Annotated in this window: 52 protein-coding genes (1 of these 52 running past the window's edge); 15 read left to right on the top strand and 37 right to left on the bottom strand. The window is 69.4% G+C overall.

Annotation, left to right across the window (positions count from 1 at the left end; all coding sequences use genetic code 11):
* The 4 genes from HLH48_RS12110 to HLH48_RS12095 all read left to right on the top strand — a co-directional run.
* Window positions 1-1,524, top strand: partial view of a helicase-related protein gene (locus HLH48_RS12110; RefSeq protein WP_182997763.1) — the 3' portion only. It extends 906 nt beyond the left edge of the window; 1,524 of the gene's 2,430 nt are visible here — the last part of the coding sequence; its start codon lies off the left edge, out of view; the stop codon is at window positions 1,522-1,524.
* Between the two features lie 172 nt (window positions 1,525-1,696).
* Window positions 1,697-2,065: a hypothetical protein gene (locus HLH48_RS12105; protein WP_182997762.1), complete on the top strand. Its 369-nt coding sequence runs from the start codon at window positions 1,697-1,699 to the stop codon at window positions 2,063-2,065.
* A 220-nt stretch (window positions 2,066-2,285) separates the two neighbouring features.
* A complete protein-coding gene (gene zigA / locus HLH48_RS12100) occupies window positions 2,286-3,527 on the top strand; it encodes a zinc metallochaperone GTPase ZigA (protein ID WP_182997784.1) in 1,242 nt (413 codons plus the stop codon).
* Window positions 3,528-3,571: 44 nt separating this feature from the next.
* Window positions 3,572-4,735, top strand: a complete 1,164-nt coding sequence (locus HLH48_RS12095) for an S-(hydroxymethyl)glutathione dehydrogenase/class III alcohol dehydrogenase (RefSeq protein WP_182997761.1) — start codon at window positions 3,572-3,574, stop codon at window positions 4,733-4,735.
* Window positions 4,736-4,749: 14 nt separating this feature from the next.
* Here HLH48_RS12095 and serS read toward each other — a convergent pair whose 3' ends face one another.
* The 8 genes from serS to HLH48_RS12055 all read right to left on the bottom strand — a co-directional run bounded on the left by serS (window position 4,750) and on the right by HLH48_RS12055 (window position 12,930).
* Complete coding sequence (gene serS, locus HLH48_RS12090; RefSeq protein WP_182997760.1) at window positions 4,750-6,024, bottom strand: serine--tRNA ligase; 1,275 nt, start codon at window positions 6,022-6,024, stop codon at window positions 4,750-4,752.
* A complete protein-coding gene (gene tatC, locus HLH48_RS12085) occupies window positions 6,017-6,841 on the bottom strand; it encodes a twin-arginine translocase subunit TatC (RefSeq protein WP_182997759.1) in 825 nt (274 codons plus the stop codon). The genes serS and tatC overlap by 8 nt, the downstream gene beginning before the upstream one ends.
* The gene (gene tatB, locus HLH48_RS12080) at window positions 6,841-7,407 is read right to left on the bottom strand and encodes a Sec-independent protein translocase protein TatB (protein WP_182997758.1); all 567 of its coding nucleotides are present in this window, start codon (window positions 7,405-7,407) and stop codon (window positions 6,841-6,843) included. Before tatB ends, tatC begins: the two co-directional genes overlap by 1 nt.
* 84 nt (window positions 7,408-7,491) lie before the next feature.
* Entirely contained in the window at window positions 7,492-8,142 is a 651-nt protein-coding gene (gene scpB, locus HLH48_RS12075; protein ID WP_246387282.1) for an SMC-Scp complex subunit ScpB, read from the bottom strand.
* A 23-nt stretch (window positions 8,143-8,165) separates the two neighbouring features.
* Complete coding sequence (locus tag HLH48_RS12070) at window positions 8,166-8,990, bottom strand: segregation and condensation protein A (RefSeq protein ID WP_182997783.1); 825 nt, start codon at window positions 8,988-8,990, stop codon at window positions 8,166-8,168.
* An 85-nt stretch (window positions 8,991-9,075) separates the two neighbouring features.
* On the bottom strand, window positions 9,076-9,930 hold the full coding sequence (locus HLH48_RS12065; protein WP_182997756.1) for an SPOR domain-containing protein: 855 nt from the start codon (window positions 9,928-9,930) through the stop codon (window positions 9,076-9,078).
* Window positions 9,927-11,720, bottom strand: a complete 1,794-nt coding sequence (argS, locus tag HLH48_RS12060; protein ID WP_182997755.1) for an arginine--tRNA ligase — start codon at window positions 11,718-11,720, stop codon at window positions 9,927-9,929. The genes HLH48_RS12065 and argS overlap by 4 nt, the downstream gene beginning before the upstream one ends.
* A gap of 46 nt (window positions 11,721-11,766) precedes the next feature.
* The gene (locus HLH48_RS12055; RefSeq protein WP_182997754.1) at window positions 11,767-12,930 is read right to left on the bottom strand and encodes a deoxyguanosinetriphosphate triphosphohydrolase; all 1,164 of its coding nucleotides are present in this window, start codon (window positions 12,928-12,930) and stop codon (window positions 11,767-11,769) included.
* A gap of 143 nt (window positions 12,931-13,073) precedes the next feature.
* On the opposite strand from HLH48_RS12055, the gene HLH48_RS12050 reads away from it, so the two are divergent.
* Together HLH48_RS12050 and HLH48_RS12045 are read left to right on the top strand one after the other, a co-directional pair.
* Window positions 13,074-13,442 carry a HesB/IscA family protein gene (locus tag HLH48_RS12050; protein WP_182997782.1) on the top strand — a complete coding sequence of 123 codons (369 nt, stop codon included), beginning with the start codon at window positions 13,074-13,076 and terminating at the stop codon, window positions 13,440-13,442.
* 18 nt (window positions 13,443-13,460) lie between these two features.
* On the top strand, window positions 13,461-14,237 hold the full coding sequence (locus HLH48_RS12045) for an exodeoxyribonuclease III (protein WP_182997753.1): 777 nt from the start codon (window positions 13,461-13,463) through the stop codon (window positions 14,235-14,237).
* Window positions 14,238-14,263: 26 nt separating this feature from the next.
* Here HLH48_RS12045 and HLH48_RS12040 read toward each other — a convergent pair whose 3' ends face one another.
* The 12 genes from HLH48_RS12040 to HLH48_RS11985 form a co-directional block, all read right to left on the bottom strand.
* Complete coding sequence (locus tag HLH48_RS12040; RefSeq protein WP_182997752.1) at window positions 14,264-14,602, bottom strand: YXWGXW repeat-containing protein; 339 nt, start codon at window positions 14,600-14,602, stop codon at window positions 14,264-14,266.
* Between the two features lie 91 nt (window positions 14,603-14,693).
* Complete coding sequence (locus HLH48_RS12035) at window positions 14,694-16,091, bottom strand: amino acid permease (RefSeq protein ID WP_182997751.1); 1,398 nt, start codon at window positions 16,089-16,091, stop codon at window positions 14,694-14,696.
* Window positions 16,085-16,855 carry a cell envelope integrity EipB family protein gene (locus HLH48_RS12030; protein WP_246387273.1) on the bottom strand — a complete coding sequence of 257 codons (771 nt, stop codon included), beginning with the start codon at window positions 16,853-16,855 and terminating at the stop codon, window positions 16,085-16,087. The genes HLH48_RS12035 and HLH48_RS12030 overlap by 7 nt, the downstream gene beginning before the upstream one ends.
* Before the next feature lie 67 nt (window positions 16,856-16,922).
* Window positions 16,923-18,734, bottom strand: coding sequence for an aspartate--tRNA ligase (aspS, locus tag HLH48_RS12025; protein WP_182997749.1), 1,812 nt, complete (start codon window positions 18,732-18,734; stop codon window positions 16,923-16,925).
* 91 nt (window positions 18,735-18,825) lie between these two features.
* Window positions 18,826-19,938 (bottom strand): S-methyl-5-thioribose-1-phosphate isomerase, encoded by a 1,113-nt coding sequence (gene mtnA, locus HLH48_RS12020; RefSeq protein WP_182997748.1) that lies wholly within the window; start codon window positions 19,936-19,938, stop codon window positions 18,826-18,828.
* A 123-nt stretch (window positions 19,939-20,061) separates the two neighbouring features.
* Window positions 20,062-21,924: a molecular chaperone HtpG gene (htpG, locus tag HLH48_RS12015; protein WP_373320312.1), complete on the bottom strand. Its 1,863-nt coding sequence runs from the start codon at window positions 21,922-21,924 to the stop codon at window positions 20,062-20,064.
* 85 nt (window positions 21,925-22,009) lie between these two features.
* Window positions 22,010-22,642, bottom strand: coding sequence for an NUDIX hydrolase (locus HLH48_RS12010; protein ID WP_182997746.1), 633 nt, complete (start codon window positions 22,640-22,642; stop codon window positions 22,010-22,012).
* Window positions 22,639-23,097, bottom strand: a complete 459-nt coding sequence (locus HLH48_RS12005) for a cupin domain-containing protein (RefSeq protein ID WP_182997745.1) — start codon at window positions 23,095-23,097, stop codon at window positions 22,639-22,641. Before HLH48_RS12005 ends, HLH48_RS12010 begins: the two co-directional genes overlap by 4 nt.
* Window positions 23,094-23,783 (bottom strand): hypothetical protein, encoded by a 690-nt coding sequence (locus HLH48_RS12000; RefSeq protein ID WP_182997744.1) that lies wholly within the window; start codon window positions 23,781-23,783, stop codon window positions 23,094-23,096. Before HLH48_RS12000 ends, HLH48_RS12005 begins: the two co-directional genes overlap by 4 nt.
* Window positions 23,780-25,144: an NCS2 family permease gene (locus HLH48_RS11995; protein WP_182997743.1), complete on the bottom strand. Its 1,365-nt coding sequence runs from the start codon at window positions 25,142-25,144 to the stop codon at window positions 23,780-23,782. Before HLH48_RS11995 ends, HLH48_RS12000 begins: the two co-directional genes overlap by 4 nt.
* Window positions 25,145-25,223: 79 nt before the next feature.
* On the bottom strand, window positions 25,224-26,189 hold the full coding sequence (gene glk / locus HLH48_RS11990; RefSeq protein ID WP_182997742.1) for a glucokinase: 966 nt from the start codon (window positions 26,187-26,189) through the stop codon (window positions 25,224-25,226).
* A 49-nt stretch (window positions 26,190-26,238) separates the two neighbouring features.
* Window positions 26,239-27,054 carry an SDR family NAD(P)-dependent oxidoreductase gene (locus HLH48_RS11985; protein WP_182997741.1) on the bottom strand — a complete coding sequence of 272 codons (816 nt, stop codon included), beginning with the start codon at window positions 27,052-27,054 and terminating at the stop codon, window positions 26,239-26,241.
* 156 nt (window positions 27,055-27,210) lie between these two features.
* Between HLH48_RS11985 and HLH48_RS11980 the strand changes: the two genes are divergently transcribed.
* Window positions 27,211-28,365 carry a GNAT family N-acetyltransferase gene (locus tag HLH48_RS11980; RefSeq protein ID WP_182997740.1) on the top strand — a complete coding sequence of 385 codons (1,155 nt, stop codon included), beginning with the start codon at window positions 27,211-27,213 and terminating at the stop codon, window positions 28,363-28,365.
* Between the two features lie 28 nt (window positions 28,366-28,393).
* Here the strand turns inward: HLH48_RS11980 and thiL are convergent, their stop codons facing one another.
* From thiL to nrdR, 3 genes are read right to left on the bottom strand one after another with little or no spacing between them, the layout of a single operon-like run.
* Complete coding sequence (gene thiL, locus HLH48_RS11975; RefSeq protein ID WP_182997739.1) at window positions 28,394-29,356, bottom strand: thiamine-phosphate kinase; 963 nt, start codon at window positions 29,354-29,356, stop codon at window positions 28,394-28,396.
* 4 nt (window positions 29,357-29,360) lie between these two features.
* A complete protein-coding gene (nusB, locus tag HLH48_RS11970) occupies window positions 29,361-29,924 on the bottom strand; it encodes a transcription antitermination factor NusB (RefSeq protein ID WP_182997738.1) in 564 nt (187 codons plus the stop codon).
* Window positions 29,925-29,965: 41 nt separating this feature from the next.
* On the bottom strand, window positions 29,966-30,505 hold the full coding sequence (gene nrdR, locus HLH48_RS11965; RefSeq protein ID WP_246387272.1) for a transcriptional regulator NrdR: 540 nt from the start codon (window positions 30,503-30,505) through the stop codon (window positions 29,966-29,968).
* Between the two features lie 146 nt (window positions 30,506-30,651).
* On the opposite strand from nrdR, the gene HLH48_RS11960 reads away from it, so the two are divergent.
* Entirely contained in the window at window positions 30,652-31,164 is a 513-nt protein-coding gene (locus tag HLH48_RS11960; RefSeq protein ID WP_182997737.1) for a copper chaperone PCu(A)C, read from the top strand.
* A 27-nt stretch (window positions 31,165-31,191) separates the two neighbouring features.
* Here the strand turns inward: HLH48_RS11960 and glpK are convergent, their stop codons facing one another.
* The 10 genes from glpK to HLH48_RS11910 all read right to left on the bottom strand — a co-directional run bounded on the left by glpK (window position 31,192) and on the right by HLH48_RS11910 (window position 44,439).
* Window positions 31,192-32,688, bottom strand: a complete 1,497-nt coding sequence (gene glpK / locus HLH48_RS11955; protein WP_182997736.1) for a glycerol kinase GlpK — start codon at window positions 32,686-32,688, stop codon at window positions 31,192-31,194.
* 28 nt (window positions 32,689-32,716) lie between these two features.
* Window positions 32,717-33,583, bottom strand: coding sequence for an MIP/aquaporin family protein (locus HLH48_RS11950; RefSeq protein WP_182997735.1), 867 nt, complete (start codon window positions 33,581-33,583; stop codon window positions 32,717-32,719).
* A gap of 84 nt (window positions 33,584-33,667) precedes the next feature.
* Window positions 33,668-35,245, bottom strand: a complete 1,578-nt coding sequence (gene glpD / locus HLH48_RS11945) for a glycerol-3-phosphate dehydrogenase (protein ID WP_182997734.1) — start codon at window positions 35,243-35,245, stop codon at window positions 33,668-33,670.
* A gap of 131 nt (window positions 35,246-35,376) precedes the next feature.
* Window positions 35,377-36,168, bottom strand: coding sequence for a DeoR/GlpR family DNA-binding transcription regulator (locus tag HLH48_RS11940; RefSeq protein ID WP_182997733.1), 792 nt, complete (start codon window positions 36,166-36,168; stop codon window positions 35,377-35,379).
* Between the two features lies 1 nt (window position 36,169).
* Window positions 36,170-38,014: a DNA helicase RecQ gene (gene recQ, locus HLH48_RS11935; protein ID WP_182997781.1), complete on the bottom strand. Its 1,845-nt coding sequence runs from the start codon at window positions 38,012-38,014 to the stop codon at window positions 36,170-36,172.
* Window positions 38,015-38,177: 163 nt separating this feature from the next.
* Window positions 38,178-39,863 (bottom strand): thiol reductant ABC exporter subunit CydC, encoded by a 1,686-nt coding sequence (gene cydC / locus HLH48_RS11930; protein WP_182997780.1) that lies wholly within the window; start codon window positions 39,861-39,863, stop codon window positions 38,178-38,180.
* Window positions 39,856-41,616: a thiol reductant ABC exporter subunit CydD gene (cydD, locus tag HLH48_RS11925; protein WP_182997732.1), complete on the bottom strand. Its 1,761-nt coding sequence runs from the start codon at window positions 41,614-41,616 to the stop codon at window positions 39,856-39,858. The genes cydC and cydD overlap by 8 nt, the downstream gene beginning before the upstream one ends.
* Window positions 41,617-41,704: 88 nt before the next feature.
* Window positions 41,705-43,426, bottom strand: a complete 1,722-nt coding sequence (locus HLH48_RS11920) for a sensor histidine kinase (RefSeq protein ID WP_246387271.1) — start codon at window positions 43,424-43,426, stop codon at window positions 41,705-41,707.
* Between the two features lie 90 nt (window positions 43,427-43,516).
* Entirely contained in the window at window positions 43,517-43,702 is a 186-nt protein-coding gene (locus HLH48_RS11915) for a NepR family anti-sigma factor (protein WP_182997730.1), read from the bottom strand.
* A gap of 161 nt (window positions 43,703-43,863) precedes the next feature.
* On the bottom strand, window positions 43,864-44,439 hold the full coding sequence (locus HLH48_RS11910; RefSeq protein ID WP_182997729.1) for a sigma-70 family RNA polymerase sigma factor: 576 nt from the start codon (window positions 44,437-44,439) through the stop codon (window positions 43,864-43,866).
* Window positions 44,440-44,753: 314 nt separating this feature from the next.
* Between HLH48_RS11910 and HLH48_RS11905 the strand changes: the two genes are divergently transcribed.
* The 3 genes from HLH48_RS11905 to HLH48_RS11895 are packed head-to-tail and all read left to right on the top strand — an operon-like array spanning window position 44,754 to window position 47,744.
* A complete protein-coding gene (locus HLH48_RS11905) occupies window positions 44,754-45,488 on the top strand; it encodes a response regulator (RefSeq protein ID WP_182997728.1) in 735 nt (244 codons plus the stop codon).
* 58 nt (window positions 45,489-45,546) lie between these two features.
* Entirely contained in the window at window positions 45,547-47,352 is a 1,806-nt protein-coding gene (locus HLH48_RS11900) for an ABC-F family ATP-binding cassette domain-containing protein (protein WP_182997727.1), read from the top strand.
* Window positions 47,353-47,387: 35 nt separating this feature from the next.
* On the top strand, window positions 47,388-47,744 hold the full coding sequence (locus tag HLH48_RS11895; RefSeq protein ID WP_182997726.1) for a 4a-hydroxytetrahydrobiopterin dehydratase: 357 nt from the start codon (window positions 47,388-47,390) through the stop codon (window positions 47,742-47,744).
* On the opposite strand, the gene HLH48_RS11890 is transcribed toward HLH48_RS11895, so the two are convergent.
* Window positions 47,710-48,750, bottom strand: coding sequence for a Gfo/Idh/MocA family protein (locus tag HLH48_RS11890; protein ID WP_182997779.1), 1,041 nt, complete (start codon window positions 48,748-48,750; stop codon window positions 47,710-47,712). The genes HLH48_RS11895 and HLH48_RS11890 overlap by 35 nt on opposite strands.
* A gap of 125 nt (window positions 48,751-48,875) precedes the next feature.
* Here HLH48_RS11890 and HLH48_RS11885 point away from each other — a divergent pair, with 125 nt between their 5' ends.
* The 3 genes from HLH48_RS11885 to secF all read left to right on the top strand — a co-directional run bounded on the left by HLH48_RS11885 (window position 48,876) and on the right by secF (window position 52,698).
* Complete coding sequence (locus HLH48_RS11885; protein ID WP_182997725.1) at window positions 48,876-50,024, top strand: PA0069 family radical SAM protein; 1,149 nt, start codon at window positions 48,876-48,878, stop codon at window positions 50,022-50,024.
* 164 nt (window positions 50,025-50,188) lie between these two features.
* A complete protein-coding gene (gene secD, locus HLH48_RS11880) occupies window positions 50,189-51,745 on the top strand; it encodes a protein translocase subunit SecD (protein ID WP_182997724.1) in 1,557 nt (518 codons plus the stop codon).
* An 11-nt stretch (window positions 51,746-51,756) separates the two neighbouring features.
* A complete protein-coding gene (secF, locus tag HLH48_RS11875) occupies window positions 51,757-52,698 on the top strand; it encodes a protein translocase subunit SecF (RefSeq protein WP_182997723.1) in 942 nt (313 codons plus the stop codon).
* Here the strand turns inward: secF and HLH48_RS11870 are convergent.
* The 3 genes from HLH48_RS11870 to HLH48_RS11860 form a co-directional block, all read right to left on the bottom strand.
* Entirely contained in the window at window positions 52,628-53,104 is a 477-nt protein-coding gene (locus tag HLH48_RS11870; RefSeq protein ID WP_182997722.1) for a hypothetical protein, read from the bottom strand. The two genes, secF and HLH48_RS11870, sit on opposite strands and share 71 nt — an antisense overlap.
* Before the next feature lie 80 nt (window positions 53,105-53,184).
* On the bottom strand, window positions 53,185-54,189 hold the full coding sequence (locus tag HLH48_RS11865; RefSeq protein WP_246387270.1) for a nucleotidyltransferase domain-containing protein: 1,005 nt from the start codon (window positions 54,187-54,189) through the stop codon (window positions 53,185-53,187).
* 50 nt (window positions 54,190-54,239) lie between these two features.
* On the bottom strand, window positions 54,240-55,472 hold the full coding sequence (locus tag HLH48_RS11860; protein ID WP_182997721.1) for a glycoside hydrolase family 5 protein: 1,233 nt from the start codon (window positions 55,470-55,472) through the stop codon (window positions 54,240-54,242).
* Window positions 55,473-55,815: 343 nt separating this feature from the next.
* Between HLH48_RS11860 and HLH48_RS11855 the strand changes: the two genes are divergently transcribed.
* Window positions 55,816-56,031 (top strand): addiction module toxin RelE, encoded by a 216-nt coding sequence (locus HLH48_RS11855; RefSeq protein ID WP_182997720.1) that lies wholly within the window; start codon window positions 55,816-55,818, stop codon window positions 56,029-56,031.
* The last annotated feature ends 109 nt before the right edge of the window (window positions 56,032-56,140 follow it).

Genomic DNA, 56,140 nt, shown 5'->3' with positions numbered 1-56,140 from the left:
CTGAAGCGCAGGATCACGCTCGTCACCGGCCCGACCAACAGCGGCAAGTCGCATACCGCGCTGGAAGCCCTGGCGCGGGCCGAAAGCGGCATGGCGCTGGCGCCGCTGCGCCTGCTGGCCCACGAGTTCCGCGAGGCGCTGGCCGCGCGGGGCGTGCCGACATCGCTGGCGACCGGCGAGGAACGGATCGATGTGCCCGGCAGCCGGCACCTGGCCGCCACGGTCGAGATGTGCCCGCTGCACAACCCGGTCGATGTCGCGGTGATCGACGAGGCGCAGATGCTGGCCGACCCCGATCGGGGCGCCGCGTGGACGGCGGCGATCATGGGCGCACCGGCGCGGCATCTTTATGTACTGGGCGCGCCGGATTGCGTGCCGATGGTGCGCCGGATCGCCGAACTGTGCGGCGACCCGCTGGACGAGGTGCGGCTGGAGCGCAAGGGGCCGCTGGTGACCGCCAGCGAGGCCGTCCATCTTCAGGACCTGAAGCCGCATGACGCGCTGATCGCCTTCTCGCGCCGCGAGGTGCTGGATTTTCGCGCGGCGCTGCTGGCGCGGGGGCGCAAGGTCGCCGTGGTCTATGGCGCTCTGAGCCCCGAGGTGCGGCGGGCCGAGGCCCAGCGATTCAACGACGGCGCGGCCGATATCCTGATCGCCACCGATGCGATCGGCATGGGGCTGAACCTGACGATCCGCCGCGTGATCTTTACCGCGCTGCGCAAGTTCGACGGCACGCAGACCCGCGACCTGAACGCGCAGGAGGTCAAGCAGATCGGCGGCCGCGCCGGGCGCTACGGCAAGCATGAGCAGGGCGTGGTGGCGGTGCTGGCCGGCGCGGGCAGCGCCGCGTTCGTGCGCGCCATGCTGGCGGCGCCCCCCGCCGACCCCACCGACCTGCGCCCGCAGGTCCAACCCGATTCCGACATCATCCAGGCGGTGGCGGCGGAAATCGGGTCGGAGAGCCTGTTCGGCGTGCTGTCGCGCATTCGCCGCGCCGTACTGCGCCATGACGACCCGAATTACCGTCTGGCGAACATGGAGCAGGCTTTTGCCATCGCCACCGCGCTGGAAGGCGTGACCGGCCTGACGCTGGCGCAGCGCTGGGTCTATGCGATGTGTCCGGTGGACGACCGCGACAACGGCATTCAGCGTCTGGTGCAATGGGCCGCCGACCATGCCGCCGGGCGCCCGGTGATTCCGCCCGGGACCGGGCGCCTGCCGCCCGCCGAGCGGGCCGACCGCATCGAACTGGAACGCGCGGAGAAGCGCCACAAGCGGCTGGTGGCGTGGCGCTGGCTGGCGCTGCGCTTCCCCGATGCCTATCGCGCCGGAGAAGACGCCGAGGAGGCGACCGCGCGCCTGAACGACTGGATCGAGGACGTGCTGCGCCAGCAGAGCAGCCGCACCCGGGCGGACGAGGCCGACCGCGCGCGGCCGGGGCCGAAGCGCCCCCAGCGTGGGCGCGGCGGCGGTGGCGAACCCGGCGGTGGCAAATCCGCTGGCGTGCGCGCCCACCGCCGATAAGGGACATGATCGGAGGATGGGCATCGCCGGGGGCAACTGAAGGAGACGCCGCGTCGCACCCCGGAAATCCCTGTACTCGATACCTGGCGCATTGGAATGTATATAAAATTTACAATACGATCATTTATTCCGCGTGTAGCAGGGAGAGAATTTCCTTCAACGGGGTTTCGCAATGAAAAACTTTGCCAGCGTCGTATTGATGGGGTTGGTCGCGGCCCCCGCGATGGCATTCGGCGCTCCATGCTGGAAGCAGGATCAGACTGTTTTATTGTCTGGAAAAATCACGATTGAATCCGTTGCTGCACAAAGCGATCCTAAAAAAGACGCATATACCTATCCTTTGCTGCATTTAGAAAAAAAATCCTGTTATTCGGACAGCGACTACGGAAGTATTTCTGATGTTCGAGCCGTTGCCGTTGTCTCCGGCTATCATCAGCTCCACTTCCAGGAAGGTCAGCATGTCAGCCTGACGGGAGCGATAGAACATACGGTGACTGCCGATCAGCCTCCACAGGCTCTTATGTTATATATGAAAAACTGAACCCATGAAATCTTGCCGCATGCATGTCGATTCTGTTGGTGCGATCGGGACCTGAAGATTCTTGAGCGACTGGCCTTTTGCCGCGCGGGCGGCATCGGCGCGAGGCGTTCGACGTGAGCGAAGCCGGGAGCATGAAACCCGCGCTTGACCGCCGGAGCGGAGCATCGTTATGTTATAGTATAACATAACATATTCGGTTCGGAGAGAGGGTTGCATGGATATGCTGGTTGGAGAGGATCACCGGCTTCCGGTCACGGTGCTGTCCGGTTTTCTCGGTGCGGGCAAGACGACCCTGCTGAATCATGTGCTGAACAATCGCGAGGGCCATAAGGTCGCGGTGATCGTCAACGACATGAGCGAGATCAATATCGACGCCGACCTGGTGCGCCAGGGCGGGAGCAACCTGTCGCGCACCGATGAAAAGCTGGTCGAGATGACCAATGGCTGTATCTGCTGCACGCTGCGCGACGATCTTTTGCAGGAGGTGCGGCGTCTGGCGGACGAGAAGCGGTTCGACTACCTGCTGATCGAATCCACCGGCATCGCGGAGCCGCTGCCGGTGGCCGCGACCTTCGCGTTTCGCGACGAGGCGGGCGAGAGCCTGAGCGATGTCGCGCGGCTGGATACGATGGTCACGGTCGTCGATGCGGTGAACCTGCTGCGCGATTACGGTTCGACCGACTTCCTGAAGGATCGCGGCGAGACGGCCGGAGAGGAGGACGACCGCGCGCTGGTGGATCTTCTGGTCCAGCAGATCGAGTTTGCCGATGTCGTCGTCGTCAACAAGGTCTCGACGGCCACGCCGGACCAGGTGGAGGCCGCCCGCAAGATCATTCGTGCCCTCAATCCCGATGCCGACCTGATCGAAGCCGACATGGGCCGGGTGGCGGTCGGCCGCGTGCTGAATACCGGGCGCTTCGACTATGACAGGGCGCATCAGCATCCGCTCTGGTACAAGGAACTCTTCGGCTTTGCCGGGCATGTGCCGGAAAGCGACGAATACGGCATTCGCAGTTTCGTCTATCGGGCGCGCCGCCCTTTCGTGCCGCGGAAATTCCAGACATTCCTCGATACGAGCTGGCCGGGCCTGGTGCGCTCGAAGGGTCATTTCTGGCTGGCGACACGCCCCGACTGGGTGGGCGAGATGAGCCAGGCCGGGGCACTGGTCCGCAATCAGGCGATGGGCCTGTGGTGGGCCTCCGTGCCGAAGGCCGAGTGGCCGGACAGCGACCAGTGGCGCGACATGGTCCTGGGCAACTGGGACCCGGTCTATGGCGACCGCCGCCAGGAGATCGTCTTTATCGGCACCGGCGACATGGATGAGGCCGCCATCCGGGACAGGCTCGATGCCTGCCTCGTGCCCGACGACGGCGCGACGATCTTCGACCCGGCGCGCTTTGCCCGCCTGCCGGACCCCTTCCCTGCCTGGCGCCGTGATGCCGAGGGCGTGGCGCACGCCTGACCGCAAGGACGCGTTCGTGAAATTCTTTCGAAAGAACCGAGCCGATGAAAACGAGAGCCGCGATAGCCTGGGAACCGAACATGCCGCTCGAAATCGACCTCGTCGATCTCGAAGGCCCCCGGGAGGGGGAGGTCCTGGTCCGCATCGTGACCACCAGCCTGTGCCATACCGACATGTTCACCTTGTCGGGACGTGATCCGGAAGGACGTTTCCCGGCCATTCTGGGGCATGAGGGGGTCGGCGTCGTCGAGGATATCGGCACGGGCGTGACCTCGGTCCGTCCCGGCGACCACGTCATCCCGCTTTATATCCCCGAAGATCCGAACTGCCCGATGATCCGCTCGGGCAAGACCAATCTCTGCTCGACCATACGGGAAACGCAGGCCCAGGGGCTGATGCCCGACGGAACCAGCCGCTTTTCCTACAAGGGCCGCCAGATCCTGCATTACATGGGCACCAGCACCTTCAGCGAATACACCGTGCTGCCCGAGATCGCGGTGGCCAGGATCAGCCGGGACGCGCCCCTGGCCAAGGCCAGCGTGATGGGCTGCGCGGTGCCGACGGGGATGGGCGCGGTGAGGAACGCCGCGAAGGTGGAGGCAGGCGCGACGGTCTCCGTGTTCGGCCTGGGCGCGATCGGCATGGCGGTGATCCAGGGCGCGGTCATGGCGGGCGCGGCGCGGATTATCGGCATCGACACCAATCCCGCCAAGTTCCTGCTGGCGAAACGCCTGGGGGCGACCGACCTGGTCGATCCCGGCGACCATGCCGGGCCGATTCAGGACGTCATCATCGGGATGACCGGCGGGGGTGTCGATTATGCCTTCGAGGCGATCGGGCGCGTGGATATGATGCGCGCGGCGCTCGAATGCTGCCACAAGGGCTGGGGGGAATGCACCGTCATCGGCGTGGCCGGCGCGGGAGAGGAAATCGCGACCCGGCCGTTTCAGCTCGTCACCGGGCGGGTCTGGCGCGGCACGGCGTTCGGCGGCGTGAAAGGTCGCTCGGAGCTACCCGGCATGGTGGATGAATGGCTGTCGGGCAAGTTCAGCGTCGATCCGTACATCACGCACAACATGACCCATGGGCAGATCAACCGGGCGTTCGACCTGCTGCGTCGGGGCGAGGCGATCCGGTCGGTCATGCATTACCGCCCGGGCGAGACGATGACGAACGACCTGCCCGGCGAGATCCTCATGGAAGCCTAGGCGCGGGGTGGGCGTCAGGGCGCGCCCACCACCGCCAGCCCGCCCATATAGGGGCGCAGCACTTCCGGCACCGTGATGCTGCCGTCGGCGTTCTGGTAGTTTTCCATCACCGCGATCAGCGTACGCCCGACCGCGAGGCCGGAGCCGTTGAGCGTATGGACGAACTCCGGCGCCTCGCCCTCGGCGGGGCGGAAGCGGGCGTTCATGCGCCGGGCCTGGAAGGCGCGCGTGGTGGAGCAGGAGGAGATTTCGCGCCATGCGTCCTGGCCGGGCAGCCAGGCTTCCAGGTCGAAGGTCTTCGCGGCGCCGAAGCCGGTATCGCCGGCGCAGAGCAGCATGCGGCGATAGGGAATGCCCAGCCGTTCCAGCACCGTCTCGGCGCAGCGGGTCATGCGCTCCAGTTCCGCGTCGCTGTCCTCGGGCCGCGTGACCGAGACCATCTCGACCTTCTGGAACTGGTGCTGGCGCAGCATGCCGCGCGTGTCGCGGCCGGCGGCCCCGGCCTCGCTACGGAAGCAGGAGGACAGGGCGACCATGCGGCGCGGCAGGGCCGACGCCGGCAGGATATCGCCCGCCACGCTGGCGGCCAGCGGGACCTCGGCCGTGGGGACCAGCCAGCGCCCGTCCTCGGTGCGGAAGGACTGGTCGGCGAATTTCGGCAGCTTGTCGGTGCCGAACATCGCGGCCTCGTTGACCAGCACCGGCACCGCCGTTTCGGTATAGCCGTGGTCCTGGACATGCAGGTCGAGCATGAACTGGCCCAGCGCGCGCTCCATCCGCGCCAGCGCCCCGCGCAGGACCACGAAGCGCGCGCCGGACAATTTGGACGCGGTTTCGAAATCCATCATGCCCAGTGCCTCGCCCAATACGAAATGCTCGCTTGGGGGGAAGGCGAAATTCCGCCGTTCGCCGACCTGATGGACCACCATGTTCGCGGACTCGTCGGCGCCATCGGGCACGCCATCGTCAAGCCGGTTGGGCAGCGTGACCAGCAGGTCGCGGATTTCGGCGTCGCGGTCGCGGACCACGGCCTCCAGTCGCTCGATCTCCTCGCGCAGGGCGACGGCCTCGGCCTCCTGCGGCGTGCTGTCGGCGCCGGTGCGGCGCAGGGTGCCGACCTCTTTCGACAGGGTCTTGCGGCGGGCCTGACGGTCCTGCAACGCGGTCACGGCGGCGCGTCGCTCCTCGTCCAGCAGGACGATATGGGCGGCGACCGGGGCGCCGCCCCGGCGCGTCAGGGCCGCGTCGAAGGCGGCCGGATCGGCGCGGAGCGCGCGGAGGTCATGCATCTTGGGTCTCCTGGTCCAGGTCGGCGGGGCGCTTGGGCTGGACCAGGCGCGCGCAGACGATGGAAATTTCGTACAGACCGATCAGCGGCACCGCGAGGCCGGTCTGGGTGATGATGTCCGGCGGGGTCAGGATCGCCGCGATCACGAAGGCGCCGACATAGGCGTAGCGCCGGAAGCGCTTGAGCGTGTCGGCAGTGACGATGCCGACCCGTGCCAGCAGCGTCAGCGCCACCGGCAGTTCGAACGCCACGCCGAAGGCCATGATCAGCTTCATGACCAGCGCCAGATATTCCGACACCTTGGCCTGGAGCTGGATCTGCAATCCGTCCTGCCCGTCGGCGGTCTGGAAGGAGAGGAAGAATTTCCACGCGAAGGGGAAGACGAAATAATAGGCCAGCGCGGCGCCCATCACGAACATGATCGGGGTTGCGACCAGGAACGGCAGGAAGGCGCGCTTTTCGCTGCGATACAGGCCCGGCGCCACGAACATCCAGGCCTGCATGGCGACCATGGGGAAGGACAGGAACGCCGCGCCGAAGATCGCCACCTTGATATAGGTGAAGAAGGCCTCGTACAGCGCCGTGTAGATCAGGTGCGGCTGTTCGCCCTGCGCGCGCATCACGTCGCCCAGAGGCTGGGCGAGGAACAGGTAGATCCGCGCCGAGAAATGGTAGCACAGCAGGAAGCACAGGCCGAAGGCCAGCGCCGAGCGGATCAGGCGACGGCGCAGTTCGACCAGATGCTCCAGCAGCGGCATCGGCTGGTCGTTGATCGGATCGTCGTTCAGGATCGTTTCTTCCGGTTTGGGCGCGCTCATTATGTGTGGTCCCGCGCCGGCGCGTCCACGGGCACCCGCCGCGCTCCGTGCATGACCCGCGCCGGCGGCAGGAAGGCGGGCGGACGCAGCCGCGCCCATTCGGCGGTCAGCCGGCGCGCGACCGAGGGCGGCAGCAGGGCGGGCGCGGGCCCGGCGGGCGCGAGCGGCGGGAACGCGCCGTCGTCGCGCGCCGGGGCCGGCGGGATGTAGCCGTAGCGGTGCGCCCCGTCGGGATCGAAACCGGGCGGGCTGGCCGTCGCCGGGGTGGAAGCGTCGAGCGGCGATTCGCCGAAGGTGCGTTGCAGCGTGCCGTCATCGTCGATCGCGCGCATGATCTGGTTGCGGACATTGAGGCGGCGCAGGCCGCCCAGCGCGTCCCTTGCCTCCGTCAGGTCGGCCTCGCGCACCATCTCGTCGACATGGGACTGGAATTCCGAGGCCATCTTGCGGGCCTTCTTGATCAGCCCGGTGATGGTGCGGATCGCGACCGGCATGTCCTTGGGCCCGATCAGCAGCAGGGCGACGACACCGATCAGTGCCATTTCGGACCATGCGAAATCAAACATGACCGATCCCCGGCTCAGGCTTGGACATTATACGGACTCGGATCTGGCGTGACGCGAACGGCGCGTGGAAAGGGTGGACACCTATCACGCCGCCGTCGGGCCGGGAACCGCTTCCGTCCCCGACGCGTCCGGCGCGGCGGCTTGCAGGGCGGGATTGTCGGGCACGTCGACCAGCAATTCCTCGCGCCGGGGCAGGTCGCGCAGGTCGCGCAGGCCGAAATGGCGCAGGAAATCGGCCGATGTGCCCCACAGGATCGGCCGGCCCGGGACCTCCTTGCGGCCGCGCGGCACGATCAGCGAGGCCTCGAGCAGCGTGTCCAGCACCTGCTGGCTGAGCGAGACGCCGCGGATCTCCTCGATTTCGCCGCGGGTGCAGGGCTGGTGATAGGCGATGATCGCCAGGCTTTCCAGCGTCGCGCGGGCCAGCCGGCGGGGGCGGTGCAGCACGCGGGTCAGGCGCGGCGCCAGGTCGGCCATCGTCCGGAACTGCCATCCGCCGGCCACCAGGACCGGGGCCACGCCCCGGCCGGCATACAGCGCCACCATGCCGTCGATCACCCCGCGCACATAGGCGGCGAGGTCCTCGGTGTCGGGGGGGACCAGGTCCTGCGCTTCGAGCAGGTCGGCGATCGCGCGTTCGGGCACCGGGTCGGGGCTGGCGAACACCATGGCCTCGACCAGGCGGATCGCCAGCGGAATGGCGGACATGGCCGCGTCCTCGCCGGTCGCTGACATCTCGGGAGTGTCCTGTTCGTCGGTCATTCCGCCGCGTCCATCCTGTCCATCTCCGGCCCATCCATGCCCGTATCGTTGGCCGCCGGTTCGCCCCCGGCGTTGGGGCGCAGCATGATGCGACCGAATTGTTCGTCCTGCCGCAGTTCGATCATGCCGTTGCGCGCCAGTTCCAGCCCGGCCAGCAGGGTGCCGGCCATCGCGGCCCGGCGTTGCTGGGTCCGTGCCTCCACGTCCTCGCCGTCGATCGCCGGGCCGCCTTCGGGCAGGAAGGCCCCGAGGTCGCACCAGTCGCCGCCGCCGGGGATGGTCTCGGCGCCCAGCAGGCGCTGCAAGCGGGCCAGCGCGTCCTGCACCGTCCAGAAATGCAGGCGCCTGGGCTGGTAGACGCGCTTGCGCGCGCCGCGCCGCATCGCCGCCATGTAGGCGCCCATCAGTTGCGGCAGGTCCAGCGACAGGCCCGAGCGGTCGATTTCCGTCAGGTCCTCGCGTTCGCCCCGGGCGAAGACGTCGCGGCCCAATTGGGGACGGGCCCCCAGCCACGCCGCCGCCCGACCGATCCGCGCCAGTTCCAGAAGCCGCGCCTGGAGCAGTTCGGCGGCTTCTTCGGCGTCCGTGTCCTCGCCGTCCTCGGCCGGCAGCAGCAGGCGCGATTTCAGCCAGGCCAGCCAGGCGGCCATGACCAGCCAGTCGGCCGCCAGTTCCAGACGGACGCGACGGGCGGAGTCCACGATCGCCAGATATTGCTCGACCAGTTGCAGGATCGAGATCCGCGCCAGATCGACCTTCTGCGCCCGCGCCAGGTCCAGCAGCAGGTCCAGCGGCCCCTCGAACCCGTCCAGGTGCAGCATGGGCGCGGTCAGGCCGTCGGGCAGGCTGGTCCCCTGCCCTTCCGCGCGGATCTGGCCGGCGGGTTCGCTGCCCAATGGCCGGTCCCTAGAACCCGGCCAGCGTGCAGGCCAGGCCGTTCAGCCGCACATGTTCGCAGAACGACGTGGCCTGGGCGATGCTGGCGAAGCCGCGCGTACGCAGGCGGAAGAAAACGGCGCCGTTGCGTTCAGTCCGCTCGATGACCGGCGTGTGGCCGCCGAACAGGTCCGGGTAGTGCTGGGTCAGGCGCGCCCATTCCTTCTCGGCGGATTGCTGGGAATCCAGGGCCGCGAGTTGTACGCCGTAGCGGCCCTCGGCCACGGGGGCGGGCGTGGCGGCTGGCGCGGGCGCCGGGGCGGGCGCAGCCGGAGCGACGGCGGGCGGCGCGGCCGGAGCCGGAGGTGCCGTGGGCTGGGCCGCCGCTGCGGGCGCGGATGACGGGGCCGGAGCGGGCGAGGATGCGGGGGCGGCTGGTGCGGCCGGAGGTTCCGGCGGCTGGCCGTATTGCTGGGCCAGGCGGTCGGGGCGCGGCTGTTCCGGGCCCGGGGCCAGGCGGGCCACCGCGCCGTCGTCGCCGCTGGGTGCTTCCGCCCCCAGAACCTGCATGCCGCCCGGATCGAGCGGGCGCACCCGCACCGGCCCGGGCGGTGGCCCGAGGACGGGAATGCCCGTCTGGTGGTGGCCGACCAGGGCCCAGCCGCCGATGGCGATCACCAGCAGGCCGCCCAGGCCGGCCGCGCCGTAGGCCAGGCGCCGCGTCGTGGGATCGGCGCCCAGCAGGCTGTCCAGCAGGCCGCCCGCCCGGCGGGCGGGGCGCGTGCGCGGCGGCGGGTCGTCGTCGTAATCCGCGCTCATGCGCTCGCGCACGCGGTTCAGCCGGTCCTCGTATGGGTCGCGGCCGGTGGGATCGGTATCGCTCATCGCATTTCCTCGACCGGCTGGACGCCCAGCACCGCCAGGCCGGAGCGGATGGTGGTGGCCGTGGCCTCGACCAGTGCCAGCTTCGCCCGGGTGGCGGGAAGGTCGTCCTCCTGTAGGAAGCGCAATGTCGCATCATCGCGGCCGCGATTCCACAGCGTATGGAAATCGCCCGCGAGTTCGCCGAGATAAAAGGCGATGCGGTGCGGTTCGTGCGCCTGGGCGGCGCCCTCGACCGTGCGGGGCCACTGGGCCAGGCGCCGCAGCAGCGCCAGTTCGGCATCCGAGCCGATGCCGTCCAGAGCGGCCTCGGCCAGCGCGGCGGGGGCGATCGCGGCCTCGCCCAACATCTCCTGCGCCGCGCGGAGGACCGAGCGGCAGCGGGCATGGGCGTACTGCACGTAGAAGACCGGGTTGTCGCGGGTCTGGGCCACCACCTGGTCCAGGTCGAATTCCATCTGCGCGTCGGCCTTGCGCGTCAGCATCGTGAAGCGCACCGCGTCGCGCCCGACCTCGTCGATCAGGTCGCGCAGGGTGACGAAGGTGCCGGCCCGCTTGGACATGCGCACCGGCTGGCCGTCGCGCACGATGCGGACGATCTGGCACAGCAGCACGTCGAAGCCGGTGGCCCCGGCGCCCGCGTTCAGCGCCTGCACCGCCGCCTTCATCCGGGTGACGTAGCCGCCATGGTCGGCGCCCCAGACATCGATCAGCAGGTCGGCGCCACGGCGGATCTTGTCGTCGTGATAGCCGATATCGTTGGCGAAGTAAGTGTTCGAGCCGTCGGACTTGCGCAGCGGGCGGTCCACGTCGTCGCCGAACGCGGTGGAGCGGAACAGGGTCTGGGGCCGGGCCTCCCAATCGTCGGGCAGCTTGCCCTTCGGCGGTTCCAGCACGCCCTCGTACAGCAGGCCCTGTGCGTCGAGGCGGGCGATGGCGCGGTCGGTCACGCCGTCGGCCAGGATCTTCGCCTCGCTGGTGAAGACGTCGTGGCGCACCCCCAGCACGTCAAGATCCTCGCGGATCATGGCCATCATCGCGGCGACCACGAAGGGCTTGACCGTGTCCATCCAGAGTTCGGGCGCCGCCGGCTGGCCGTCGACCCCGGCCAGGCCGGTGCCGTGCCGTTCGGCCAGGGCCTCGCCCACCGGGATCAGGTAGTCGCCGCCATACTGGATGCCGCCGGGCACCAGTTCGGCGAACGTCTCGCGGTCCATGGTCGTGCCGATGGCCTCCAGGTAGCGCCAGTAGGCGGCCCAGGCCAGGGCCGCGACCTGGGCGCCGGCATCGTTGATGTAATATTCCTTGGTGACGGCGTATCCGGCCTTGGCCAGCAGATTGGCCAGCGCGTCGCCGACCACGGCGCCCCGGCAATGGCCGACATGCATCGGGCCGGTCGGGTTGGCCGACACATATTCGACATTCACCCGCACGCCCTGCCCCAGCGTGGCGTCGCCGTAGGACTCGCCGGCGCGCAGCACCTCGCCCGCCACCGCGCGCAGCACCGATGCGTCCAGCGTCAAATTGACGAAGCCGGGGCCGGCGGGCTCGGCCCGGGCGATGCCCGGGACCTCGACCAGCGCCGCCGCGAGGTCGGCCGCGATCTCGGCCGGGCGGCGGCGGGCCGGTTTGGCCGCCAGCAGGGCGGCGTTGGTGGCCATGTCGCCATGGGCCGGATCGCGGGTCGGCGTCAGTTCCACGCGCGCCGTCACCTCCTCCGGCAGGTCCGGAACGATCCGCCGCAGGGCGTCGCGCACATGCGAGAGATAGCGGACGAACAGGCTGTCGGACATGCGATGCGGCTTCCTACTGAACGACTGGAACATGAGTACGGGCGTTTCAGCCCGGCACGGACAGATCCGTCAACCGTCGATGTTCTTCCATCGCGAATCGATCCGTCATTCCGGCTATATAGTCGGCCACGATCCGGCGCGCACCCGTCGCGTCGGTGGCCCGGGCTTCCTGCCGCCAGGCGTCGGGGAGGAGGGAGATGTCTTCGGCCAGAATCGAGAAGATGGATTCGACCGCCATCCGCGCCTTGCGCGTCATGCGGTTGACCCGCCAGTGCCGGTACATCCGCGCATACAGGAAGGTGCGGATGGCCCCGTTGTCGCGCGCCATCGCCGGGCTGTAGGCCACCACCGGCGCGCGCGCGCGCCGCACGTCGTCGGGCGATCCGGGAGCGAGGTCCGCCAGGTTGCGCCGCGTCTGCTCCGTCAGGTCCACCGCCAGGGCGTTGATCACCCGGCGGATGGTCTCGTGCCGCATCCGGTCCTGGAGGTGCAGGTCCTCGCCGGGGCCGGCGGCCAGGGCGCGGACCTGGGCCAGCGCCGCGCCGACCACCGGCAGGTCCGCCAGGTCGGCCAGGTCCAGCAGGCCGGCGCGCATGCCGTCGTCCAGGTCGTGGGCGTGATAGGCGATGTCGTCGGCCATGGCGGCGATCTGGGCCTCGACCGACGCATAGCTGGACAGGTCCAGCCCCAGCCCGTCGGCGTAACGCGCGACATAGCCGGTCGGGTGGTCCACCGGGCCGTTATGCTTGATCAGCCCTTCCAGCGTTTCCCAGGTCAGGTTCAGGCCGTCGAAGTCGAAATAGCGGCGTTCCAGCTTGGTCACCTGGCGCAGGGTCTGGGTATTGTGGTCGAAGCCGCCCCAGTCGGCCATCGCGGCGGCCAGCGCGTCCTCGCCCGCGTGGCCGAAGGGCGTGTGGCCCAGATCGTGGGCCAGGGACAGGGTCTCGGTCAGGTCCTCGTCCACCGACAGGCTGCGGGCGATGGAGCGGGCGATCTGCGCCACTTCCAGCGAATGGGTCAGCCGGGTGCGGAAGAAATCGCCCTGATGGTTGACGAAGACCTGCGTCTTGTATTGCAGCGTGCGGAAGCCGGCGGAATGCAGCACCCGGTCGCGGTCGCGCTGCCACGGCGAGCGGCTGGGCGATTCCGGCTCGGCATGCAGGCGGCCCCGGGCGGTGGCGGTCTGGACAGCGTAGGGTGCGATGCTCATATATGAAACCAATCCCGAATGGGTGGCGTGTGCCCGGTGCCGGACGAACCGGACCGCCCCCTGTCGATAACCCGCCCGGCGCCGCAAGGCCAGCATGCCGACCTGGCATGTGGACCCCGGGCCGCGTGACGATGGTGATCCTGATGGACATGCCGCTGCCTTCTTCCTCCGCCACCGCTTTCCGCGTCTCGCCCGAGGCCGCCGCCAGGCTGGGGGAGATCATCGCCGCCCAGCCGGGGGCCGGCACCGCGGCGACGGCGCTGCGGGTCAGCGTGCTCGCCGGGGGGTGCAACGGGTTTCAATACAGTTTCGCCCTGGATGGCGCGGAACGCGCCGACGACATCGTGGTGCCGGCGGGCGCGTCCCGCGTGCTGGTCGACCCGGCCAGCATGGATTTGCTGGCCGGCGCGGAACTGCATTTCAACGATTCGCTGATGGGCGCGCATTTCACGGTGCGCAATCCCAATGCCACCTCGTCCTGCGGGTGCGGCACCAGTTTCTCGATCGATTGAGCGGGCCGCCTTTCGCAGATGAAAATCGCAAGCTGGAACGTCAATTCCGTCCGCCAGCGCCAGGCCCATGTGCTGGACTGGCTGGAGCGCGAGAAACCCGACCTGCTCGGCCTTCAGGAGATCAAGTGCGAGGAGGCAGCGTTCCCGGCCGAGGCGTTCCGCGAGGCTGGCTACGACTCGGTGGTGGTGGGGCAGAAGAGCTATAACGGCGTTGCCATCCTGTCGCGCGGGCCGGTGGCCGTCACCGCGCGGGCGCTGCCGTTCCTGGCCGACGAGGCCCCGCAGGCGCGCTATGTCGAGATCGAGGCGGAGGGGCTGGTCTTCGGCAACCTGTATCTGCCCAACGGCAATTCCGGCGGCAGTGCCGGATATGAGGCCAAGCTGGCCTTCATGGAGGCGTTGGCGCTGCATGCGCGGGCGCTGCTGGAGGCCGGGAGGGATTTCGTGCTGGCGGGCGACTATAATGTCTGCCCGACGGACGAGGATTGCGCGCCCGGCGCCCTGCCGCCCACCGACGCGCTGGTGCGCCCGGAATCGCGCGCGGCCTTTCGCCGGCTGATCTGGCTGGGCCTGACCGATGCGCTGCGGGCGCTGCATCCGCATGGCCGGTATTACACGTTCTGGGATTATCAGGCCGGGGCCTGGCCGCGCGATTGCGGGTTGCGCATCGACCATGCCCTGCTGTCACCCCGTCTGGCAGAGCGCCTGCGCGATGCCCGGCCGGACCGGGACGAGCGCGGGCGCGGCCAGCCGTCGGACCATGTGCCGCTGGTCATAACGCTGGACGATGCCTGACGCGGATACCGCGCCAGGCAATGCGCTCAACGCCAGCCGGGCCGGATCCAGACCCAGCGCGGGCCGCGCTGCTCCCACCGTCCCGGGCCCCAGCCCCGGTGCCAGCCGCGCACGTAATGGCCCGGAACCCAGATATAGCCGCGATCTGTCCAGTCCCAGCCGCCGCCGACCCACATCCAGCCGGGGCGCGGCACGGGCACGATTTCGGCACGCGGCGGCGGCATGGGGGGCGGTGCCCAGCCGGGGGTGACCGGACCGTAGCGATAGACCTGCGCCTGGGCCGGAGCGGCGGTGCCGACCGTCATGGCGCCGCCGGCGACCACACCCAGCGCCAGCAGGGCGCCCCTGACAATATGCCTGTTCATGCGAACCAACTCCTGATTTACGCACGGGATCTTTGCCGTCCCGCCGGGTTGGATATGATCCGACCTTCGTGGCGTTGAAAAGGCGAAACCGTTACGAAGAGGCGCGGCGGCGCGGCGTGACCGCGCCCAGCGCCACGATCAGGACCAGCGTCACGCTGCCCAGTTCGATCTGCACCCGCGTGTCGGGGGTCAGCAGCATCGTCACCATCACCAGCAGGATCGCGGCCACGGTGAGCCAGGACAGATAGGGGAACAGCAGCATCGGGAAGGCCGGCTGCCGCCCCTCGCCGCGCATGCGCCCGCGCAGGGCGATCTGGGCGAACACCACCATCAGGTAATCGAACAGGATGATCGCCCCCGAGGCGTTGAGCAGGAAACCGAAGACCTCGCCCGGGAAGGTCGCGGCGATGACCGTCAGCACCATGGCCACCGCGCTGCCGATCCCGATCGCGCGGCGGGGGGCGCCGCTGGGCCCGGTGCGGACCAGCACCGCCGGCGCGTCGCCATGCGCCGCCATCTCGAACAGGATGCGCGAGGTGACGTACAGGGTGGAATTGAGGCACGAGGCGATCGCCACCAGCACCACCACCGTCATCGCCGCCTCGGCGCCGGGGATGCCGATACGGTGCAGGACGTCGAGGAACGGCGAATGGCCGGGGCGGATCTGGTTCCACGGGATCAGGCACAGGATCACGGCCAGCGAGCCCATGTAGAACAGCATCACCCGCACGACCACGGTGCGGATGGCCCGGACGATGTTATGGCCCGGATTGTCGGTTTCCGCCGCCGCGACGGTGGCGATCTCGGCCCCGGCGAAGGTGAACAGGATCGCCGGCAGCAGCGACAGCGAGGCCCCGAACCCGTGCGGCATGAAGCCGCCCCGGTCCCACAGATGCGCGATGCCGCCGTTGAGCGACGTGCCGAACACCCCGAACAGCGCCAGCCCGGCGATGATCGTGAACAGGCCGATCGCCGAGATCTTCATCAGCGAGAACCAGAATTCGAACTCGCCATAGCCCCGGACCGACCCCATGTTGACCGCCGTCATCAGCGCGATCAGCGCCAGCGCCACCGGAAGCTGGGCGACGTCGAGCATCGGCCCGACGATCAGCGCCGCCGCCTTGGCCTCGACCGAGGCGACCACGACCCAGAACAGCCAGTAGGACCAGCCGGTGACGAAGGCGGCGCGGTGCCCCAGCCCGCGCCGCACATGCCCGACGAACGACCCGGCCTCGGGGCAGTCGATGGCCATTTCGCCCAGCATGCGCATGACCAGGAAGACGATCAGCCCGGCCATGAGGTAGGACAGCAGCACCAGCGGCCCCGCCCCCTGGATCATGACCGAGGTGTTGACGAACAGGCCGGCGCCCACCATGCCGCCGATCGCGATCATCGAAACGTGGCGGGTGCGCAACGAATGGGCCAAGCCGCCCCCGTTGGCCGGCGCGGCATCCGGCGTTCTGTCCTCGATCGGCGTGGGGTTCAGCATCGGTGGCCTTCCGGGGCTGGGGTGAAGCTGTGCAGCGTGCCGTGCATGCGGAAATCGCCGAAATCCATATCCAGATCGTCGGAGACGCCGTTGGCGAAATAGCGCATCCCGATCTCGTAATCGGGGCGCATGTCGTGCGAGGACGCGGTGTAGAACGCCACATGCACCCGGCCGGACGGCAGGCGCGCCAGTTGCGGGAACGGGCTGGCGGACGGCGGATGGGTCCAGCCCAGGATCATGACATAGGTATCCTGCGGGCCGTCCTCGCCGGTTCCATCGAACAGGACGGGGGAAATGGACGTGCTCCCCTGTTCCGCCGCGCTGATGATCGCCCGGGTATGGGCCATCGGGAACAGGACCCCGGCGGCCAGGCGGACGGTATGCGCGGCGGGCTGGGTATAGCGGATCTCGCCGCCTGCCGGCGTCATCGTCGCCTCACCCGCCACCCGGCTGGCCGGGCGGCCGTTGGCGGTCTGGACGGTGCGGAAGACCAGGCTATGGCCGTCCTTGGCCTCCAGCGTCGCATAGTCCGAGACCATCTCGGTCACGGCGCCGGAGCGGGAGACCGTTTGCAGCTTGAGCTGCTGCTGGGTCGACCAGGCCGAACAGGCGTCGCTGACCGCGTAGGTCATGGTGCCGCTGGCGGAAATCGTATCGCCGCCGGTCACCGCGACCAGCGTCAGATCGTACACCGCGCGGTGGGGCGCCAGCGCCACCGGCGCTTCGGCCCGCGCGGGGGCGGCCGCCCCGCACAGCAGAACCATGAGGGCGCATCGGATGCTTCGTGTCATCCCGCCAGCAGAACCCATCGCGTCGTTCCGCGCAATGATGCTATTCCGCCGGCTTGGCATCCTTGCCCGCCGCGGGCCTGGGGCGCGGCAGGTCGAGCGCCAGCGACAGTTCCTTCAGCCGCTCGGGCGGGACCGGGGCCGGGGCGCCCATCATCAGGTCCTCGCCCTGCTGGTTCAGCGGGAACAGGATCACCTCGCGGATATTCGGCTCGTCGGCCAGCAGCATGACCATGCGGTCCACGCCCGGCGCGGAGCCGCCATGCGGCGGCGCGCCGTAGCGGAACGCATTGAGCATGCCGCCGAACCGGGCCTCGACCTCGCTGGCCGGGTAGCCGGCCAGTTCGAAGGCGCGGATCATCACGTCCGGGCGATGGTTGCGGATCGCGCCCGACGACAGTTCGATGCCGTTGCACACGATGTCGTACTGATAGGCCGTGATCGTCAGCGGGTCCTGGCTGTTCAGCGCCTCCAGCCCGCCCTGGGGCATCGAGAACGGGTTGTGCGAGAAATCGATCTGGCCCGTTTCCTCGTTGCGCTCGTACATCGGGAAATCGGTGATCCAGCAGAAGCGGAAGGCGTTCTGCTCGATCAGGTCCAGTTCGGTCGCGACGCGGGTGCGCACCTGGCCGGAAAATTTCACGACCTCGTCGCCCTTGCCCGCCGCGAAGAACACGGCGTCACCCGCCTTGAGGCCGGTCGCGGCGCGAATCGCCTCCACCCGCTCGGGCTCCAGGTTCTTGGCGATCGGGCCTTTGCCGCCTTCCTCGTCGAAGATGATGTAGCCCAGGCCGCCTGCCCCGGCCTCGCGCGCCCAGGCATTCAGCTTGTCATAGAAGGTGCGCGGGCGATCGCCCGCGCCGGGAGCCGGAATCGCGCGGACCGCGCCGCCGCCGGCGACGATGCGGGCGAACAGGCCGAATCCGGAGTCCGCGAACGATTCGGTCACGTCGCTGATGCGCAGCGGGTTGCGCAGGTCGGGCTTGTCGCTGCCGTAGAGCGCCATCGCCGTGGCGTAGGGAATCCGCTCGAACGGCGCGGGGCTGACCGTGCGGCCGCCGCCGAATTCGCGGAATACGCCTTCCATCACCGGTTCCAGCGTCGCGAACACGTCTTCCTGCGTGGCGAAGGCCATCTCGAAATCGAGCTGGTAGAATTCGCCCGGCGAGCGGTCGGCGCGGGCGGCCTCGTCACGGAAACAGGGGGCGATCTGGAAATACCGGTCGAAGCCGGCGACCATCGCGAGCTGCTTGAATTGCTGCGGGGCCTGCGGCAGGGCGTAGAACTTGCCCGGATGCATGCGCGCCGGAACCAGGAAGTCGCGCGCGCCCTCGGGGGACGAGGCCGTGAGGATCGGCGTCTGGAACTCGATGAAGCCCTGGTCGGTCATGCGGCGGCGCAGGCTGGCGATGACCTGCGAGCGCAGCAGGATGTTGCGATGCACCTTGTCGCGGCGCAGGTCGATATAGCGATAGGTCAGGCGCAGGTCTTCGGGATAGTTCTCATGCCCCGCGACCTGGAACGGCAGCACGTCGGCGGCCGACTGCACGTCGACTTCTCGGGCGCGCAGTTCGATATCGCCGGTCGGCAGGTTGGGGTTGCGCGTCGCGTCGTCGCGCAGCACGACCTCGCCCGTTACCGTCAGCACGCTTTCGACGCGCACGCGCTCGACCGCCTCCAGCACCGGCGAGCCGGCGGGAATCACGATCTGGGTGATGCCGAAATGATCGCGCAGGTCGATGAACAGCAGGCCGCCATGATCGCGCTTGCTGTGGACCCAGCCGGAGAGGCGGGCGGTCTGCCCGGCGTCGCTGGCCCGAAGCGCGGCGCAGCTATGGGTACGGTAGGGATGCATGGTCCGGTCCTGTGTCGCCAGAAAACAAGGAACGGGGCGCGACGCGCCCCGTTCGGTCGAAGGCGGAGGAAGCCGGGCCGGGCCGCCCCTGTCAAGGGTTGGCTTCGCCCGCCCGCTCGGGAAACAGTTCGGCCAGTCCGGCCTGCGAGGCCGCGCACAGTCCGCGCTCGGTCATCAGGCCGGTGACCAGCCGCGCCGGGGTGACGTCGAAGGCCGGATTGGCGGCGTGGCTGCCGGGCGGCGCGACCCGCACCGTCTCGATCCGTCCGTCCGCCGTCTGCCCGGTCACGGTGGTGACCTCGGCGGACGCGCGTTCCTCGATCGGGATTTCGGCCAGCCCGTCGGTCACCCGCCAGTCGATGGTGGTGGACGGCAGGGCGACCCAGAAGGGCACGCCGTTGTCATGCGCCGCCAGCGCCTTGAGATAGGTGCCGATCTTGTTGGCCACGTCGCCGCCGCGCGTCACGCGGTCGGTGCCCACGATCACCATGTCCACCGCGCCGTGCTGCATCAGGTGGCCGCCGGCATTGTCGACGATCACGGTATGCGGCACGCCGTGGCTGCCCAGTTCCCACGCCGTCAGCGCCGCGCCCTGGTTGCGCGGCCGGGTTTCGTCCACCCAGACATGGACCTTCAGCCCGCTGTCATGAGCCATGTAGATGGGCGCCAGCGCGGTGCCCCAGTCGACGGTGGCGATCCAGCCGGCATTGCAATGGGTGAGGATATTGACCGTCGCCCCCTCGCCCCGTCGCGCCGCGATCTCCTGGATCAGGCCGAGGCCGTGACGGCCGATCGCCTCGTTCTGCGCCGCGTCCTCGTCGCAGATGCGCCCCGCTTCGTCATAGGCGGCGGCGACGCGGGCTTCGGCCGGCAGCGGGCGCAGGCGCGCCAGCATGCGCTCGATCGCCCAGCGCAGGTTGATGGCGGTGGGGCGGGTATCGGCCAGCAGGGCGGCGTCGCGCTCCATCGCCGCGTCGGCGGCGTCGACCCGCAGGGCCAGGGCCAGCCCGTAGGCCGCCACCGCGCCGATCAGCGGCGCGCCGCGCACCTGCATGCTGCGGATCGCGTGCGCCACCTGGTCGCGCCCGGTCAGGCGCAGGATGTCCAGCGCCCATGGCAGGCGGGTCTGGTCGAAGATATGGACCGACCAGCCATCTTCCTGGTCCACCCATACGCTGCGATAAGGGACGTTACCGATTTTCATGCCGCATGGTTCCAATGGCTGGGAAAAGGCCGCGCAGGGAAGCACCCCGTTTGCGCGGCGGCAAGCCCGCGACCCTCTAGCAGGTTCAGGCGCCGAATGCGCGTGAACCTGTCGTGGCAGGGTTCAGGCGCTGCCGCCTTGCAGGTGAGTCAGGGTCGCCGTCAGGCGGCTGGCGAAGGCCGTGGGGTCCTTCAGGCTCTCGCCCTCCTGGATCCGGGCGATGTCCAGCAGGATCAGCGCCGTGTCGGTGATCGGCTCGCCCCGCGCCACCCGCGCCGCCAGGTCGCGGATCAGCGGGTGCGCCGGATTGACCTCCAGCACCGGCGCCTGGTCGGGCACCGCCTGGCCGCTGCGCCGCAGCAGGCGCTGCAATTGCAGGTCGGGGCCGTGGCCGGCGGCGGCCAGCACCACCGCGCTGCTGACCAGCCGCGTGCTGCCCCGGACCTCGGAGACCGCGTCGCCCAGGGCCTCCTTCAGCGCCGGCAGCAGCGTGTCCAGCTCCGCCTTCTCACCCTCGGAGGGCGGGGCCTCGAACGTCTCCAGATCGGCGTGGCTCTGGCTGACGCTGCGCAGGGACTTGCCCTCGAACGTGCCCAGGCGGTCGGGCCAGAAGGAATCGACCGGGTCGGTCAGCAGCAGGACCTCGATCCCGCGCGCCTTGAAGCCTTCCAGTTGCGGCGAGGCCGGCAGCGTGTCGGGATTGTCGCCGGTCAGGTAATAGATCGCCTCCTGCCCGTCCTTCATCCGTGCCACGTACTCGGCCAGCGTGGTCCAGCCCTCCTGTGTGCTGGAGCGGAAGCGGGCCAGACCGGCCAGGTCGGTGCGGTATTCCGCGTCGTCCCAGATGCCTTCCTTCACCACCGGGCCGAAATTGTCCCAGAATTTGGCGTAGGATTCGGCGTCCTTGGCGCGGGTGCGCAGTTCGTTCAGCACCCGGTTGGTCACGGCCTTGCGGATGCGTTGCAGCACCGGGGTGGCCTGCAACATCTCGCGCGAGACGTTCAGCGGCAGGTCCTCGGTATCGACCACGCCCTGCACGAAGCGCAGCCAGGGCGGCAGCAGCGCCGCGTCGTCGGTGATGAACATGCGGCGGACATGCAGCCGTACCTTGCTCTCACGTACCTGCTCGCCGAATTCGAACGGGCGGCTGCCGGGGACGAACAGCAGGGCGGTGAAGTCGATCGTGCCTTCGGCATGCCAGTGCAGCGTCGCCCAGGGCGTATCGAAATTATGGCTGACATGGCGATAGAATTCGGTGAGCTGCTCTTCGGTCACCTCGCTGCGCGGCTTGCGCCACAACGCGGTTCCGGCATTGGCGGGCTTCTCCTCGCCATCGCTCCGGATCGTGATCGGCCAGGCGATGTGATCGGCCCATTTGCGCACGATCGATTCCAGGCGCCATGCGTCGAGGAATTCGTCGGCATCGTCCTTCATGTACAGGATGATGTCGGTGCCGGGCTGCTCGCGCGTCGCGGGGCTGAGGGTGAAGCTTCCCTTGCCGTCGGACGACCAGCGCCAGGCCTCTTCGCTGCCCGCGCGGCGCGACACCACGTCGACATGGTCCGCCACCATGAAGGCGGCATAGAAGCCGACGCCGAACTGGCCGATCAGGCCCGACCGTTCCTCGGGCTTGTGCCTGGCCAGTTCCTCGCCGAACGCGCGGGTGCCCGAGCGCGCGATCGTGCCCAGGTTGCGCGCCAGCTCGTCCTTGCTCATGCCCGCGCCGTCGTCGCTGATGGTCAGGCGCCGGGCGTCCTTGTCGGGATCGATGCGGACCTTGGCCCCCTCGGGCAGCGCCAGGGCGGCGTCGGTCAGGGCCTCGAACCGCCGCCGGTCGGTGGCGTCGGCGGCGTTGGCCACCAGTTCGCGCAGGAAAATCTCCCGCTCGGAATAGAGCGCATGCACCACCAGGTCGAGCAGGCGCCCGACCTCCGCGCTGAATGCATGTTCCTCGCCACCCGCAGCCTGATCGACCATGTCGGACATCTCTCCGTTACGTGAAATCACACAGTGGCGGGATATGGGTCACGAACAGCGCGATTTCAACGCTCTGCGTCATATCTATCGCGCGTCATTCGAAATCGGCCGGCAGGCCGGGATCGCGGTAATGGTCGAACATACGCCGGATCTGCGCCGGCAGCACCCGGCCCAGCGACAGGTCGGCGGGGATCTCGCCGGGGCCGAACCAGGCGATCTCGGACGTCTCGATGCTGGTGGCCGCCTCGCCGCCCGCCAGGTCGCACAGGAAGAAGAACTTGGCGCAGGAGAAGGCCTTGTGCTCGTGCCCCTGGCGGTCGCGGTCCCACACCGCCGCCAGCCGGCGCGCCGTGACGATATAACCGCTTTCCTCGCGCACTTCCTTCACCGCGTTCTCGGCCGGGGTCAGGTTGACGTCCGCCCAGCCGCCGGGGAGCGTCCAGCGCCCGTTATCCAGCACCTCGCGCACCATCAGGATCCGGCCCGCATCGTCGAACACGGCGGCGCGCACCTCGACCTTCGGCGTCGCGTAGCCTTCCTGATCGGCGAACAGGGCCTCGATCCGCGCCACGGGCTGGCCGCTGCCGGCCGCCATCATCCGCGCCGCGATCGTCCGCAGCGCCTCGTACCGCTCGCGGTCGAACGGGTCGCCGGCGAAGGTCAGGCCGGTCTGCGCGATGGCCTGGATCTCGCGCGCCCAGGCCAGCCAGTCGGGTTCGGTGCTCATGCGCCCTCCGGCGCCCAGCCCGGCGGGGCGAGTTCGAAGCCGGCGAACTGGAAGGCCGGGGCGACGATGCAGCCCACGACGCTCCACGCCCCCAGCGATTCGGCGGCCTGCCAGGCCATGACCGGCACCACCGCCTGCTGGAGATGGCCCTCGGCGGGGCATGGCCCCAGTGTCACGCGCTCGACCACGCCATCCCGGGCGATGCCCAGGCGCAGCGGCGCGCCGCCCTGCCAGCACCAGATTTCCGCCGCGTCGACCCGGTGCCAGTGCGAGCGCTCGCCCCGCGCCAGCAGGAACTGGATGGTCGTCGCGACCCCGCGCCCGCCATCGGGCGGGGTGTCGCGCCAGGTTTCGCGATACCATCCGCCCTCGGGGTGCGGCGACAGGGAAAGGGCCGCGCGCACGGCCTCGGCCGGCAGGTCGGGATCGCGCAGGTCGATCGCGGGTGGGGTCATGGCGCCTCGCGCTTCGGTTGGGGCGGCGGCGGGAAATCCAGCATGGCGGCGGTGTAGGTTTCCACCACCTCGCTGAACGGCAGGCCGTCCCGACGATAGAGCAGCGCACGGTGGCGCAGGATGTCGGCGGGAATGGCGAGCGGGCCCGGGCCGGGCGGCGGCAGGCCGCGCCGCTCCCACCCGTCGGGCAGCGGGGTGAACAGGCGGGTGCTGTCCAGGGTCCGGCGGGTGAAACGCAGATCCGCCACCGCATGGCCGAACGCGGTGTCGGTGCGCGCCAGAAGGTCGTTCATCGCCGGGGTCAGGCGCGAGGGGACGTACCAGTTATCCGCCACCGACAGCACGCGGTCGCCGCAGGCCAGCGCCACCCGGCGATAGGCGACCGGCTCGTCCGCGCCGACGGCGAGATCATGCCGCTGTTCGGCGCTGGGCGCACGCGCGATGCCCGGGACGCGGTGCGCCACCACATGGGCGACGGGCGCCAGGCCGTGATCGCGGCACCAGGCCTCCAGCGTCAGCGTGGCGCTGGGGTGGGAGAGCAGGCTTGCGTCCAGCGTCGCGACCAGGGCTTCCAGTTCCAGGCGCGCGCGGGGGGTGTCGGGCCACATGGTCCCTCGCTCGTTCGCGGCGGCGGGCGTCGCGACGGCCAGGCCCGACCAGACCAGGAGCGCCCATGCCGCCTTCACGACTTGTCGCCGATGCCGCTGGCCAGCACCAGATAGAAAACGAACACCGCGTCCAGCAGCAGCAGGACCGGCGTGATCTCGCTCCAGCGGCGCGCCGCCAGCGCCAGGACGGTGTGAAGCAGCAGCCCCAGCGCCAGGCTGACCATGAAATTGCCGGTCATGACCGTGACCAGCACCATCAGCAGCGGCGCCAGGATACCCGCCGCGCCGTCGTGCTCCGCCCGGCCCAGGTCGGCCAGCATGCCCAGCCCGACCAGGATCAGCACCGGGGCGGTCGCGACCGCCGGGACGGCGGTGATGATCGGCCACAGGACCGACGACAGCGCGAACAGGATCGCGACCGTGACCCCGACCAGCCCGGTCCGTCCTCCGGCCTCGGCCCCCACCAGCGATTCCAGATAGGCCGACACGGTGGAGGTGCCGAGCGCGGCCCCCACCACGCTGGCCGTGCCGTCGGCGACGAAGGCGGCGCGGCCCAGCACCGGCTGCCCGTCCTCGACCGACAGGCCGGCCTTGCGCGTCACCGCCATCATGGTACCCGTCGCGTCGAAGAAATCGCCCAGGAAGAAATACAGCGCCACCGGCAGCACCAGCCCGAAATGGGTGAAGAAGCCGTGAAAGTCGAAGGGCAACAGCATGTGGGCCGGATAACGCGGCCATTCCAGCCACGCGGAGGGCAGCGACGTGACCGCGTGCCCGTCGGCACGATGGATGCAACACCCCGCCACCGTGACCGCGACGATGGTCAGCAGCATGCCCGCCGGCACGCGCAGCAGGCGCAGCGCGGCGGCCAGAAACAGGCCGGCGACCCCCAGCAGCACCGCCGGATCGCGCAGCGCGCCGAAGGCGAGGCCGTCGCCGCCCCGGACCGCCAGCCCGCCGCTGACCATGCCGATATGGGCGATGAAGGCGCCGATCGCGCAGTGGATGCCGGTGCGCACCGAGACCGGGAAGCCCATCACGATCTTCTGCCGCCAATGGGTCAGCGACAGCGCGACGAAGCACAGCCCCCCGATCAGGACCATGGTGAAGGCGACCGGCGGCGCGATGCCCATCTGCACGACCACGACCTGCGCGAAGACCAGGTTGCTGCTCATGGCCGGGGCCAGGGCGATCGGCAGGTTGGCCAGCAGCGCCATCAGCAGCGACCCGACCACCGAGGCGGCGATGGTGGTCATGATCATGTCGTGGCGGTCCAGCCCCGCCATGGACAGGATGGCCGGGTTGACGACCATGATATAGGCCATCGCCCCGAAGGTGGTCAGCCCGGCGACCACCTCGCGCGGCAGGGTCGAGCCACGGCGCGTCACATGGAAAAAGCGGTCGATCCAGCCGGTTGCCCCGGCGCCGTCATGCGTCACTGCCTGTCCTCTTGCCCGCCTGCTCCGGCAGCGACTGTCCTACCGCTTCCGTTACGATGCAAGAGAGGCCGGCAGCCGGTCAGAACCGTTCGGCGAAGGCCGCCGCCGCCCCCAGCAGGCCGGGCTGCGGGTGGGTGATCAGCTTCACCGGCATCCGCGCCATCATCGATTCGAAACGTCCCTTGGCCACGAAGCGCTCGGCGAAGCCCGATCGCGGCAGATGGTCCGCCAGCCGCAGGCCCACGCCCCCGGCGATCACCACGCCATTGGCGCCCTGCGCCAGGGCCAGGTCGCCCGCGACGGCGCCCAGCGCCAGACAGAACCGCTCGACCGCCGCCGAGGCCATCGGGTCGCGCCCTTCCAGCGCCAGGGTCCATAATTCCTTGTCGTCGTGGATCAGGGCCGGCTGACCTTCGAGTTCGGCGATGGTTTCGTACAGGTTCACCAGCCCCGGCCCGGAGACGATCCGCTCGGCCGAAACCCGGCGGTATCGCTGCCGCAGCCGCTGGAGAATCCGGTCGTCCACACTGTCGAGCGGCGCGAAATCGACGTGGCCGCCCTCGGTCTCGCACACCAGGCTGCGCCCGTCGCGCCGGACGACATAGGCCGAGCCCAGCCCGGTGCCGGGACCGACGATCGTCGTCACGCCGTTGGCCGACAGGTCGGTATCGGGGCCGCACAGATGGCGCAGATGGGTGGCGTCGACCTGGGTCACCGCGTAGCCGACGGCGCCGAAATCATTGACCAGCACATGCTCGTCCACCCCAAGCTGCTCGGCCAGTTGCGCGGGCCGGATGATCCAGGGATTGTTGGTCAGCTTCAGGATGTCGCCCTGGATGGGACAGGCGACGGCGATGCCGGCCGCGCGCGGCAGCACGCGCCCGATCTCGCGGCCGAAGGCCTCCCACGCCAGTTGCATGCTGGCGTGTTCGGCGCATTTCAGCGTCACGGCGTCGCCCAGCGAGACGACGCGCCCGGCCTCCACCGTGGCGATCGCGAAGCGGGCATGTGTTCCGCCGATATCAACGGCGACGATTTCCTTCATGGCCAGTCCAGCCTCCCTGCGGTGGTCCACCGGCACATGGGGCCGGTCGTCATGTCGTCGGGCGGGGCGCCTGTTCAGCCTTGAGGCGCCGCAGCACGAAATTCCGTACCGGACGCGGCAGCACGATGTCCAGCAGGCGCAGCCCCGCGAAGATCCGGGGGAAGATCAGGTGCGGCCGTTCCTCCTCCACCGCGCGGGCGATCAGGCGGGCGGCCTGGGGGGCGGTTTGCAGGAAGGGCTTGGTGCTGCTGACCCGCCGGCTCATCGGCGTGTCGACGAAGCCCGGCGACACCAGCGTCACCCCCACGCCGTGGTCCAGCAGGCCCGTGCGCAGCGCCTCGGCGAAACGCGCCAGCCCGGCTTTCGATCCCGAATAGCCGGGGGCGAACGGCAGGGCATGAAAGGCCGCGACCGAGCCCAGCAGGACGATATGGCCGCGCTGCCGCGCCACCATGCGCTCCGCCCCGGCGGTGGCCAGCGCGGCCGGAGTCGCGAAATTCACCAGCCCCAGTTCCAGCACCGTCTCGGCGCGCTCGGTCAGGGCATGCCGCTGGCGCATGTCCCCCAGCCCGGCGGCCAGGACCAGCAGATCGACCGGGTGGGTGTCGTCATCCGCGCGGAACGCCGCGATCGCGGCGGCGCCGTCGGCCAGATTGAGCGTGCGCGTCGCGACGGTGGCGCCCATGGTCCGGCAGTCGCGCGCCACCTGTTCCAGCCGGGCCGGATCGCGCCCCCACAGGACCAGCCGGCGGCCCGAACGGGCATAGAAACGGGCCAGTTCCGCCCCGATCCCGCTGGAGGCTCCGGTAATCAGGACGGTCGCCGGATCAAAACGGATTTCGCCCCCCTGATGAGTCTTGGCCATCGGGCCCCTTTCTTTAGCTACCAATTCCATGTCATCAGCACTGGCTGGCCGTCGTGGCCATGCGATTCAGCCAATTGCCCGCCGGACGGCACGGCCGGACGCCGCCATCGCGGCGACCCGGCGCGGACCCAACCGCGGCCAGAAGACGGAACGGTCATGAACGAAGCGGATCAACTTGTCATTACCCCCGTATCCGGCCTTCGTCAGTTGTCGCACTTCATCCGCCTGCCCCGCCGGCTGTATGCGGGACTGCCCGGCTATGTGCCGCCGCTGGACATGGAGCAGAAGGATCTGCTCGATCCGCGCAAGAGCGCGTTTTTCGGCCACGGGCGGGCGCAATATTTCCTGGCCATGCGCGCGGGGCGGCCGGTGGGCCGGATCTCCGCGCAGATCGACGATCTGGCCATCGAGAGACTCGGCGAGAATATTGGCTTTTTCGGGGCGCTGGACGCGATCGACGACGCGGCCGTGGTTACCGCCCTGCTGGACGCCGCCTGCGACTGGCTGCGCGAGCGGGGCATGGTGACCGCCCGTGGGCCGTTCACGCTGAATTCGAACGGCGAGCTGGGCGTGATGATCGAGGGGCATGACGCCCCGCCGATGATCGCCATGCCCTGGCACCCGCGCTGGCTGCCGCCGCTGATCGAGGCCTGCGGGTTCGCCAAGGCGATGGATTTCGTGGCCTACCAGATGGATATCGGCCCGCAGGCCGAGGAAAAGCACCTCGTGCCCTCCAGCCTGCGGCTGGGCGAGGGGCGGCTGGGCACGGTGAGCACGCGCGGCATGCGCAAGGGGCGGATCGCCGAGGACGGCGAGATCCTGCGCCAGCTCTATAACGACGCGTGGCGCAACAACTGGGGCTCGTTGCCGCTGACCGCCGACGAGATGAAGGCGATGATCGCGCAGATGAAGCCGATCCTGAAGCCCGAGCATTACGTGCTGATCGAGCAGAACGGCGAACCGGTGGCCGTGGCGCTGGTGGTGCCGAACCTGTACGACATCGCGGGCGACCTGGGCGGCGCGCCCTCGCCGCTGGGCTGGGTGCGGCTGGCGGCGCGGCTGCTGCGCCACCGGTTCCGGTCCGCGCGCGTCATCCTGCTGGGCGTCAGCTCGAAAATGGAGGGGACGGCGCTGGGCGCCATCCTGCCCGCGCTGGCGATTGCCGAACTGATGCGGCGCGGCCATTCCCTACCCTATCGCATGGTCGAAATGGGCTGGATCGTCGAGACCAACATGCCGATGCGCCGGCTGATCGAGCGCCTGGCCCCCGAGCCGTGCAAGCGCTACCGCGTCTATGATCGCGGTCTATGATCGCGGGTTACGCACCCAACAATGAATTTTACAGGTGGCTCCAGCCGGGGCGGTCAAGCGCCAGCGTGCCGCCTGCGCCGTCGCGGACCTCGACTCCCTTCAGCGCGCGGTCGAACCGGCCGATGCGGGTGACCGGCACGCCCCCCCGGGCGGCGGCCCGGCGCAGGGCAGCCTCGTGGTCCGGCGGGACGGCCAGCAGCAATTCGTAATCGTCGCCGCCGGTGAGGCAGGTGGGCAGCCAGCCCGGCCCCGCCCGGCGGGCGGCGTCGGACAGGGGCACGCTCGCGGCGTCGAGCCACGCGCCCAGGCCGCTTTCGCGCGCCAGGTGGCCCAGATCCTGCACCAGCCCGTCCGACACATCCATCGCCGCCGAGGCGATGCCGCCCAGCCCCAGCCCCAGCCTGGGCTCGGGCAGGCGGTAGCGCCGGGCCAGGACGCCCGAGGCATCGGCCAGTTCGCCGCGCAGCACGCGCAGCCCCAGCGCGCCGTCGCCGATCGTCCCGGTGACCCAGATGTCGTCGCCGTCGCGCGCGCCGCCGCGCCGCAGAGCGCCGCCGGGGCGGACATGGCCGAGGATGGTCAGGGACAGCACCAGCGGCCCCGGCGTGGCGGTGGTATCGCCCCCCAGCAGGGCCAGGCCATAATGGGCCTGATCGTCGCGCAGCCCGGCCGCGAAGGCGGCGAACCAGTCCTCGCCCCGCGCGTGGGGGCGGGTGACCGACAGCAGGTAGCCCAGGGGGGTGGCATCCATCGCCGCCAGGTCGGACAGGTTGCAGCGCAGCAGCTTGCGCCCCACCGTGTCGGGTGGATCGTCCGGCAGGAAATGCACCGATTCGACCATCGTATCGACCGCGATCACCAGTTCGCGGCCCTTCGGCGGCCGCACCAGCGCCGCGTCGTCGGTCAGGCCCAGCGCGCCCTCGCCCGCCAGGGCGCTGAAATGCCGGCGGATGAAGCGGAATTCCGACGGCAGGGGGGCGGACCCGCCCATCGGATCAGGCGCCTTCGGCCCCATGAGGCTCCTCGGCCGCGGTGCCCGGCGCGGGATGGGGCGCGGGGTCGGGCGCGCGCAGCCGGCGGGCCAGCGCGTCCAGCACGCCGTTGACCATCTTCGGCTCGTCACCCGAAAAGAAGCCGTGGGCGATGTCGAGATATTCGTTGATGACCACGCGCGTCGGCACCCCGTCGACCACCGTCAGTTCGCCGCCCGCGGCGCGCAGCAGCGCGCGCAGCACCGGATCGAGGCGCCCGACCGGCCAGGACGGCGGCAGCACGTCGACGATCAGGGCGTCGATCCGCTCGCGCCCCGCCACCGCCGACCGCGCCACCTGCTCGAACAGGCGGATATCGGCCTCGGGCACGCGCCCGTCCTCGTACGCGGCATCCTGATCGGCGTCCGGCGTCGCCAGCAGCCGATGCCGCAGGAACTGCCCGATCACGGCCTCCGGCGTGTCCTCGCCCTGCTCGATCTGGAACAGCGCCTGCACCACCGCGACGCGAGACGCGGTTCGCGAGCGGGTTCGCACATGGGTCCTGTCTTCGTCCTGCGATGCGGTCATGCGCCTGTCTCCCTGCTGCCTGCTCTCCGCGAGAGGCGGCTTCATCGCCTCTTTACGTCGCCAGGTCCATAGGCGTCATCCCGGGGGGCGCCGTCGTGCCGTGCCCCGGCGGCGGCGGCCCGGGCCTCGGCCGGTCCGGGGATCGATTCCAGGATCGCCGCGAAATCCTTGGTTTCACGAAAATCCCAATGCACGCTGGCGAAACGGATATAAGCTACGATATCGACCTCGCGCAGCGTGTCCATCACCAGCTTGCCGATATCGCCCGATGGAATGTCGGTCTCGCCCGACGCTTCCAGCTTGCGGACCAGGCCGTTGACGATTCGCTCGATCCGCTCGTCATCCACCGGGCGCTTGCGCAGGGCGACGCGCACCGAGCGCGCCAGCTTGTCGCGTTCGAACGGCACGCGGCGGCCGTCGGCCTTGAGCACGTACAGGTCGCGAAGCTGCACCCGCTCGATGGTGGTGAAGCGCTGGCCGCATGACGCGCAGATCCGCCGGCGACGGATCGCCGCCCCGTCTTCATGCGGACGACTATCCTTGACCTGGGTATCGTCATGACCACAAAAAGGGCATCTCATGCGGGCTTCTGTCCTGACCGGCGTGTTCCTCGGTGGGAAATGCGCATGAAATCAACCGGACGCAAGCCCATGCGGGCAAGTCGGCTCCGCCTTGTGCCCTCCCGGCGCCGTGATACTCTTTCCGCAATCGAGAAGGCGAGGAGCCCATGACGCGACACGCGCTGCTGATCGGAATGCTGATCCTCGCCAGCCAGGCGGCCCTGTCGGCCGCGCGGGCCGCGCCGCTGGCGCCCGACGACAACCAGACCACCGCCGGGCAGGATATCGAGATCCGCGATGCCTCGCTCCAGATCCTGCGCCCCGAACGCCGGATCGCCGCCGGCTATTTCACGATCGAGAACCGGGGCGAGTCGGTGCATCTGCTGGCCGGGGTCTCGTCACCCGCCTGCCCGCGGCTGTTCGCCCACCATACCGAACAGGAAAGCACGGGCGAGACGGCGGCCCTGTTCTCGCATCTTGCCCTGCCGGCCCAGACCACCCTGGTTTTCCCGCCGGGCGGCTATCACCTGATCTGCGCCGATTATGGCGACGGCGTGCGGCCGGGCCAGCAGGTCACCATCACGTTCCACTTCCTGGGGGGCGCCACCCGCAACGTCCCCTTCCTGGTCCGCGCCGCCGCCGATACCCAGGACGCCACCCCGCCGGATGCGACGCCCTAGAATATAAAAATGGAATATCGGACGCGATCACGCCGCCTTGGGCGTGAGGGTGCGGCGCACCGCGTCGCGCCAGCCCGCCAGCATGGTCTGGCGCTGGGCGTCTTCCATGCCGGCCTCGAACACGTGGCCGCGCGACCAGCGCGATGCCACGTCGTCCAGGTCGGTCCATACGCCGCAGGCCAGACCGGCCAGGAACGCGGCGCCGGTGGCCGTCGTCTCCAGATGGGTCGGCCGCTCGACGCCGGCTTGCAGGATGTCGGCCAGGAACTGGCAGAACCAGTCATTGGCCGCCATGCCGCCATCGACGCGCAGCGTCTTCACCTGGCCGCCGCCGTCCTGCGCCATCGCCTCCATCAGGTCGTAGGTCTGGTAGGCAACGGATTCCAGCGCCGCGCGGGCGATATGCGCCGCGGTGGCATCCAGCGTCAGGCCGCAGATCAGGCCGCGGGCCTCCGGGTCCCAATGCGGGGCGCCCAGCCCGACGAAGCCGGGCACCATATACACGCCATGGCTGTGCGGAATGCGCGTCGCCATGTCGTCGGTCTGCGAGGCGTGGGTGATGAGGTGCAGCCCGTCGCGCAGCCACTTGATGGCGGCGCCGGCGACGAAGATCGCGCCTTCGAGCGCGTAGGTCGTGCGGCCGCCGATCCGGTAGCCGATCGTGGTCAGCATCCGGTTGGCCGAGGCCACCGGGGACTCGCCGGTATTGAGCAGCACGAAACAGCCGGTGCCGTAGGTCGCCTTGGCCATGCCGGGGGTGAAGCAGGCCTGCCCGACCAGCGCCGCCTGCTGGTCGCCCGCCATGCCCGCCACCGGGATCGCGCGGCCGAGCAGCGCCGGGTCGGTCTCGCCATAGATCTCGCTGTTGCCACGCACCTCGGGCAGCAGGCTGCGCGGGATATCGAACAGGCGCAGCAGGTCGTCGTCCCAGCATTGGCGGTGGATGTCGAACAGCAGCGTGCGCGATGCATTGGTGACGTCGGTGGCATGCACCTGCCCGCCCGTCAGGCGCCACAGCAGGAAACTGTCGATGGTGCCGAAGGCCAGCCGCCCGGCCTCGGCATCGCGCCTGGCCCCGGCGACGTTGTCGAGGATCCAGGCCAGCTTGCTGGCGGAGAAATACGGGTCCAGCAGCAGACCGGTCCGCGCGCGCACCAGGTCCTCGTACCCGTCCTGGCGCATGCGCGCGCAGAGGGGGGCGGTGCGGCGGTCCTGCCAGACGATGGCGCGGTGGACCGGCTTGCCGGTCGCGCGGTCCCAGACCACGATCGTCTCGCGCTGGTTGGTGATGCCGATCGCGGCCACGCCGTCCGCGCCGCCGCTCTGTTCCAGTACGTCGCGCGCGGTCGAGACCACGTCGCGCCAGATTTCCTCGGCATCATGCTCGACCCAGCCATGGTCGGGATAATGCTGCGCGAATTCGGCACGCGCCGTCGCCAGCGGCTGGGCGTCGCGGTCGAAGATGATGCTGCGGGTCGAGGTGGTGCCCTGGTCGATCGCCAGGATCGTGTTCTTGTTGCTCATGCTCGTTCCTCCCAATCTTCGCTCGTTCTCATGACTGGCCGGTCGCGCGGACCTCGACCGTCTGGGGGTCGGCCAGGGGGCCGCCGACCTGGGGCGCCACCCGGTCGCGCAGGCGCGGCATGTAGGGGCGCACCAGGTACTGATAGGCCCCGGCACCGATCACGCCGCCGGCCAGCGGGCCCACGATGGGCACCCACCAGTAATGGCCGGGGGCCGGCAGGGCGGACGGCCCCCAGCCGGCGAGGTAGCAGAACAGGCGCGGCCCGAAATCGCGCGCCGGATTGATGGCCCAGGCTTCCAGATAGCCCGCGCAGCCGCCGATCGCGGCCACCAGCAGGCCGATGATCAGCGCGCCGGAATTGGCCTGCGGCGCCTGGGTGTTATATTCGCACGTCACGGCGAAGATCCCGAACAGCAGCATCGCCGTCAGGATGGTTTCGTCCACCAGGGCGTGGAGCGGCGTCACGAAATCGCCGGGATGGGTAAAGAACACCCCCGCCGCGCCGCCGTCGGTCATGCGATCCAGATGATGCACCAGGTTGAAATGGTCGATCACCGGCGCGTAGAGGACATAGACGATGGCCGCCCCGGCCATGCCGCCCAGAACCTGGACGGCGGCATAGGGCAGCACCTTGCGCCACGGAAAGCCGCGATACAGCGCAAGCGCCAGCGTGACGGCCGGATTGGCATGGGTGCCCGACACCGCGCCCGTGACATAGATGGCGATGGTGACGCCCAGGCCCCAGACGATGCACACGCCCCAATAGGCGTTGCGATAGGGGCTGGGATCGTACAGCGAATACATCGCGGCGACGGAATCACCGATCAGGATGATGATGAAGACCGCGATGAACTCGGAGATCAGCTCTCCGACGAATTGCCTGGTCCTGTCCATGGTCCCGCTTCTTCTCTTTGTTTTTTCGGGTTTCTTTTCGGGGCGTCTGTTCGGGCTGCTGGTCCTGGGGCGCGGTCCCGTCCCTCAGTCGGCCATGGCGGGCCGATTGCCGGGCGCGCCCTGGCGCCGCGCCGCGAGATAATGCTCCAGCCGCGCCTGGCCGTCCTCGTCGACATGCAGCCCCTGGCGCGAGCGGCGCCATAGAATATCCTCGGCGGTCACCGCCCATTCCCGCGCGATCAGGTACTCGACCTCGCGCGCCGTCAGGCCGCCGCCGAAATCCTCGCCCAGATCGGCCCGGCTCTGCGCCGTACCCAGTATGTCCCACGCCAGCGTGCCGTAGTGGCGAACCAGGCGCCGCGCGTCGTCGAGCGGCAGGAAGGGCGCGTGGACCCGCAGGCGCGCCACCGCCGAATCGAACCCGCCCGGCCCCAGGTCGCCGCCCGGCAGCGGTTGGCCGGCGGTCCAGCCCCGCCCGCCCACAACCGGCAGGAAGGGTGCCAGCTTTTCCAGCGCGTGCTCGGCGAGACGGCGATAGGTGGTGATCTTGCCGCCGAAGATCGACAGCAGCACGCCCCCTTCCGGCGGGGAATCGACATCCAGCACGTAGTCGCGCGTTACCGCCGAGGCATTCTGCGCCGCATCGTCATAGAGCGGCCTGACCCCGGCATAGGACCACACAACGTCGCCGGGCGTGACGGGTTTGGTGAAATAGCGATTCACGCTGTCGCACAGATAGCGGACTTCGTCCTCGGTGATCCGGACGTCGCCCGGATCGGCCGTCCATGGGATGTCGGTGGTGCCGATGAGGGTGAAATCGCGCTCGTACGGGATCGCGAACACGATCCGGCGGTCGGGGTTCTGGAAAATATAGGCCTGTTCGCCTTCGAAGCGGCGCGGCACCACGATGTGGCTGCCCTTGACCAGCCTGACCTGCTTGGTGGTCCCGATCGCCAGCGTGTCGCGCAGTACGCGCTCGACCCACGGGCCGGCGGCGTTGACCAGACCGCGCACCCGCACGGTCTGCCGGCCGGACGCGTCCTCGATCGTCGCCTCCCAGACGCCGCCGACCCGGCGGGCGCCGACCAGCCTGGTCCGGGTACGGATATCGGCGCCGCGCGCCCGTGCGTCCATCGCGTTCAGCACCACCAGCCGGCTGTCCAGCACCCGCGCGTCGGAATAGATGAAGGCCCGCCGATACGCCGGCCGCAGCGGCTTGCCGACCGGGTCGCGGTCCAGCCGCACGCCGCGCGAGCGCGGCAGCGTCATCCGCCCGCCCAGATGGTCGTACAGGAACAGGCCCATCCGCAGCATCCAGGCCGGTCGCACCAGCCTGGAATGCGGCAGCACGAACGACAGCGGCCAGATGATGTGCGGCGCGATCGCCAGCAGCCGCTCGCGCTCGATCAGCGCCTCGCGCACCAGGCGGAATTCGTAATATTCCAGATAGCGCAACCCGCCATGGATCAGCTTGGTACTGGCGGACGAGGTATGGGACGCCAGGTCGTGCTGTTCCACCAGCAGCACCGACGCCCCCCGCCCGGCGGCGTCGCGCGCGATGCCGGCACCGTTGACGCCGCCGCCGACGATCAGCAGGTCATAAAGTTGCGGCGCGGGGGATTGCTGTGCGGGATTCGTCCCGCGCGATGGATCGGACAACATGGCTCACTTCCTCCCGGCGATGTTCGTAAACGAACACAAAAGGAAAAATCAACGCAAAACGAAGCGAGGAAGCGCGCTTTCGAAGCCAATGATCCGAAGATTTCGTGCCGATCGTGGAAAAGATGTTCGTTTTAGAACATTTCCTTGGGCGTCTGCCCGGACACGTGGAGGGCGACCTGGTGCTGCGCCAGCACCGCGCGCACCGATGGCGGCGGCGGGCGATCGGTGAACAGGGCCTGGACGTCGGACAGGTGCCCTACCCGCCCCATCGGCCGCCGCCCGAACTTGGTGTGGTCGGCCAGCAGGAACACGGTGCGCGCGTTGCGCATGATCGTCCGCGCCAGTTCGATCTCGTCGAGGTCGAAATCCAGCAGCGTGCCGTCTTCCTCGATGCCGCTGATGCCGATCACCCCGAAATCGGCGCGATACTGGTCGATCATCGCGGTCGCGGTCGGGCCGGTGATGCCGCCGTCGTGCGAGCGCACCGTGCCGCCGGCCACCACCACCCGGAAGCTGGAGCGCGGCGCCAGGGTCGAGGCCACATGCAGGTTGTTGGTGATGACCCGCAGGCCCTGGTGATGCAGCAGCGCCCGCGCGAAGGCCTCGGTCGTGGTACCGATATTGATGAACAGCGACGACTGGTCCGGGATCTCGCGCGCCGCGATCTGGCCGATCGCCTCCTTCTCGCGCCGGTTGAGTACCTGCCGTTCGGCATAGGCGATGTTCTCGATCGACGAGACCAGCCCGGCCCCGCCGTGATGGCGGGTCAACTGGCCGATCCCGGCCAGGTGGTTCACGTCGCGGCGGATCGTCTGCACCGCCACGCGCAGGCGCTGCGCCAGTTCCTCGTTGGCCACGTAGCCGCGCGCCCGCACCAGCGACAGGATCTCGCGATAGCGGTCCTCGGAGGGAATGCCGGCCATGTCAGCCCGCCTCGGCCAGTACCTGCAGGACGGCCTGGCCGTAGCGATCCAGCTTGGAGGCGCCCACGCCCTTGATCCGCCCCAGCGCATCGAGCGTCGCCGGGCGTTCGATCGCGATGTCGTGCAGCACGGCGTCGTGGAAGATCACATAGGGCGGAATTTCCTGCTCGCGCGCCTCGCCCAGCCGCCAGGCGCGCAGGGCGGCGAACGGGCCCTCGGCCTCGGGCGGCAGGGCGACCGCCGGCCGTGCCGCCGCCGGCCGGCCGGCGCCCCCCGACCGCACCGCGCGCGTCGTCTTCAGGTCCTCGACCGGATCGTCGCGCAGCAGCACCTTTTCCTCGCCGCGCAGGATCGGGCGGGCCACCGCCTCGTTCAATGCCAGGGCGTTGTAGTCGCCGGTCACGCGGATGGCGCCGCGCGCGATCAACTGGCGGATCACCCCGCGCCAGAACGGCTCGGGCCGGTCCTGGCCGATGCCGAACACGCTCAGCCGGTCGTGGCTGTAGCGCGATGCCATCTCGTTCACCTTGCCGCGCAGCACCGCCGTCACATGCACCGCGCCGAATTTCTGGCCGATGCGATAGATCGTCGACAGGACCTTCTGCGCCTCGACCGTGCCGTCGAACGAGGCGACCGGGTTGCGGCAATTGTCGCAATGCCCGCAGGGCGTGGCCAGCGTCTCGCCGAAACAGCCCAGCAGCGCCTGGGTGCGGCAGCCGGTGGTCTCGGTCAGGGTGATCATCGCCTCCAGCCGGGCGCTCATGATCCGTTTCTGGGCGTCGGGCGCCGCGGATTGCTCCAGCCAGTGGCGGGCCCGCGCGATATCGTCGCCGCCATAGAGCAGCACCGTCTCGGACGTCTCGCCGTCGCGACCGGCGCGGCCGATCTGCTGGTAATAGGCCTCGGGCGACGAGGGCATGTCCAGATGCACCACCGTCCGCACGTCGGGGCGGTCGATCCCCATGCCGAAGGCGACCGTCGCCACGATCACCACCGGCTCGCCGGAGCGGAAGCGGGCCAGGGCGGCGCGCTTTTCGATCGGCGACAGGCCGGCATGGAACGGCAGCGCCGGCCAGTCGCGGTCGGCCAGCGACTTTGCCACGCGTTCGGTTTTGCTGCGGCTGCCGCAATAGACGATCGCGGCCTCGCCCGCGTGCCGGCCCAGAACCTCCAGCACCTGGCGCAGTTCCGACGTCTTCGCCCGCACGGCGATGTCCAGGTTGGGCCGGTGGAAACTGGCGCGCAGGACCTGGGCATCGGGCATCGCCAGCGCGCCCAGGATGTCGGCCTGGGTGCGCGGGTCGGCCGTGGCGGTCAGCGCGATGCGCGGCACGCCGGGAAAATGCTCGGGTAGGCTGGCCAGCGCCCGGTATTCCGGCCGGAATTCGTGGCCCCAGGCCGAGATGCAATGGGCCTCGTCGATCGCGATCACCGAGATCGCGAGCCGCGACAGCCGGTCGAGCGTGCCGGGCGACAGCAGGCGCTCGGGCGAGACATACAGGATGTCCAGCCGGCCGGCGGCCAGGTCGGCCCGCACCCGCGCCGCGTCGTCGGGCTCCAGTTCCGAATGCAGCGCCCCCGCATTGACCCCGACCTGCCGCAGGGCGGCCACCTGGTCGTCCATCAGGGCGATCAGCGGCGAGATCACCAGCCCGGTGCCGGGACGCGCCAGCGCCGGCACCTGGTAGCAGATGCTCTTGCCGCCGCCGGTCGGCATCAGCACCAGGCAGTCGCGCCCGGCCATCACCGCCTCGACCGCCTGCTCCTGCAAGCCGCGGAAATCGGGGAAGCCGAAGACGCGGGACAGGATCGCCCGGGGCGTGTCCGTGTGTTCGGCCAGCGTCATGTGCTCGGCAAACGGGGCGTCAGAGTGCTGCAATCTCGATCTTGCCCCCTGCCTTGCCCCTGCCCTGCGCCTGCACGCGACTCACTGGACCGGAGACCTTGGTGCCCCCTGCCCGCCTTTGCGTCAACCTGCGTTTCAGCCCGGAAAGATGGCGGGGCCGACGTCACACGGCGGCGGCGACCGCCCGCCCGTCCGCCAGCCGCCAGACGCGGTCCAGTTTTTCCACGCCGACCAGGCGATGCGCGATCAGGATCACCGTGCGGCCCGCCGTCACGTCGTACAGCGTCGTCAGGAACGCGCGCTCGGTCTCGCCGTCCAGGCCGGTCGCCGGCTCGTCCAGGATCAGGATCGGCGCGTCGGACAGCAGCGTGCGCGCCAGCGCGATCCGCCGGCCCTGGCCGCCCGACAGCGATGCCCCGCCCTCGCCCAGCCACGCATCGAGCCCGTCGGGCAGCGCGCGGACCGTGTCGCCCATCTGCGCGCGGTCCAGCGCCGTCCACAGATCGGCCTCGCTCGCCTCGGGCCGGCCCAGCAGCAGGTTGGCGCGGATGGTGTCGGCGAACAGGTGCGTCGCCTGCGACAGCCATGCCATGCGCCGGCGCACCGACACGCTGTCCAGCGTCGCCAGGTCCTGCCCGCCCAGCGTGATCCGCCCCGCGCCGGGGGCCGCGACCTTCAGCAGCAGCGCGGCCAGGGTGGATTTGCCGATCCCCGACGGCCCCAGGATCGCGACGCGGGTGCCTTGTCGGATGTCCAGGTTCAGCCCGTCGAATACCGGGGCGCGATCGGCCTGCCAGCGGAACGACACCTGTTCGAAGCGGATGTCGGTGCCGGGCGGGGCCGGCTGCGTGCCGGCGATGACCGGCGGGCCATCGGTTTCGCCGACCGCGACCACCCGGGCCGCCGCGCGGCTGATCCCGCCGGCCAGCGCGCCGGCGCGCGTCAGGCCGCCCGCGCTCTCGAACCCAGCGAGGACGAGAAACAGCAGCCCGATGCCGCGCGCCGCCGGAATCGGCCCCAGCCCGACACCCAGGATCGCGGCCAGCACGGCCAGCATCGCCGCCTGGCCGCACAGATAGGACGCGCCACCCATCAGGGCCAGCAGCCGCGCCTGCCGCGCCTGCCCCCGCAGCAGCGCGGCGTCGCGGGCCCGCGCGTGCGACATCATGCGGCCCTCGGCGCCGAAGGCCCGGATTTCACGCAGTCCGGTCACCAGGTCCAGCACGCCGATCCGCAGGTCGGCCAGGCGATGCGTCAGGATCGCGGCCTCGCGCCGCCCCATCAGCGCCGCCGCCAGCGGCAGCAGGAAGGCGCCGGCCGCGAACAGGCCGCCGACGATCGCCGCCAGCAGCGGATCGACCGGCAGGATCGCGACCACCAGGAACGGCAGGACCAGGCAGGCCCCGGCGAGCGGCACCATGATCCGCAGATACAGCCCGTCCAGCGCCTCGACATCCGATACCAGCCGCGACAGCAGGTCGCCCGCGCGGCGGAAGCCCAGGCCGGCGGCCGCGCCGCCGGCAAGGCGGCGGAAGAACCAGACCCGCAGGTCGGCCAGCGCGCGGAACATCGCGTCATGCGTGACCAGGCGCTCGACATAGCGCAGCACCACGCGCGCCACGCCCGAGACGCGCAGCAGCCCCATCCCGGCCACCGCGCCGCCGAACGCCAGCGCGGCCACGCGCGCGCCCGCGCCGCGCATCAGCACCAGCGCGGCGAGCAGCGCCAGCAGGGAGAGGAACGCACCGGCCGCCAGGCGCGGCGCGCGGCCCCGCCACAGCGCCAGCACGCGCAGGATCGGGTCCAGGCCGGTGGACGGGGCGTGTTCGGCAGGGGCGCGATCAGACATGGACATGACGCCCCTCCTCGACGGGGACCGGCCGGGGCGCCAGGGCGCCGGGCTGCCCCAGGTCGAGGCCCAGGTCGAGGCACGGGCCGGCGAACGCGCGCGCGCCTGCCGCGTGGCTGGACAGGATGACCGTCCGGCCCCGCGCCAGGACGCGCAGGCTGGCCAGGATCTCGCCCTCCGTCTCCGGGTCGAGATGGGCTGTCGGCTCGTCCAGCAGCAGCAGCTTCGCGTCCTTCAGGTAGGCACGGGCGATCGCCACGCGCTGCGCCTGACCGCCCGACAGGCCGAACCCGCCCTCGCCGATCGGCGTGTCCAGGCCCTGGGGCAGGTCGGCGAGGAAGCGATCGACCGAGGCGGCGTCGAGTGCTGCGCGCAACGCATGCTCATCGGCATCGGGGCGGGCGAAGAGGATGTTCTCGCGCAGCGTGCCGGCGAACAGCACCGGCTTCTGCCCGATCCAGGAGACCAGGGCCGACTGGGTCGCGGGCGCCATGGCGGCCAGGTCCGCGCCGCCGACCAGTACCTGGCCGCTGTCCGGCACGATGAAGCCCAGCAGCATTTCGATGATCGTCGACTTGCCCGCGCCCGACGGGCCGACCAGCGTCAGGATCTCGCCCGCGCCGACCGCGAAGCTGAGATCGTCCAGCACCGGACCGCGCGCGGCGTCCCACGCGAAGGTGACATGCGCGAACGCCACCGCCACCCCGCCCGCCGCCAAGGCGGGCAGCGCATCGCGCGCCGGCGCGGCCTGGGCCGGCGCATCCGGCAGGTCGCCCATCGCCGAGGCCGCGCCGGCCGCGTGCGCGCGATCCTGGTAGGCCAGGGCCAGCGCGCGCAGGGGCGCGAAGAATTCCGGCACCAGAAGCAGCACGAACAGGCTGCGCGCCGCCGCATCGGCCAGCGCGGCCGGGCTGCCGCCATGCCGGAGCAGTTGCACGACCCCGCCATCGCGCACCACGATCAGCACCAGCGCCACCACCATCGCGCAGTCGATCGATGCCGAGGACAGGAACGCCACCCGCAGGATCTTCATGGTCCGGCGGCGCAGTTCGTCGGCCGCCGCGGCCAGCCGCCCGGCCTCGTCATCGGCGCGGTTGAGCAGGACGATGGTGGCGATGCCGCGCACCCGGTCGAGAAAACGGGCTTGCAGGCGGGTCATGGCCAGGAACTGGTTGCGCGACGCGACGGCGGCCCCGATGCCGAAGACCGCCTGCCCCACGGGAACGGCCAGCCCGCAGAGGATCATGATCGCCGCCGCACCGGGCTGGGCCACGGCCGCCAGCGCCGCGATGAGGGCCGGCACCGCGATCCACAGCACCGATGCCGGGATCCAGCGGGCGAAGAACCCGTCCAGCGCCTCGATCCGGTCCACCGCCAGGGCGGTCAGTTCCGCGCTGTGCCGACGCCGCAGCAGGGCGGGGCCGCCCCGCAGGATGGCGGCCAGCACCTCGTCGCGCAGCCGCCGCCGGGCCTGTTGCCCGGCCCGGGCCGCCGCCATGTCGCCGCCCGCCATGAGCAGCGCGCGCACCGCCGCCAGGCCGGCCAGGGCCGCCAGCAGCAGCCCGGCGCCCGGCCAGCGCGCCGAGGCCGGCCCGGCCAGTCCGCGCGCCAGGATCGACGCCACGCACCAGGCCTGGCCGACGGCGACCAGCCCGGCCAGCATGCCGCAGGCCACGACAGGCATCGCCGGCCGCCGCCCCAGGCGCGATTGCGCCCGTGTCCAGGCACGCATCACCATTTTGTCACCGCTCATGATCGCGACCTATAATCGAAGCTTTCGGCCAGGGACAGCCATTCCCGACCGCCAATCACCGCGCCTGCCGGCCAGCCGCCATGCGGATTCAGCGCACGCCCTCCCCCGGCTGATCTTTCTTCAGCGGGAACAGGAGGATATAGCGCGTCCCGTCTTCCTCGACGATCTTCAGGTTGCCGCCGAGCTGGCGCGCGAAGCCGCGGATCAGTTGCATGCCGATGCCGCTTCGCTCCCCGCTGGTCGCCTGGTGGCCGTTGGCGAGCCCGATCCCGTCATCGGCGATATCCAGCCGCGCCTGGCCGGGGCCGGCGTAGTCCAGCCTGACCGAAATGGTGCCGCGCCGCCCGTCGCTGAAGGCGTGCTTGATGGCGTTGCTGACGATTTCGGTGATGATGAGGGCCAGCGGCACCGCCTGGTCGGGCCCCAGTTCCAGCGTCGCGGCATGCACCGACAGGCCCAGCCGGCCGCTACCCGCGTGCCCTGCCGCCTGCAAGATCTGGCCGCACAGCTCGCTGACGAAATGCTCCATGTTCATGCTGAACAATTCGCCTTCGGCATACAGGTAGCGATGCAGGGTCGCCAGCGCCCGCACCCGGTCGCGGGCCTGCGCGAATTCCTCGCGCGCCTCGGGCTGGCGGATGCGGTTTGCCTGGAGGTTCAGCAGCGAGGCGACGATCTGCAAGTTGTTCTTGACGCGATGGTGCATCTCCTTCAGCAGCAGTTCCTGCCGGACCGCCGCGCGGGCCAGGCGCCGCTCGTCGCGGGCGAGGCTGCGGGTGGCCTGGGTGAAGGCCCGCGCCAGTTGGCGGATCTCGACCGGCATCACCCAACTGGCCCGCCCGTCGAACACGCCGCCTGCCGCCTGCCAGCGTTCGACCGAGCCGGTCAGCCGGCGCAAGGGCGCGACCAGCAATGCATTGGCGCTCTGGGTCACGCCGATCAGGCCGCAGCCCAGCAGGCCGATGATGACGAACAGCCAGATCACGAACACGACCAGCGCATGGGTTTCGGCGGGATTGCGGCGGGTCATCGTCAAGGCCGACACGCCGCCCTCGATCGGGCCGAAGGCGAAGGCCGCGTCGCCGACGCTGAGCAACTGCCGGCTTTCGCGCTGCACCGACGTCATGGCCGCCATCCAGCGCACGACGTCGGGAGGAGGCGACTCCGGATAGGCGCAGTCATCGCACAGGGGCGCGATCTTGTGGTCGCGCCGGATGATCCACGCATCGATCGTGCCGCTCTTCTGCATGAAATCGAGGCGGGGGTCGCCGATCTGGAGATGGCGCCGGCTCCAGACGACGGGCATGATGGCCGTCAGGAAGCCCGATCGGACCGCACCCGTTGAATCGGCTGAATCGGCGATCGAGGTCGACAGGCTGATGCGGATATAGGAGCGCCCGGCCGGATCGCCGCCGCGGATATCGAGCGGCACCACGCGCACGTCGCCGTTGAAACGCGGCAGTTCCTCATAGGGCACGTGGTCGGGCAATGACAGCGTGTTGTCGCCATTGACCGACAGCAGCACCCTCCCCCGATCGTCCAGCAATGCCAGGCGATAGAACTCGCCAGTCAGCGACCGGGCCATCTGCAAGGTCCGCATGAACCCCTGCTCGTCCAGCGACATGTGGCTGATCGAGGCCAGGAGGGCGGCGATATGATCGATGTCGTGGCGGACTTCGAGGTCGATCCGCCCGATCGCCATGTCCGCCCGGAATGCCGGTGCTTCCAGCGTATGGCGGTAGCTGTTCCATGCCTGGAGGCCGGCGATCACGGCCATCGGGCCGGCGGCGCAGAGGATGATCGCGATCATCCGCACGCTGACCGCCCCGAACAGCCGGAGAAGCCATCCGCCCCAAGGCCCCTTCCGTCTCGGCCGGATCCGGCCGCCCCCCTTGCCCATCTAGCCCTTGGTCTCGCGGTCTTTCTCGATCAGACGCAGCAATTCCTCGGGCAGGGGCTCGGAAGCGACCTCATCGAAAAGCTGATGCAGCCCGCGCTTGAGCCATAGCTCGAACGGATCGTCTCGCCGGGTGGCCTTGCTGGCTTTCGACGGCCGCGCCGGACGGGAATCCTTGCGGGACGTCATCGATGATCCCTGAGATCCACTAATCCTCCCGCAAACCCTCTGAGCGCCGCGTCCCGGTCCTGTCGATGGTGGCGAACAGTAGAGCAGCGCGTGTCCTACCGTCCAGCCGTTCGACTCGGGAAATGCCGCTCGGGAAAGCGAAGGGCTTGCCGGGTAATGGCTCAGGGGTGCGCGGCGGCGGATCCGAGCGGTGCCGTCCGCTCCGCCAGAAGGCCGCGCACGCGGGCGATCCGCGCCTTGACCTGCGGCGCGTCGGGATCCTCGCCGGTCATCCAGTTTTCCAACTGGCGACGGGCGCGGAAGACCCGGCTCTTGGCCGTGCCGACGGCGCATCCGGTCGCCTCGGCCAGATGCTCGTAGCTCATGCCGTGCAGGACCACCATGATCAGGGCCTCGCGCTGGTCCTGGGGGAGACGGTCCAGCGCCATCGCCAGGTCCTTGAGGGCCAGCCGGTCCTCGTGCGACGCCGTGGTCGCCAGCACCGACGCGGGGATATCCTCGATATCCGTCGTCTCCCGCCGCTTGCGCAGGTCGGAAATGAAGCGGTTGCGCAGGATGCGATGCATCCACGCCGAAAAATTCGTGCCCGGTATGAAGCTGTCCTGGGCGGCAAGCGCATTGCACACGGCGTCCTGCACCAGGTCTTCCGCCATCGTTCGATTTCTGGTCAGGGCAAGGGCCTGGACGCGGAGACGCGGGAGGATCGCTATCACCTGGTCGTGGAAATTATTCGCCATCGTTCTGTTCCTCGCTTGCCGAACTGGCACCAGTGTAATGACTGAGTTGTGTTTTAATCATGACGAAGGCGTGAGATGCGTTTAGAAACTCTCAAACCCCCGTTAAAAACCCGCCATAATAGTGATTTACGGCCATAATTGTGAAACCCGATCCCCTCGCGGCGCACCGTCCGGGCCGGCGACATGCGGATTATGTCACGGCCACGACACGGTAGCTGGCGAAGGGCGCGCCGAATTCCTAGTTCCTCTTGCGGACAATTTTATCGCTGTCATGATCCATACCGTAACGTGTTCCTTGCGGAGTTGACCGTTCGATGCCCCTATCGCGGCGGCAGGATCTGATCCGGGCCCTTCCTTATGCCAGGCGATACGCGCGCGCCCTGACCGGTAGCCAGCCGCGCGGCGATCTTCTGGTGGCCGAGAGCCTGCGGGGACTGACGGTGGCCGAGCCCGGGCCGATGCCGGCGCGATTATGCCTGTATCAATGGATCTCGCGGCAGTTCCAGCCCGGGCCGGCGTCGGACGCCGAGACCCTGAACACCGTGAAGCGCAAGCTGCTGCTGCTGACCTCGCTGGAGGAACTGTCGATCGCCGATGCCGCGCGGGTCGTGGACCTGGCCGAGGCCGAGGCCGCCGAGATCCTGTCCCAGGCCCATGCGGACCTGCGCAAGGTGGCCCAGACCTCGATCCTGATCATCGAGGACGAGCCGATCATCGCGATGGATATCGAGGACCTCGTCCGCTGGTGCGGGCACGAGGTGGCCGGCGTCGCGGCGACCGAGGCCGACGCGGTGGACCTGGCATGCCGGACGAAGCCCGGCCTGATCCTGGCGGACATCAACCTGGGCGCGGGCGGCGACGGCGCGCAGGCCGTCGCCAGCATCCTGCGCCGACACAAGGCCCCGGTCATCTTCGTCACCGCCTATCCGGAACGCCTGCTGACGGGCGAGGCGATCGAACCCGCCTTCGTCATCACCAAGCCGTTCGAGCCGATGACCCTGGCGATCGCGACCTATCAGGCCGTTACCGGCGGCCCCAGTTTCGACTGAAACGCGGCGCCTCCTTTCCCCTTGCGCCGGGGCCGCGCCATGGTCCAGAACCCCGGTCATGTCGCCTCCTCTCCTTCTTCTTCAGGATATCGTCCTGACGCTCGGCGGCGCTCCGCTGCTCAACGGTGCCGGATTCGGGGTTTCGTCCGGCGAACGGATCTGCCTGGTCGGGCGCAACGGCAGCGGGAAATCCACCCTGCTGCGCATCGCGGCCGGCCAGTTGGCGCCCGATGACGGCACGCGGTTCCTCCAGCCCGGCACCACGGTGCGCTACCTGGCGCAGGAGCCCGACCTGTCGGGCTTCGCCACCACGCTGGACTATGTCCGTTCGGGCATGCCGCCCGACGGGCCCGACCATCGCGCCGCCCTGCTGCTGGGCGAGTTGGGGCTGACGGGGGCGGAAGACCCGGCGACCCTGTCGGGGGGCGAGGCCCGGCGCTGCGCGCTGGCCTGGGCGCTGGCGCCCGAGCCCGACCTGCTGCTGCTGGACGAGCCCACCAACCATCTGGACATGCCGACCATCGAGTGGCTGGAACGAGAATTGCTGTCCCTGTCCTCGGCCATGGTAATCATCAGCCATGACCGCCGGATGCTGGAAACCCTGTCGCGCGGCGTCGTGTGGCTGGATCGCGGCGTCACGCGGCGGCTGGACCAGGGCTTTGCCCGCTTCGAATCCTGGCGCGAGGAGGTGCTGGAACAGGAGGAGCGCGACGCCCACAAGCTGGACCGCCAGATCGCGCGCGAGGAAGACTGGATGCGCTATGGCGTCACCGCGCGGCGCAAGCGCAACGTGCGCCGGGTCGGCGAACTCGCGGCGCTGCGGCAGGCGCGGCGCGAGGCGGTGCGCGCGCCCGGCGGCGTGAAGATGCAGGCCAGCGAGGACGGGTTGTCCGGCAAGCTGGTGGCGGTGGCCGAGGATGTCCGCAAGGCCTACGGCCCGCGCACGGTGATCGACGGGCTGGATCTGCGCGTGCTGCGCGGCGACCGGCTGGGCATTGTCGGCGCCAATGGCGCGGGCAAGAGTACCCTGCTGCGGTTGCTGACCGGCCAGGACCGGCCGGATACCGGCGAGATCCGGATCGGCACCGCGCTGTCGGTCGTGACCCTGGACCAGCAGCGGCGGACGCTGGACCCGGGCCGCACGCTGGCCGATACGCTGACCGGCGGCGGTGGCGACATGGTACAGGTCGGCGGTGAGAAGCGCCATGTCATCGGCTATATGAAGGATTTCCTGTTCCGCCCCGAACAGGCCCGCACACCGGTCAGCGCGCTGTCGGGTGGCGAGCGGGGGCGGCTGATGCTGGCCTGCGCGCTGGCCCGCCCGTCGAACCTGCTGGTGCTGGACGAACCGACCAACGACCTGGATCTGGAGACGCTGGACCTGTTGCAGGAGATGCTGGACGCCTATGCCGGCACCGTGCTGCTGGTCAGCCACGATCGCGACTTCCTGGACCGGGTGGCGACCTCGGTCCTGCTGGCGGAAGGGGCCGGACGGTGGGTTGAATATGCCGGCGGCTATAGCGACATGCTGGCCCAGCGCGGCGGCGTGGCCCCGGCGGCCCGGGGACGCGGCGAAACCGGCGCCTCTCCGGTCGCGCAGAAGCGATCGGACAGGGGGCCGGCGCGCAAGCTGTCCTACAAGGACCAGCACGCGCTGGACCGCCTGCCCGGCCAGATCGCGGCGCTGGAGACGCAGATCGGCCAGTTGCGGGTGGTCCTGTCGGATGGCGGGTTGTATGCCCGCGATCCGGCGGCCTTTACCGCGGGGACGGAAAAACTGGAGCGCGCCGAGGCCGAACTGACGGCGGCCGAGGAGCGTTGGCTGGAACTGGAAATGCTGCGCGAATCGCTGGGATCGTCCTGACCCGTGCCGCGCGTGGCGCGCTGAGGAAGACCGCCATGCCCGCCTCCGCCACCCCCCTCGTGACCGCCCTCGCGCGCGAGGTCATTGCCCCCTGTCCGCGCAACAGCCCGGCCCTGATGCGCGCCGAGGCCGAAACCCTGCTGGCCAGCCTGCCCAACTGGACGCTGTCGCCGGACGGCACGCTGCTGCTGCGATCGTATGTCCTGCCGGACTTCGCCAATGCCTATGCCCTGGTCGAGCGCATCGCCGCCCTGGCGGAAGCCGCCGACCACCATCCGGACATCGCCTTCGGCTGGGGGTATGTGCGGCTGACGCTGCAAACCCATGCCATCGGCGGCCTGCATCGCAACGATTTCATCATGGCGGCGCGGATCGAGACGCTGCCCCACTGACCAGGCCAGACCGCTCCCACAAGGCGCGCACCGCGGCGATGCCGTCCGTCACCGCCAGCGCGGCCGCCAGCGCGCGGCGGCCGGCCTGAGCATCCACCAGCACCGGGGCGCCATCCAGGCAGGCGGCGGCGAAGGCCGCATGCTCGGCGGCAAGGGTGTCGTGGTCGGTCCAACTGACGGCCTCGCGCCGGAAGCCGCCGGTGCCGGGCAGGGGCAGGCCCTTGTCGCGCCCGATCATCGTCAGTTCGCGCTTCACGAAATCGGCCGAGAGATAGCCTTCCTCGGAAAACAGGCGCATCCGCCGTTCGGTCTTCAGCGAGATCCGGCTGGCGGTGATGGTGGCGACGCAGCCATTGGCGAAGCGGACCCGGGCATTGGCGATGTCCTCGTGCGGCGAACTGACCGCCGCCCCCAGGGCGTCGACATCCACGATCTCGCTGTCCACGATCGCCAGCACCAGGTCCAGATCGTGGATCATCAGGTCGAGGATCACCGAGACATCGGTGCCGCGCGGCTTGAAGGGGGCGATGCGGGTCGCCTCGATATAGAGGGGGCGCGTGATCCGCCCGGCAATCGCGTCGTGTTCGGCCGAATAGCGCAGCAGATGCCCGACCTGGAGCACCAGGCCCGTGCCGGCGGCCAGGGCGGCTAGGCGGTCGGCCTGTTCGAGGGTCGAGGCGATCGGCTTTTCGACCAGCACGTGGCGGCCGGCGCGCAGCGCACGGTCGGCCAGGGCGAAATGATGTTCGGCCGGGGCCGCGATCACGACCGCTTCGCAGCACGCCAGAAGATCGTCCAGCGCCAGAGCGGGGGCGCCGCCGGCCTCGACGCCGACGGCGGCTGCCCGCGCGTGATCGGGATCGTGGAGGCCCACCAGGCTCTCGCGCGGCGATGCCGCCGCCTTCAGCGCGTGGAACCGTCCGAAATGGCCGGCACCGATGACGCCCACCCGCAATTGCCGCGCCGCGACATCCCGTCCCGCTCCGCCACCGAACAGCCCCGCCATCATGTCCTCTCCGCATCCAGGATGACGAAGGGTTAGAGCACCCTGACCCGATCGGCCAGTGGCGCCGGGTATATGTTCCCTTTTTGTTCTTGAAGAGGCGAAACCGGTCTGCCATCATACCGGCCATGCCCGACCCATCCCCCATCCGCATCGGCCCCGGACTGGCGACCCGCGATGCGCCGCGCACGCTGGCCGACGCATCGTCCAGCCTGGGTGGCATCCGCCACGGGCGCGGCGCCACCCTGTCGCCGCCCGACCGCTTCGCCCGGCAGCGATCGGCGCCGGTCGATGACGGATGGGACAGTCTGGCCGGGGACGAGGCCGTGCCGCGCACCGAACTGACCTTCGAGCCGGCGCGCACCATCATCACCCGCAATAACAGCCCGGACCTGGGGTTCGACCGGTCGATCAACGCCTATCGCGGATGCGAGCATGGCTGCATCTATTGCTTCGCCCGCCCCACCCATGCCTGGATCGGCCTGTCGCCCGGACTGGATTTCGAAACCCGCCTGACCTGCAAGCCCGATGCCGCCCGCCTGCTGGAGCGGGAACTGAGCCACCCCGCCTATCGGGTGCGGCCGATCGCGCTGGGCACCAATACCGACCCTTACCAGCCCGTGGAGCGGAATCTGGGCCTGACGCGGGCCATTCTGACGGTGCTGGAGCGGTTTTCGCACCCGGTCACCATCGTCACCAAATCGGCCGGCGTGCTGCGCGACCTGGACCTGCTGGGCGCGCTGGCGGCGCGCAACCTGGTGCGCGTCAGCCTGTCGGTGACCACGCTGGACGCCGACCTGGCCCGCCGGATGGAACCGCGCGCCTCCACCCCTGCCCGGCGGCTGGATGCCATCGCCGCGCTGGCCGCCGCCGGCATACCCGTCGGGGTGCTGGCGGCGCCGATGATCCCGGCCCTGAACGACCATGAGCTGGAAGCGATTCTGGGCGCCGCCGCGACGGCCGGGGCCGGCGATGCCGGCTATGCCCTGCTGCGCCTGCCGCTGGAGGTCGCGCCGCTGTTCGAGGACTGGCTGGCGCGGCATTATCCCGACCGCGCGCGCCATGTGTTGCAGCGCATCCGCGCGGTGCGTGGCGGCGCGCTGAACGATTCGACCTTCGGCCGGCGCGGGCGGGGCCAGGGGGTGCATGCCGACCTGCTGGCCCAGCGGTTCACGCGGGCGCGGCGGGCGCTGGGCCTGACGCGGGAGCGTGCCCTGGACTGCACGCTCTTCGCCCCGCCCCCGCCGCCGCCGGAGGCGCAACTGTCGCTGTTCTGACGAATACCCGGACGAAACGGCGGGATTCGTGCCGCCAAGCCGCGCCGGGCGGTTGCATCCGGCGCGCCGGCCCGGCATGTTCCCGCGTCGCCGGCCGTCAGGCGGCATCGACACACGGAACAGGGAGCCGGCTGGGCCGGGCGTAGGGAGCACCCTTTTCAGTCATGATGTATTACAGCCGGCTCAAATTGGCCTCCATCGCCGCCGTTTGCCTTCTGGGAGTGCTGCTCTGCCTTCCCAACGCCATGCGCCAGCCCGGACCCGGCGTGCCGTGGCGCCAGATTCACCTGGGGCTCGACCTGCGCGGCGGGTCGTACCTGCTGATGCAGGTGGATATGAACAGCGTGACCGCCGACCGTCTGCGGACACTGGCCGACGGCACGCGCCAGGCGCTGCTGGGCGCGGGACTGGGCTATCGCGACGTCGCGACCGACGCGCATGCCGGCGCGGTGACCTTTACCCCGCGCGCGCCGTCCGAGACCGAGGCGGACCTGAAGGCGCTACGCGCCATGCCGATGGCGGTGCCCAATGAATTCGCCGTCGCCCAGCGGCCCGACGGTTCCATCGCCATCACGCTGTCGGCCGCCGCCATGCGCCTGCGCGCGACCGAGGCCGTCAGCCAGTCGATCGAGATCGTGCGCCGCCGCATCGACGCGACCGGCGCGGTCGACCCCGAGATCACCCGCCAGGGCGACGACCGCATCGTGGTCGAACTGCCCGGGATCAGCGACCCGGAACGTGTCAAGCACCTGCTGGGCACCACCGCCAAGATGACCTTTCACATGGTGCAGGACAGCGCGCTGGGCGGATTGCCCGGCCCCGGCGTGAGCCTGCTGCCGATGATGAACGCGCCGGACCAGAAGCTGCCGGTTGCCGACCATGTCGATGTCGATGGCTCCGACCTGACCAATGCCTCCGCCGCCATCGACCAGCAGACCGGGGAATGGGCGGTCGATTTCACCTTCGATTCCGTGGGCGCGCGGGCCTTCGCGGCCACGACCAGGGCCAATGTCGGCCGCCGCTTCGCCATCGTGCTGGACAACAAGGTGGTGCAGGCGCCGGTCATCCGCAGCGCCATCACCGGCGGAAACGGGCAGATCAGCGGCGGGTTCGACGCCCAATCGGCCACCGACCTGGCGCTGCTGCTGCGCGCCGGCGCCCTGCCCGCGCCCCTGTCGGTGATCGAGCAGCGGACCATCGGCCCGTCGCTGGGTGCTGATTCGATCCGCGCCGGCATGATCAGCCTGGGCATCGGCTTTGGCCTGGTGATCGTCTTCATGGCGCTGTTCTATGGCCGCTTCGGCTGGTACGCGAATGTCGCGCTGCTGGCCAACCTGGTGCTGATGGTAGCCATCCTGTCGCTGTTCCAGGCCACGCTGACGCTGCCCGGCATGGCCGGCATGCTGCTGACCCTGGGCATGGCGGTGGACGCCAATATCCTGATCAACGAGCGCATCCGCGAGGAAGTGGCACGCGGCCGCACGCCGCTGGCGGCGATGCAGGCGGGCTTCGAGCGCGCGACCTCCACCATCCTGGACAGCAACGCCACCGCCCTGCTGGCGCACATCATGCTGTTCGCCTTCGGCACCGGGCCGGTACAGAATTTCGCCCTGACGATCATGATCGGCATCGTCACGACGCTGTTCACCACGCTGCTGCTGTCGCGGATGCTGATGGTGCGCTGGTATGCCCGCACCCGTCCCACTGTCCTGCCGGTCTGAGGCGCCCCGCCATGTTCTCTCGCCCCCTTCTGCGCTTCGTGCCCAACGGCACCCGGATCAACTTCATGCGCGGCCGTTTCATGGGCCTTGCGACCTCCGCCGTGCTGTCGATCGCGTCCGTGATCCTGTTCCTCCATCCCGGCCTGACGCTGGGGCTGGATTTCCGCGGCGGCATCGTCGTCGAAATCCGCACCCAGGGCCCGGCCGATTTCGGCCAGGTGCGCGCGGCGCTGGCCACCCAGCATGTCGAGGCCGCCGGCGTGCAGTCCTTCGGCGCGCCCGACGACGTGCTGATCCGCCTGGACGCGCCGCCGGCGGCCAGCGCCGACCATGAGGCCCGCACCCAGGCGCTGGTCGATGCGGTGCGGCACGCGGTCGCCACGCTGCCGGGCGCCCAGGTGTTGCGCGCCGACGCCGTCGGTGCCTCGGTCTCGGCCGAACTGTTCCGCGACGGCATGCTGGCACTGGGGATCAGCCTGCTGATGATTCTGGGCTATATCTGGTTCCGCTTCGAATGGGAGTTCGCGGTCAGCGCCGTGATTACCCTGATCCTGGATTTGACCAAGACCGTCGGCTTCCTGGTCATCACGCATTTCGAGTTCGACCTGGTGATGGTCGCGGCGATCCTGACGATCCTGGGCTATTCCACCAACGACAAGGTGGTGGTCTATGACCGGGTGCGCGAGAACCTGCGCAAATACCGCACCATGCCGCTGGCCGAACTGATCGACCTGTCGATCAACGAGACGCTGAGCCGGACGCTGGGTACCTCGACCACCGTGTTCCTGGCGGCCCTGCCGCTGGCGCTGTTCGGCGCCAGCCTGTCCAGCTTCGCGTGGGTGATGCTGTTCGGGATCGTGGTCGGGACCTCGTCCTCGATCTTTATCGCGGCGCCGATTCTGCTGTTGCTGGGCGAGAAGCGTCTGCGACGGGATGCCCGCCCGCCCCGCTGACCGGCGGGGACATCGGCCCCAGGCAGGCGGCGGTCGATCCGCTGTTGGCCAGTTGGACGCAGCCCAGCATCATCTCGATCGCCATCTGTACCCGCCTTTGGCCGCCGGCCGTCGGGTGCAGCATGTTCGCGACGGTCAGTTGCCTTGCATAGAGCGTGCTGGCCACCAGGTCGCGCGCCTGGTCATGCATCAGCCTGCCATCGGACAGCCGTCCGCGGACCATGCCCTGGGCGATGAAATAGGCATCGACGCTGAGATAGGCCTGCAACGGCAGCGGCAGCCTGTCGATCGGCTGGATGGCATCGGCCGGCGGCCCGGCCCGGCACGCCGCGAGCCCGATGAATCCCGCCACGACCAGCGATACCGCCGGTCCTTGTCGTCCGACCATGTTCCGGGTTTTCGTCATCGGCGGAGCCTAAAGCACAATCGATCGTATTCAAAACCTCTCTTGCCGGGGCGAGCCATGCTGCACGGCGACCTGCTTGGTCAGCGCAGCGATGTCTGGCCGCTGCCGATACCACCCCGCACGCGCCAAGACGACGGCGCTTGCCGGCAATCCCCATCGAAAAGCGGACCCCCGTGCGGTTCCAGTTCCCGTTCGGCCAATGCGATGACGGGTTCGCATATTCCCGAGCCAAACAGCGCGCGGAAAGCGCGATCGAACTGTCCGGCCAGTCCGGCATCCGCGGCGGCAAGCAGGCGGGGCGCCCATTTGCCCGCGCCATTCCAATGGCCACGGCCGCGCAGCGCGAGTTCGACAAGCCGAGGATAGAGCATGGTGCCGATCGCCATGATCTCACCCGGACCACGCTCGCCACGCAAATCGTCGATTGCATCGGTAATTTCATACCGCAAAATGTCGCGGTGCGTGTTCTCCATGCCGGGCGCGCCCTCTGAAAGGCGTCTTGCGATATGCGCCTGCATGACCTTCCCGCGTTCGGGCGCGGGCCCGATGATCTTTCCTTCCGCGACCATGTTCAGGATGGAGGGGCGGCCACGCGCCATGTCGGCGTCGACGAACCAAGCCAGTGTTTCCTCGTCATGCACGAACGCCTCGACCGGACAGCCGTCAACGACGAAGGATTCGCGGCGCGCTGCCTCCAGCCGATCGTACACGATGACGATGTCCAGGTCGGAAAACCTTGTTCCTTCCCCACGCGGGATCGAGCCCGCGACGAAGGCGTACACGGCACCCCTGTAGCGGGATAAGATGATGGCGCAGGCAATCTCCAAGGCCTCGGCTAGTGTCCGTTTCACCCCGTCTGCCCTGTCAGTACATGTCATTTGCAGTGCTTTCCCCCGTTCCGGCGGGCCATGTGGTCGAAGCGCGTCATCACGAACGATCCGTTGGCGGTCGGGATCGTGCCAGGGGCCGGGCACGAACCTCGTCACCTCCGGATCGCGGTCCATCTCCAGGCAGAACCGGAGATCCGCCATGACGCGGGGCCGGATGACAAGCCTGCCGGTCTGAAAAGTCGGAAGGCCGGTCATGGGATTGTCACCCTCCTGCCGCGACGTGTCCGGCGCGCCGACCCGGGGCCTTATCGAAAGGCGGGGTTGGGGGAAAACCGGGCGTCCGTCCGCCATTTTTTCCAGTGTTCACGAATGGCGCCCTCGTCGTCATGTGTGGGGTCCGGCCGGTCGATCGGCGCGTTCGGCTCGATAAAGCCCCAGTACGTCATGGTCCCGCCCGCGTTCGACGCCTTGTAGGTCCATGCGGTCCAGTTGAGGCGCGCGGCATCGAATTGCCGGGTCATCATGCCGAATGCGCCGGGCCGGGCATCGAGCGCATTGAATTCGCCGATATAGCCCGGCACGTTCCATGCGGCATGGGCCCCGAAATCCCTCGCCGCGCGCAGGGCGCTGGCGGACGCGGCCACACCTTGCGCAACACCCGGATGATCGTGCGGCCAGGGATAGACGTGGCTTTCATAAACGACGTTCGTCCAGCCGAACTGGCCGGGAGGTGGCAGCATGTCGAGAGACCATGAACCGAACGTGTCCTCGATGAAGACCATGTGGTCGGGATCGGCCGACCGCACGGCGCGGTACAGGCGGTCATAGAGGCGCCAGACCTGGTCCTTGCCCGTGCCCGGCGGGGGTGCGGGCTCGTTGATCAGATCGTATCCGGCGACGGCCGGATTGCCGCGATAATGCCCGGCGATGCGCCGCCACAGCCAGGCCGTCGTCGCCTGCGCGTGGTCGTCGGCCCAGAAGCGGTTTTGCCCCGCCTCTCCCGTATCGGGATTGCCGCTCTGCCCGCCGACGACGCCATGCATGTCGATGATCGCGACGACCCCGTGCGCCCGGCAGGCGGCGATTATCCTGTCGAGGGCCGCGAACCCGTCGTCGCGCCAGCCCGAGGGCGTCGGGTTGGCGAGATCGAGGAATTGCCCCCACCAGACCGGAATGCGCACGGCGTTGAACCCCGAGCGCGCGATCTGGGCGATGTCGGCGTCGTCTATCCAGTTGTCCTGATAGACCGCGACGAGTGCCCGCGCCCGATCCGCCCCGAACCGCGCGGCCAGGACGCGCATTACGGAATAGCTGTCCTGTAGACGATGCGAGCGGTCCATCGGCGACATGAACGGCTCCATGACGAATAGACCGCCCAGGTTCATCCCACGCAGCATATGGACGTGGCCGCCGGAATCCACGATGTCGCGGCCCTGCGCGTGCAGGATGCCGGATGCCTGCGCTTGCGCGCCGGACGCGGCCTGGACCGGGCCGACTGCCAGGGAGAGGCAGAGACAGACGAAGCGTGCTGTGCGCATGGGTGATCTTCTTCCTTCTTGGCGGTCCGTGACCCCAATTCGTGTCCACTCTTGGCCGGACAGTAACGGGATCGATCGTTTTCTGCTGCAAGTGCGTACCGTCGCCCAACTCAGCAGCACGGGGCGACGGGTCAGTCGTACATAAATTTCGCTACCGGCGGCAATCGCCCGCAGCAGCGACAACGGAAGCAATTCCGCCATCGTCATGTCTCGTCCGGCGGACGGATACCGCTGCCCCCGGCGGCTTTGATACCCCGGCGAGAATCATCGCACGCGCTCCGAGAGGATCTTGCTACGGCGGCAGTCGTCGGCGTCGCGCTCGTCGCGCGACATGGTTTTCCGGATGACTGAATACGCGATCGAGTTCGATGACCGCGACTTGCGCGAGTGGGATGAGCGGGACGGCAGCATTCGCAAGAAATTCGAGAAGAAACTCGAAAAACTGCTCCTGAATCCGTACGCTCCCGGCAACGAAATCTACACGGCGGCAACCGGGCGCGTCCCGGAGACGCCAGTCGATCGGACAAATCAGCCCAGCGGCAGAAACCGCAAGAGGTAAATCTTGCGAAACCATCTGCCGGGAGATTTGCCATGACCCGCGCCGCATTATGACGAGAGAGGCGGCCTGAGTGATGACATCGGGTTTCGTCGTTTTCGCGCGGGCCATG

This window comes from Gluconacetobacter sacchari (genome assembly GCF_014174255.1).
GTDB lineage: Bacteria > Pseudomonadota > Alphaproteobacteria > Acetobacterales > Acetobacteraceae > Gluconacetobacter > Gluconacetobacter sacchari.
This window is presented reverse-complemented; position numbering and strand designations above follow the sequence as displayed.

Excerpts from the sequence above, each read along its gene's own strand:
- HLH48_RS11865 (WP_246387270.1), bottom strand. The coding sequence starts at position 54,189 with ATGACCGGCCTTCCGACTTTTCAGACCGGCAGGCTTGTCATCCGGCCC.
- htpG (WP_373320312.1), bottom strand. The coding sequence starts at position 21,924 with ATGTCCGACATGGTCGATCAGGCTGCGGGTGGCGAGGAACATGCATTC.
- HLH48_RS11950 (WP_182997735.1), bottom strand. The coding sequence starts at position 33,583 with ATGGACAGGACCAGGCAATTCGTCGGAGAGCTGATCTCCGAGTTCATC.
- argS (WP_182997755.1), bottom strand. The coding sequence starts at position 11,720 with ATGTCCGACAGCCTGTTCGTCCGCTATCTCTCGCATGTGCGCGACGCC.
- mtnA (WP_182997748.1), bottom strand. The coding sequence starts at position 19,938 with ATGAAAATCGGTAACGTCCCTTATCGCAGCGTATGGGTGGACCAGGAA.
- HLH48_RS12045 (WP_182997753.1), top strand. The coding sequence starts at position 13,461 with ATGAAAATCGCAAGCTGGAACGTCAATTCCGTCCGCCAGCGCCAGGCC.
- recQ (WP_182997781.1), bottom strand. The coding sequence starts at position 38,014 with ATGACGCTGGCCGAACACACGGACACGCCCCGGGCGATCCTGTCCCGC.
- nrdR (WP_246387272.1), bottom strand. The coding sequence starts at position 30,505 with ATGAGATGCCCTTTTTGTGGTCATGACGATACCCAGGTCAAGGATAGT.
- HLH48_RS11900 (WP_182997727.1), top strand. The coding sequence starts at position 45,547 with ATGTCGCCTCCTCTCCTTCTTCTTCAGGATATCGTCCTGACGCTCGGC.
- cydC (WP_182997780.1), bottom strand. The coding sequence starts at position 39,863 with ATGTCTGATCGCGCCCCTGCCGAACACGCCCCGTCCACCGGCCTGGAC.
- HLH48_RS11885 (WP_182997725.1), top strand. The coding sequence starts at position 48,876 with ATGCCCGACCCATCCCCCATCCGCATCGGCCCCGGACTGGCGACCCGC.
- HLH48_RS12040 (WP_182997752.1), bottom strand. The coding sequence starts at position 14,602 with ATGAACAGGCATATTGTCAGGGGCGCCCTGCTGGCGCTGGGTGTGGTC.
- HLH48_RS11860 (WP_182997721.1), bottom strand. The coding sequence starts at position 55,472 with ATGCGCACAGCACGCTTCGTCTGTCTCTGCCTCTCCCTGGCAGTCGGC.
- HLH48_RS12055 (WP_182997754.1), bottom strand. The coding sequence starts at position 12,930 with ATGAGCATCGCACCCTACGCTGTCCAGACCGCCACCGCCCGGGGCCGC.
- HLH48_RS11920 (WP_246387271.1), bottom strand. The coding sequence starts at position 43,426 with ATGATCGCGATCATCCTCTGCGCCGCCGGCCCGATGGCCGTGATCGCC.
- glpD (WP_182997734.1), bottom strand. The coding sequence starts at position 35,245 with ATGTTGTCCGATCCATCGCGCGGGACGAATCCCGCACAGCAATCCCCC.
- HLH48_RS11915 (WP_182997730.1), bottom strand. The coding sequence starts at position 43,702 with ATGACGTCCCGCAAGGATTCCCGTCCGGCGCGGCCGTCGAAAGCCAGC.
- HLH48_RS12065 (WP_182997756.1), bottom strand. The coding sequence starts at position 9,930 with ATGAGCGATACCGATCCCACCGGCCGCGACCCATACGAGGACCGGCTG.
- cydD (WP_182997732.1), bottom strand. The coding sequence starts at position 41,616 with ATGAGCGGTGACAAAATGGTGATGCGTGCCTGGACACGGGCGCAATCG.
- HLH48_RS11895 (WP_182997726.1), top strand. The coding sequence starts at position 47,388 with ATGCCCGCCTCCGCCACCCCCCTCGTGACCGCCCTCGCGCGCGAGGTC.
- HLH48_RS11980 (WP_182997740.1), top strand. The coding sequence starts at position 27,211 with ATGAACGAAGCGGATCAACTTGTCATTACCCCCGTATCCGGCCTTCGT.
- tatB (WP_182997758.1), bottom strand. The coding sequence starts at position 7,407 with ATGTTTGATTTCGCATGGTCCGAAATGGCACTGATCGGTGTCGTCGCC.
- HLH48_RS11940 (WP_182997733.1), bottom strand. The coding sequence starts at position 36,168 with ATGGCCGGCATTCCCTCCGAGGACCGCTATCGCGAGATCCTGTCGCTG.
- secF (WP_182997723.1), top strand. The coding sequence starts at position 51,757 with ATGTTCTCTCGCCCCCTTCTGCGCTTCGTGCCCAACGGCACCCGGATC.
- HLH48_RS11910 (WP_182997729.1), bottom strand. The coding sequence starts at position 44,439 with ATGGCGAATAATTTCCACGACCAGGTGATAGCGATCCTCCCGCGTCTC.
- HLH48_RS12095 (WP_182997761.1), top strand. The coding sequence starts at position 3,572 with ATGAAAACGAGAGCCGCGATAGCCTGGGAACCGAACATGCCGCTCGAA.
- HLH48_RS11870 (WP_182997722.1), bottom strand. The coding sequence starts at position 53,104 with ATGACGAAAACCCGGAACATGGTCGGACGACAAGGACCGGCGGTATCG.
- HLH48_RS12070 (WP_182997783.1), bottom strand. The coding sequence starts at position 8,990 with ATGCTGCACCTGGACGGGTTCGAGGGGCCGCTGGACCTGCTGCTGGAC.
- HLH48_RS11960 (WP_182997737.1), top strand. The coding sequence starts at position 30,652 with ATGACGCGACACGCGCTGCTGATCGGAATGCTGATCCTCGCCAGCCAG.
- HLH48_RS11905 (WP_182997728.1), top strand. The coding sequence starts at position 44,754 with ATGCCCCTATCGCGGCGGCAGGATCTGATCCGGGCCCTTCCTTATGCC.
- HLH48_RS12030 (WP_246387273.1), bottom strand. The coding sequence starts at position 16,855 with ATGGTTCTGCTGTGCGGGGCGGCCGCCCCCGCGCGGGCCGAAGCGCCG.
- zigA (WP_182997784.1), top strand. The coding sequence starts at position 2,286 with ATGCTGGTTGGAGAGGATCACCGGCTTCCGGTCACGGTGCTGTCCGGT.
- HLH48_RS12005 (WP_182997745.1), bottom strand. The coding sequence starts at position 23,097 with ATGACCCCACCCGCGATCGACCTGCGCGATCCCGACCTGCCGGCCGAG.
- HLH48_RS11890 (WP_182997779.1), bottom strand. The coding sequence starts at position 48,750 with ATGGCGGGGCTGTTCGGTGGCGGAGCGGGACGGGATGTCGCGGCGCGG.
- tatC (WP_182997759.1), bottom strand. The coding sequence starts at position 6,841 with ATGAGCGCGCCCAAACCGGAAGAAACGATCCTGAACGACGATCCGATC.
- nusB (WP_182997738.1), bottom strand. The coding sequence starts at position 29,924 with ATGACCGCATCGCAGGACGAAGACAGGACCCATGTGCGAACCCGCTCG.
- glpK (WP_182997736.1), bottom strand. The coding sequence starts at position 32,688 with ATGAGCAACAAGAACACGATCCTGGCGATCGACCAGGGCACCACCTCG.
- HLH48_RS11985 (WP_182997741.1), bottom strand. The coding sequence starts at position 27,054 with ATGGCCAAGACTCATCAGGGGGGCGAAATCCGTTTTGATCCGGCGACC.
- thiL (WP_182997739.1), bottom strand. The coding sequence starts at position 29,356 with ATGGGCGGGTCCGCCCCCCTGCCGTCGGAATTCCGCTTCATCCGCCGG.
- HLH48_RS12105 (WP_182997762.1), top strand. The coding sequence starts at position 1,697 with ATGAAAAACTTTGCCAGCGTCGTATTGATGGGGTTGGTCGCGGCCCCC.
- scpB (WP_246387282.1), bottom strand. The coding sequence starts at position 8,142 with ATGTCAGCGACCGGCGAGGACGCGGCCATGTCCGCCATTCCGCTGGCG.
- HLH48_RS12050 (WP_182997782.1), top strand. The coding sequence starts at position 13,074 with ATGGACATGCCGCTGCCTTCTTCCTCCGCCACCGCTTTCCGCGTCTCG.
- secD (WP_182997724.1), top strand. The coding sequence starts at position 50,189 with ATGATGTATTACAGCCGGCTCAAATTGGCCTCCATCGCCGCCGTTTGC.
- HLH48_RS12010 (WP_182997746.1), bottom strand. The coding sequence starts at position 22,642 with ATGAGCACCGAACCCGACTGGCTGGCCTGGGCGCGCGAGATCCAGGCC.
- glk (WP_182997742.1), bottom strand. The coding sequence starts at position 26,189 with ATGAAGGAAATCGTCGCCGTTGATATCGGCGGAACACATGCCCGCTTC.
- HLH48_RS12035 (WP_182997751.1), bottom strand. The coding sequence starts at position 16,091 with ATGCTGAACCCCACGCCGATCGAGGACAGAACGCCGGATGCCGCGCCG.
- HLH48_RS11855 (WP_182997720.1), top strand. The coding sequence starts at position 55,816 with ATGACTGAATACGCGATCGAGTTCGATGACCGCGACTTGCGCGAGTGG.
- serS (WP_182997760.1), bottom strand. The coding sequence starts at position 6,024 with ATGCATGACCTCCGCGCGCTCCGCGCCGATCCGGCCGCCTTCGACGCG.
- aspS (WP_182997749.1), bottom strand. The coding sequence starts at position 18,734 with ATGCATCCCTACCGTACCCATAGCTGCGCCGCGCTTCGGGCCAGCGAC.